Below are 57,671 nucleotides of genomic sequence, written 5' to 3' on the forward strand. Positions count from 1 at the left end.
CGTTCGGTTAAATTTAAAGAAGTACGTGATGCCTATATCGCTACTTTAGGCGAGATTGACGACATTACCAAATCTCTTGCTAAAAAATATTACCACGATGTGGAGTATGACGCTATCCGTAATCTTGTATTAGACGAAGGCAAACGTTTAGACGGTCGTACCACTACGCAAATACGCCCTATCTGGAGCGAGATTGGCTATTTGCCATCTGCACACGGTTCGGCTGTATTCACCCGCGGCGAAACACAAGCATTAACTACTGTTACCTTGGGCGCTAAGGATGACGAGCAAATGATTGACGGCGCGTTCATTAACGGTTATAACAAATTCCTTTTACACTACAATTTTCCTGGTTTTTCAACAGGTGAGGTTCGCCCTAACAGGGGAGCAGGCCGTAGGGAAATTGGTCACGGCAACTTAGCAATGCGTTCGTTAAAACGCGTATTGCCAGCCGAAGATGCAAATCCTTATACTATCCGTATCGTATCCGATATCCTGGAGTCAAATGGTTCATCGTCAATGGCTACGGTTTGTGCCGGTACATTGGCTTTGATGGATGCAGGTGTTAAAATCACTTCGCCGGTATCAGGTATCGCGATGGGATTAATCACCAACGAAATGGGTACCAAATATGCTATCCTTTCGGATATTTTGGGTGATGAAGACCACTTAGGTGATATGGACTTTAAAGTAACGGGTACCAAAAATGGTATTGTTGCTGTTCAAATGGACCTTAAAATAAATGGCTTATCGTACGAGGTTTTAACCAATGCGTTAATCCAGGCAAAAGACGGCCGTTTACACATACTCGGCGAAATGGCTAAAACCATTACCGAACCACGTGAAGATTACAAGCCACATGCACCTCGCATTATCACTATCCGTATTGATAAGGAATTTATCGGCGCGGTAATTGGTCCCGGTGGTAAAATCATCCAGGAAATGCAGCGTGAAACCGGTGCTACTATCTCTATCGAGGAAGTTGGCAACCAAGGTGTTGTTCAGATATTTGCCGATAATAAAGAAGCTATCGATAAAGCAGTTACCCGTATTAAAAACATCGCTTCGAAACCAGAGGTTGGTGAAATTTACGAAGGTAAAGTTAAATCGATAATGCCTTTTGGTGCATTTGTTGAAATTATGCCAGGCAAAGACGGTTTGCTGCACATATCGGAAATTGACCACAAAAGGTTTGAAACCATGGATGGCATTTTCGAAATTGGCGATGAAGTACGTGTAAAACTTCTTGACGTTGACAAACAAGGCAAACTGAAGCTTTCGCGCAAAGCTTTATTGCCAAGGCCGGAGAATAAAGGTTAAGTTGAATAAGTTGATGAGGTTGAATGAGTTGTGATTTTATAACTAAATCAACCTGATCAACGGCTCGCTTAATTAATCAAATAATGATAAAGCCCTCATAACGAGGGTTTTATCATTTAAATGAAATTATTTTAATTTTTTTAAAACAAAAAGCACTTTTTTGAACTTCATATTAATTAATGTTAAGCTGATAAAACCCTTAAGTCCGATCCCTACTATAAAATGACTTCTACTAATAGCGATCCTTTAGATTTTATAAATAATAATTCGGGTATACAGTCGGGCTCACAAGCGGATTTAGTACAATTATTATTATACGAAATTATAAGAGTTAAAGAACTTATCACTTATTACGATTCTATCCCCAATGGTGGCGGCCAACTCGGCTCCTCCATCTTAAATGAGCTTGTTTCTGAAGCTTACAACTCCCTTGTTAACTACGATACCGTGCTGATGCAGAAGTATTACGATCTGCTGCTGAATTGCGATTGATTTAGTCTGAAAGTCAGTAAAACCTGAGAAATCGAAAAGATCGGACAGCTGCAGCATTTACAAATCAAACAGCATTGCCAAAGCTTTTGACAAAAAACTGTATCATCTATCCATAGAGCCTGTTAAATTATGTTTAAAAACTATTTCAAGCGAGTGTTAGCGTGGTAATAGCGGTTTCAACGGTAGGCCTCCATGCTATAAAGGCTGCGCTCATGAACCCCGTGAGGAGTTTGAAGAACGAGTAAACTAATTCTTTAAACAAACTTACGAAGCGTTAACGCTTCGTAAGTTTGTTTAGTACGCCTTTAATCGTTCGGGCAATCTACATACCAGCCATGCAATGGCGAGCACATGTTGTTAGTAAGCCCCGCTACACAGCCTGCAAAACGAGAGTAGTCTGTGGTAAAATGGCCACATGAAGCATGGCATTGCTGATAGGCAGTATTACAATCAACCCCACCACCTTTTACTTTTGACATTTCTGACCGGCTTAGTGGTGCATTACCGCTTTCTTTAAGATTTTTCATACTTTTTATTGTTTAAGGTTTTAAATTTTAATAAAAATATGAATTAAATAGATTTAGTAACTAATAATTATTGAATTGCCTCTATGTTAATAAAAACCCCAAGGGAGCAAAATTCGTCAGCTCAGGTCGCAGGCCTGCGCCAAATGGCATAAGCGCTTTTTTAATGTCACTGACCAAACCTGCCTTTCACATAAAAAAACAAGTCATACACATAAAATAACAGCCGGCTCACGGTTTTTGTGGTAAATTAGTTTATTCAACAATATGCTAAATCACTACGGCCGCAAACGGCGGGTTTACTATTTAATATTTGCCATAGCATTTGCCTTTGTATGGTACCTGTTTAAGCTGGGTGGTTTTCCCAAACCACTGAGGGCTTTATTTTCTACAATAATCGATATCACCTTTAGCATTACGGCACTGGTTGTTACCGTTGAGTTACTACTGCCTAAATTCTTTTTAAAAAAAAAATACCTGCAATTTACCGCAGGGTTTTTAATAGTGAGTTTGGCTGCTGCATTGCTGATTATTACCTGCCAGATTGGGCTGATGGGTTACACCGTTGCTGGTTATTATCAAAAAAACCTCACTCAATACAGGGAACATTTTTACTATTGGTTTTGGTCCGATTTGGTGCTGGGGTCATATTTCCTGGTATCGTTTATATCGCTGGGTGGTTTTGCTATCCGGCTCTCGTTCGACCGTATAATTGCTGCCCGGCAAATGGAAACCTTGGAAAAAGAACGCAATATTGCCGAACTGGAAACCCTAAAAAATCAGATAAACCCGCATTTTTTGTTTAATGCCCTTAATACCATTTATTATAAAATTGACCGTGTAAACACTCCGGCCAGGCTGATGGTTGAACAGTTTTCATCCTTATTAAGGTACCAGCTTTATGAGTGTGATGTACCTGAAGTGGAGATTGAAAAAGAATTGAAGTTTATTATTAATTATGTCGAACTTCAAAAAAAAAGGTTAAGCGAATCCATTATGGTTGGTTACGATGGGCTCGATGATATAGAAGGATTTTTAATTGCCCCGTTTATTTTAATGCCGGTAGTTGAAAACTGTTTTAAACATGTATCACAAATTAAAGATGGTGAAAACGTTATTGCAATTAGTGCCGCTATGAAGGATGGCTGGTTTTGTTTTGAAACAATCAACACTGTCAATGGCATGGTTAGCACAGAAAAAAAAGGTATTGGGCTAAGTAATGTAAAGAAACGGTTGGAACTGATTTATCCCGGCAATTATTCACTTACCATCGATAAGGCGAACGAAAAATTTAAGCTGACGTTAACTATCAAAGTTAAATGAAACTGAATTGTTTAATTGTTGATGACGAACCTATTGCCCGTAACGGACTTGCCGCCGACGTAAAGGAATTTGATTTTTTGCACGTCGCCGGTTTGGCCGACGACGCATTCAGCGCGCTTCAATTGTTGAATCGCGATCAGCAGGTGGATATTCTTTTTCTTGATATTGACATGCCCGGTTTAAGCGGCCTTGATTTTTTAAAATTGGTGCGGGTAAAGCCCGTGGTAATTATAACCACGGCTTACCCGCAATATGCTATTGACGGTTTTGAGTTAGGCGTTGTTGATTATTTGCTAAAACCAATTTCGATGGAAAGGCTGACCTCAGCTGTTGATAAAGCCCGGAAATGGCTGTCGTTAACCAATACGTTTGGACCCCATGGCGGGGATATTGAGTTTTTGTACGTTAAATGTAATGGTAGTTTCGAAAAAATATTGTTCGGGGACATATTGTATGTTGAGGCGGCCAATAATTATGTTTATATCCATACAGCCCAAAAGCGTTTTATAACGTACAATACTTTAAAGGGCCTTAAAGCACAATTGCCAGCAAACCGTTTTGTGAAAGTTCATAAATCTTACATCGTTTCCCGCAATCATATCAACCAGGTAAAAGGAAATGAAGTTATCATTAACGATGTCCGCATCCCGCTTAGCCGCAATTTTAAAGACTCTTTTCAAAAAGAAGTTATCTCGGGTCATTCACTTCGAAAAGACTAAATTTCGACAACCTGTTTTATTGGCGAAATGTACAAAATGTACTTTCAACACGTAAATAGCACCACTCAAATAATTAAATACGCCTGTCGTAAAATGTTGTATATGTTTATGTTATGAACAGAAAGGCATTTATACGTACAGCCGGGGTTGGTGCAGCATTAACCCTCGCAGGTGACAACTTAATGGCTCAAAAAAGCACCGCGAAAGATGACATACCGCCCTTGCCGATATCGTTGGTAAAAGAGTTTGTAATAGCAGGACATGCTAATTTTGATAAGGTGAAAAGCATGCTGCTGGAAACCCCTAACTTAATTTACAGCCAGTTTGACTGGGGTAATGGCGATTTTGAAGCTGCCATTGAAGGAGCAGGACATCTCGGTAATAAAGTCATTGCCAACTACCTGCTGGAAGCGGGCTCGCGAACAACCATTTTTGTAATGACCATGCTCGGCAAAACCGACCTGGTGAAATCCATCCTTGAAAAATACCCGCGCTTTATGACCACCAAAGGCCCGCATGGCTTTACCCTGTTGCACCACGCAAAAGTTGGTGGTAAAGATTCGGAGGAACTATACACCTACCTGCAGGAGAAAGGCATTAAAGACGATTGGGTGAAGCTGAAGTAGTTAATTAGAGGTTGGTGATTAGCGATTAGTTAGATCTTGCGGCTCCTAATCACCAGTCTCTAATCACTAATCACTCGGAACGCAAACTCTTCACCGGGTTCATCAGGGCTGCTTTAATGGCCTGGTAACTTACCGTGATAACCGCAATAGCTATTGCTGCAAAGCCTGCAAAAACAAATGTCATCAAACTGATATCAATGCGGTACGCAAAACCCTGTAACCAGCGGCTCATGGCCCACCATGCAATAGGAGATGAGATAATTATTGACACAATAACCAGTTTTACAAAATCGACTGATAACATGGTAGCTATATTGCCGATCCCCGCGCCTAATACCTTGCGGATGCCAATCTCCTTGATACGTTGTTTAGCTGAGTATGACGATAGCCCCAACAATCCCAGGCAGGCAAGCGCAATGGCTATTCCTGCAAAAATATTGAGCACTTTACCCAATCGTAATTCTGAGCTATACAGGCGGTTAAAATCATCATCCATAAAATGAAATTCAAAAGGCTTGTAGGGTACAAGTTGTTTCCATTTGCTTTCTAAAAATCCAATTGTTTGGGTAATATTAGTGCCACTAATTTTTACAAGCATAGTGCGTCCCCATACTTCCGGAAACAACACCAAAGGTTTAATAGCAACATGCATCGACTCAAAATTGAAATCCTTTACTATTCCTCTTACATAGCCCGGGCGCGATGCATCTAAAAACATGCGTTTACCAACAGCCTCCTCCGGTTTCCAGCCCAATTGCTTTGCGGCTGACTCGTTTAAAATAAAATGGTAGCTTTTTTTACTTTGGTCATCGTTCGAAATGTCAAGCATATCCTGTTGTGTTAACCCGCTGCCGGCAACAATCTGTAACCCGGTAGCGGCAATATAGTCTTCATCAATCTGGTTACCGGCAACGGCAATCTGCTGGTTTTCGGGCATAGCTGCCGACCGCATGTTAAAGCCGCCAACAATATTCACAGGTGGACTGGAACATTTCGAAATATCAAGCACATTACTGTTTAATTTAAATTGCTGCTTTATAACGGGCAAATCTTTAAGTGTACGACTGTCAAGCTGCGACACCAGAACATGCTCGCGATTGTAGCCCAGTTTTTTGTTCTGTACATAGCTTAATTGCTTTTGTATAATAAATGTAGATATGATAAGCACCACCGAGATGGAGAATTGAAACACAATCAGCGATTTACGCAGCCATTGCCCCGAACCCGTATTTTTAAACGAACCCTTCAATACCTTTACCGGCTGGAAATTCGAAAGCACCAGAGCCGGGTAGCTGCCGGCTGCAAGGCTCACTGTTAAAATAAGTAGCCCTGCCGCAGCGGCAAACTGCCATGAAAAAAATGCGCTTACCTGCAATTGTTTCTCAGATAGTTGGTTAAAATAAGGCAACGACAAAGTTGCTGCTACCGAGCTAAGTAGCGTAGCGATTGTGCACAGTAATGCCGATTCGCCTATAAATTGCCAGAAAAGCTGCTTGCTGCCGGCGCCAATAACCTTGCGAACACCAACTTCCTTTGCCCGTTCAATTGAGCGGGCTGTATTCAGGTTTACATACGTAAAGCAGGCAATAACCAGTATCATTAAAGCCACAGCTTCGAGAATGTAGATGTAGGTAATGCTGTTATTGGGTTCAAAACCATCGTACTCTGAATAAAGATGTACCCGGGTAAACGGCTCAAGCAAAAAGTCGACTGTGGCACCCTGGCCCTGCATCTCTTTTTGCATAAAAGGGGTGATTTTGGGCTGTAACGATGCAATGGAGTTGTTGTTTTTCAGTAGCAGGTAAGTAGTATAATTGGCGTCCCAATATGTTTTCTCGTATTCCGCAAGTCCAAGCGACGAAAATGAAGCCAGGAAATCAAATTTTATCTGCGAGTTTGAGGGGCAATCCTTTATCACGCCGGTTACCTGGTAAAGGGTGCCATCACCACCCACCTTCAATGTTTTGCCGACCGGGTTTTCGTCACCAAAATACCTTTTTGCAGTCGACGCAGTAACCATCACCTGGTTGGGAGCTGTGAGCATCTTATCTTTTTCACCCGATATCAGCTTAAATGAAAAAATATTAAAAAAACTGGGGTCAGCATACATAAATGCCTTTTCGTTGATTAATTTGTCGTTGTAGCTAATAACCTGCCTGCTGTTCGTCATACGCACAGCATCGCTAACCTCGGGGAAGGTTTTTTTAAACACAGGGGCAACACGCACACTGGTAAAGTTTCCTTTTTTGAATTCGCTTCCTCCGTCAAATTTATACTCCATTATTACACGTGCCACGCGACTTCCATTTAGCTGAAAGTTATCGTAGCTTAACTCGTGTTGGATATAGATGCCGATAAGCAGGCAGCAAGTTAAACCAATAGTAAGGCCCAAAATGTTTATTAATGATGACGCCTTATTTTTCCAGAGATTACGGAATGCGGTTTTGAAGTAGTTTTTTAACATGGGAGTGTCAATTCAGGGTTCGAGAAAAAAACGGAACGATAGCTTATTGATAAACAATATCACTTACATCAAGACGAATCATTTTCTGAAACGTTACAGGGAAAAAGATTAAAATAGTTGTAATGGTTGTATTGGTTGTAATGATGAACATGGTAACGACGATATTGATAATATTTGCTAAACCATTTTATCAAAAAAGAGGTGTTTTTCTTTTCGGACTTTACCGACTTTCCGGACTTCGGACTAAAAAAGCTATCTTTACACCCATGAACCACCTGATAGCCCCATCTATTCTAGCGGCTGATTTTGCCAATTTGCAGCGCGATATTGAAATGATAAACAATAGCGATGGCGATTGGATACATGTCGACATTATGGACGGCATGTTTGTGCCTAATATTTCCTTTGGCTTCCCTGTGGTAAGCGCTGTAAAAAAACATGCTAAAAAGGATTTGGACGTTCATTTGATGATTGTTGACCCCGACCGTTATTTAAAAGCTTTTAAAGATGCGGGTGCGGCCAGCATTACCGTGCATTACGAAGCATGCCCAAATTTGCACCGGACCGTGCAATATATTAAAGAACTGGGTTGCCGTGCATCGGTAGCTGTTAATCCACATACACCTGTTTTATTGTTGGAAGATATTGTGGCCGACTTGGATATGGTGCTCATAATGTCGGTAAATCCGGGTTTTGGCGGGCAAAAGTTTATTCCGAATACCTATAAAAAACTGGCCGATATAAAAGAGCTGGCCGCTCGTAAAAACCCCGGTTTGTACATCGAAGTTGATGGGGGAGTGGATGGCAGTAACGCGGCAAAACTGGTTGAAGCCGGGGCCACCGTCCTGGTTGCAGGTAACTCGGTTTTTTCGGCGCTAAACCCTGTACAGGCAATAGCTGATTTAAAAAGTTCGGGGTTGTAACTTCAGCCCGGATGTTAGGCTGATAATAAAAACCCTTAATTTTTTTAATATTTAAAATTCAAAGCTGCAATTGTAATCGAATTGTATCATTTTTCAAAAAAAGCAAATATTCTCTATTAATATTGTCAAATTAATTAACTTCGGCCCGTCTTAATACCGATTTGTTAATTAATCAATAATTCAACAAAACCAATTTATAAACTCAATGATATCGTCACCAGCCATCGCACAAATGCAGAAAGGGCTTTTGAGGGCATTACCAATTATCGAAAAAAATAAATAAAATGAAACATAATTTTGGCGCCGGACCAGGCATCTTACCACACGAAGTTTTAAAACAGGCAGCAGCTGCGGTTGTTGATTTTGGCGGAATCGGACTTTCCATTTTGGAAATATCGCACCGCTCGCCTGAATTTGAATCGGTGCTTGATGAGGCGGTAAAGCTGGTTAAAGAACTTTTCGAAGTGCCGGAAGGGTATTCCGTTTTATTTTTACAGGGTGGTGCAAGCACACAGTTTGCTTTAGCTCCTTACAACCTACTGCCCGAAGGCGGCAAAGCTGCATACCTCGAAACAGGCGTTTGGGCAAACAAAGCGCTTAAAGAAGCTAAGTTTTTTGGCGATGTTGAAATTGTAGCTACATCAAAAGAAAAAAACTTTACTTATATCCCTAAGGATTATAAAATACCAACTGATGCGGCTTACTTCCACATCACTTCGAACAATACCATTTACGGTACGCAGATGCAGGAGTTTCCTAAATCGCCGATACCAATGGTTTGCGATATGTCGTCTGACATATTCAGCCGTAAGGTTAACGTTGCTGATTTTGGTTTGATATACGCTGGCGCCCAGAAAAACATGGGCCCTGCCGGTGTAACGCTGGTAATTGTTAAAGATTCGCTTTTAGGAAAAACGGGTCGTAAAATACCGGCTATGTTTAACTACCAGGTGCAGATTGAAGGCGGCTCAATGTACAACACCCCACCGGTGTTTGCTATTTATGTATCGATGCTTACGCTTAACTGGTTAAAATCAAAAGGCGGCGTTGAGGCTATCGAAAAAGAAAACATTGCCAAAGCACGTGTATTGTACGAGGAAATTGACCGCAACCCGCTATTTAAACCGGTTTGTGCTGTTGAAGACCGTTCGCACATGAACGTTTGCTTCGTAATGGAAAACCCTGAGCTTGAAAAAGCATTCCTGAAACTTTGCGACGACAAAGAAATCATCGGCATAAAAGGCCACAGGAGCGTAGGCGGTTTCCGTGCATCAATTTATAACGCATTAACTATCAACAGCGTTTACGTGCTGATTGATGCCATGCAGGAATTTGCAGAAAAAAATAAAATTTAGTGGATTAGAGGTTAGAGACTGGAGATTAGTTGATATCTGCAGCTGCCTAACCTCTAATCTCCAGTCTCTAATCTCTAACTTGACATGATAAAAATACTAGCCAATGATGGCATCGACCCGATAGGCAAAAAAATGCTGGAGGATGCCGGTTTTTTTGTAGATACTAATAACATTCCGCAGGATGAGCTGCCTGTACGTTTGCAGGAATATGATGCTATAACTGTGCGCAGCGCTACTAAAGTACGTAAAGCCTTAATTGATGCCTGCCCCAACCTTAAACTGATAGGCCGAGGTGGCGTAGGTGTTGACAATATTGACGTGGAATATGCCAAAGAAAAGGGCATAGGTGTTTATAACACCCCTGCATCGTCATCATTATCAGTAGCCGAACTGGTGTTTGCCCAACTATTCGGTTGCGTTCGTTTTTTACCCGATAGCAACCGCAAGATGCCGGTTGAAGGCTATACCAAATTTAACGATTTGAAAAAAGCTTATGCCAAAGGCATTGAGCTGCGCGATAAAACCTTAGGTATTGTAGGCTTTGGCCGCATAGGTCGCGAAGTGGCAAAAATCGCCATCGGCGTAGGTATGAATGTGTTGGCTTACGACCTCTACCCCTTCAGTCCTGAACTGGAATTGACTTTAGGCGGCGGTACCAAAGTGAAGGTTTCGGTCACAACTGCAACGCTTAAAGAAATTATCAAATCGGCTGATTTTATTACCCTGCATACGCCATTTGTTGACAAAGCCCTTATTGGTGCCGAAGAACTTGCTCAAATGAAAAAAGGCGTGGGCCTGGTAAACATATCACGCGGCGGTTTAATTGACGAGTTAGCTTTGGTTGATGCTTTAAACAGCGGCCAGGTGTCATTTGCAGCGCTGGACGTTTTCGACAACGAGCCAACTCCACGTGAAGAAATAATTAAGCATCCAAAAATATCATTAACCCCACACATTGGTGCCGCCACCAACGAAGCGCAGGAGCGTATCGGTGTTGAGCTGGCAAGCTTGATAATTGGGCATTTTAATAAATAATTGACACTAATTGTCACAAATTGAATCGAATTACACTAATCTGCTTTGATAGTGTAATTCGATTTTTTATTTTGATCAATATTCTACGGAATTTCACTCCCAAAGCGCAGATCAAATTCGTGAAATTCGATTAAATTCGTGAAAATACGTGTTAATTCAATTCGTATTTAATTCCCTTTTCCGGTATCGTAACCACATACCCCTCACTTTCCACTGCATCCGCAAAAGCCTGCATGCTCGACGTCTCACCGTGCACGAGGAATACGTTTTTTAGCCTGGTCTTATCCTGGTGTTTAACCACGTCTAAAAGGTCCTGATGATCGCCGTGAGCGCTTAAAACATCGGTTTGTTTAATAGTGGCATAAACAGCCAGTTCACGGTCTTTGATATGGACAATAGGGTCGCCACGCAATAAACGGTGGCCCAATGTGCCTTTGGCACAATAGCCAATGAATAGGATGGTGCAGTAATAATTTTGAATGTTATAATAGAGGTGGTCCTGTATGCGGCCGCCTTCCAGCATGCCTGCCGACGAAATTATAATACAAGGCTCAAAGTAATTGGATACCTGCCTGCTGTCTTTCAGCGACTCAACATACTCTAAATTCTCAAACTCAAACTCATCGCCCTGCTTGTTGTAAAACTCCTGCGCTTCCTGGTTTACCAGGTTATGGTATTTGCGGAATACCTGTGTGGCCCGGGTAGCCATCGGGCTATCAACGAACACTTTTACCGGCGGAAGCAATCCGCTGCTGAAAATTTTATTTAATGAATAGACCAGCGATTGCGTACGCCCAATACTGAATGCAGGTATAATCAACCGGCCTTGTTCTTTAACACAAGCTTTTTCAATAGTTTCAACCAGCGCCTGTTCAACGGTTTTGTCTTTGGTATGCAGCCGTCCGCCGTAAGTGCTTTCGGTCACCAGGTAATCAACCGGGGGGAGTTGCTGCGGGTCATCCAATACCGGGTAGTTTTTGCGGCCAATATCACCGGTAAAAGCAATCGACCTTTCAGTTCCTCCCTCGTTCACCTTAAAAACAGCAGCCGCAGCGCCCAATAAGTGGCCTACTGGTATAAAGGTCAGCTCGATATCGCCATTGATTCTGAATGGCCTGTTAAAGCCTATGGTTACAAACCTGTCCATTGCATCCATCACATGTTTTTGCAGGTAGAGTGGTTGTGCGGCGGTATTGAATTTTCCTTTGCCCCGACGGTGTTTACGGCCCTTGTCGGCCTTGTGCATAAATATGTTTACGGAGTCAAGTAATAGTAACTCCGTTAAATCGGCAGTGGGAGGAGTGCATAATACCTGGCCATTAAAACCAAGCCGCACCAGCGTAGGTAAGTTGCCCGAGTGGTCGATGTGGGCGTGGGTTAGCACCACCACATCTATTTCTTCCGGTCTGAAAGGGAAGTCTTCATTTGCTTGTATATTGCGATCCTTTTCGTAATCAAGTCCACAATCTATTAATATTTTAAACTGGCCCACCTGCAATAAATGCATGCTTCCTGTTACCTGCCGCGCCGCCCCGTATATAGTTAAATTCATCTTTCGAAATCGTTCATTTGTTCACTGGTTCATTTGTTCATTGGTGTAGCTTTGATAAATTGTTAACGTCGGCAAAAGTTGTTATACCCGCGCCAACACCAATGAACTATTGAACTAATGAGCCAGTGAACCAATAAATGCAAACTTATTATTATTGTTGTAACATTTTATGCTGAAATGGCATTACAGGCAAAGTTTTTGTGTAGCTTACAGTGATTTGATAAATTACCTATTTTAGTAGAATTATACAACAGCCATGATCAAACAAGCAACCTACCATTTAAATACAATTGACGGGCCGGTAGAACTTACCATTACCCCAATTAATGAGCAGTTACCTGGCGGAGATTACTTCGCAACAGGTGTGTACAAACTTACCGATGGCGTAGTTGGTATGGGCGAAATAGTTTTTGATGAAACCATGACCGACTGGGAATACAACGGCATGGACGAACTTACCTGGGACCAGGCCGCCGAAGTGGCGGATTTTATTAAAAAATATAAAGACCCAGCTGGCGCAGATCCCGATTTATTGCAGTCGCCTGAATAATTGTATAATAAACAATAATAAATATCCGGTTTAGGTAAAATTTGTTGGATTAGTGTTTAAATTTAACAACCAATTTCACTAACCCAATATTCGTATGCTCAAAAATATCCTGCTGTTTAACCTGCTGCTTTTAGTCTGTATAAAAGCTTTTTCCCAAAACTCCGGGGCAGTGTTGTTTGATGACAACTGGAAGTTTTACCGCGGCGGTGCACTAAGCGCTGAAAACGTAAACTACGACGATTCAAAATGGCGTAAAGTTAATTTACCGCATGATTGGAGCATCGAAAATCTTCCGGGGACGCAATCACCATTTACCCAGAACGCTATCAGCCAGGTTGGAGGCGGCTTTTCGGTAGGAGGGACAGCCTGGTACCGTAAAACCTTTGATGTTCCGGCCGCTCAAAAAGGCAGACGCCTAATAGTACAGTTTGATGGCGTGTACATGAATGCGACCGTCTTTATCAACGGGCATAATATGGGTACGCACCCTTATGGATACACCAGTTTTTGGTTCGATTTAACTGATAAAATAAAGTTCGGCGGCAAAAACACCATCGCTGTTGAAGTAAAAAACGAAGGACAAAATAGTCGCTGGTACTCAGGGTCGGGCATTTATCGGCACGTGTGGCTGCGGGTTGCGGAGCCGGTTCACATTGGGCAATGGGGAAGTTATATCACTACACCCGAAGTTAACACGGCATCGGCCAGGGTCAATATCAAAACTGATATTTTAAATGAAAGCAAGGCCGATCAAAAAGTTAAGATAATTACGAAAATACTCGACCCGCAAAATAAGGAAGTTGCCTCAGCACAAAGCGAGGAATTGATAAATGCAGGATCATCAAATGGGTTTAAAAAAGATATGGATGTCGCTACTCCTGCGCTATGGTTGTGTGACTCACCATCTTTATACATCGCGATTACGCAGGTTTACATTAGCGGAATATTGACAGATGAACAACGCAGCACTTTTGGCATACGCAAAATATCATTCGATACAGAAAACGGATTCCAGCTTAACGGCAAAACGGTAAAGCTAAAGGGTGGATGTGTACATAATGACAATGGTCCGCTCGGCTCAAAAACATACGACCGTGCCGAGGAGCGTCGCGTTGAAATATTAAAAGCCAGCGGGTACAACGCCATCCGCTGCGCCCATAACCCGCCAAGCCCTGCCTTTTTGGACGCCTGCGACCGCCTGGGCATGCTGGTAATTGACGAAGCTTTTGATTGCTGGAAGTATGGCAAAAACCCATACGACTACCATTTATACTTTAACGATTGGTGGAAGAAGGATATTGAAAGTATGGTAATGCGCGACAGGAACCATCCCGGTATAATTATGTGGAGCATTGGTAACGAAGTGCCCGAAAAAGGAACACCCGAAGGTGTCGATGAAGCCGGACAACTAGCTTCTTATGTTCGTGGGCTTGACCCAACGCGCCCTGTTACCGCTGCCGTTGATGATATCAATCCGGCTAAAGACCCCTACTTTGCAAAGCTTGATGTTAGCGGCTACAACTACCCGGTCAGAAATTACGGCCACGATGGCAATACTTACGAAACCGACCACAAACGCGTACCCGGCAGGATAATGTTTTGCACCGAGTCATTCGCCATGGAATCATTCGGCAGCTGGATGGAAGTAATAGACCATCCATATGTGTTAGGGGATTTTGTTTGGACATCCTTCGATTATATTGGCGAAGCCAGCATCGGTTGGTTAGGTTATCCGGTGGGCACCAGTTTTTATCCATGGAATTTAGCATACTGCGGAGATATTGATATTTGCGGGTGGAAGCGTGCCCAGTCCTACTACCGGGATGCACTTTGGAAAGAAAACCAGCTTTCAATTTTTGTACAATCGCCCAAACCATCTTTCGCCTTAAATAACAAAACTGCCGATTGGTCCAAATGGAATTGGCACGATGTAGTTGCCGACTGGAACTGGGCAGGTTACGAAAACAAGCCGTTGGCTGTAAATGTTTACTCTTCGTGCCCTGAGGTCGAGCTGTTTTTAAACAATAAGTCGCTAGGGAAGAAACTGACCAACCGCGGTACTAAATTTACGGCAATCTGGGACGTGCCTTACCAGGCCGGTGAATTAAAAGCTATTGGTTACGATGGCGATAAAAAAGTAAACATCTCGGTGCTGCATACGGCCGCTGCACCGGCAAAAATTAAGCTAACCGCTGATAGGTCAAAGTTGAAAGCAAATAACCAGGATTTAAGTTATGTTACTGTAGAATTATCGGATGCTAAAGGCACCTTAAACCCACGCGCAAACAATCTTATTCATTTTAAGGTTGATGGACCGGGTGAGCTTATAGCCGTAGGTAATGCCAACCCTATAAGCGTGGAAAGCGATCAGCTACCACAACGCAAAGCGTGGCGTGGTAAGTGTATGGTTATTATAAAATCAACTCATAAAGCAGGCAATATAACATTAACAGCAAGTGCAGATAAGTTAACAGGCAAAAGCGTAATTTTACACGTGGAATAATTAAAATACCCCTTTAAAACATGGACGAAATAGAAAACTTTTCCGAAAAAATTCATGAACAAAGCAACGAGCATGCTCACCACGCATTATCGGAGGGCAAAGATAAATGGGTGCTGTATGTGGCTCTTACCACTGCTGTATTTGCAGTTTTAGCTGCCATAGCCGGTTTAATGGCTGGGGCGCATGCGGACGAAGCCATGCTGTCGCAGATGCGCTCATCAGACCAATGGGCGTTTTACCAGGCAAAAGGTATCAAGTCGGAGATATTGACCACATCAAACAAAATATTGGTAGCGGTCGGTAAAACGCCCGTTGCCGAGGATGCTGAAAAGGTAAAGGAAAACAAAACCGAACAAGCCAAAATTATGGCCGAAGCCAAAGCCTTTCAAAAAGAGAGCGATGAGCATACCGCCAAACATTCCGTATTGGCTAAATGTGTAACGTTGTTCCAGGTGGCAATAGCCATTGGTGCCATATCCATCATCACCAAGCGAAAGGCGTTGTGGTGGGCAAGCATGGGTTTTGCAGCTATCGGGCTGTTCTTTTTGGTGAGCGGGTTGTTGTAGAATAAATTGTCGAAAAATTAATGAGCATGTCATTTCGACGTGGAACGAGGAGAAAACTTGTCCGCGCGATATGGACGGCGGGCAGGTCTGGCTCATAACTTCCAATTGCAAAGGTTTCTCGCTCTCGCTCGAAATGACAATTTTGGGGGCGGCTACTGGGAGTTCCTGAAATTTTGAAATCATTTACTTAATAGCTGTTTTCGCGGCAAGGGCTGGTGGAAGTTACTACCCACCCCGTCTGCGCTTTTATTCCGTATCTTTGCAGCAAATGATAAAACAAGCGCTCGAAAAGCTAAAAATTACCGAACTGAACCAAATGCAGCATGCTGCGCTTGAAGCTGCAAAAAAAGGGGATGTACTGTTACTATCACCTACAGGCTCGGGTAAAACACTTGGGTTTTTATTGCCGTTGTTAGGTTTATTGGACGCGAAGATTCCAACGGTTCAGGCCCTTATCCTGGTGCCATCGCGGGAACTGGCGTTACAGATTGAACAGGTTTTTAAAACAATCGGCAGCGGATTTAAAGTGAATGTTTGTTATGGCGGCCACCCGGTAAAAATCGAACGCAATAACCTATCACAGCCACCTGCAGTTTTAGTAGGTACACCTGGCCGGATAGCCCACCATTTACGCCGCGAAAGCTTCACTACTGATACTATCAAAACATTAATACTTGATGAGTTTGACAAGGCGCTGGAGTTCGGTTTCCAGGAGGATATGACCTATATCATCCGGCAGCTAGGGCATCTTAATAAACGAATACTTACCTCGGCCACTAAAATGGATGAGATACCGGCGTTTACAGGTATTCATAACCCCAAAGAAGTCGACTTCCTTCAAAATCAAACCAATGCGCCCGATCTTAAATTAAAGGCGGTTATTTCGCCTGCGGCGGATAAATTGGATACGTTGTTTTCACTCCTGTGCAAAATAGGGGATAAGGCCACGCTGGTGTTTTGTAACCATCGCGATGCAGTTGAGCGGATCAGTGATTTGCTTTGGGATAGGGGGCTAGTGCACGATATCTTCCATGGCAAAATGGAGCAGGAGGACAGGGAACGCGCTTTGCTGAAATTCAGGAATGGCAGCCACAGGCTTTTAATTACTACCGATTTGGCATCACGTGGACTTGATATACCCGAGATTGAATACGTTGTACATTACCAACTGCCGCATAATGAAGAGGCTTTTCTGCATCGTAACGGCCGTACAGCCCGTATGCATGCCAAAGGCACGGCCTATTTGATTTTAACGGAAGATGAGAAGCTGGGCTATATTGATAAAGCGCCGGAGATTGAAATATTACCGGCTGATTTAAAAATCCCCGCCCCAACACCATGGGCAACGGTTTACATTGCTGCGGGTAAAAAGGATAAGGTTAATAAAGTGGATATCGTTGGCTTGTTGCTTCAAAAAGGCGAACTGACAAAAGATGATTTGGGTTTGATAGAGGTGTTGGATTATTCATCGTACGCCGCCGTAAAACGCAACCGCATTGAGCGAACCGTTAACTTGCTAAAAGGCGAAAAAATAAAAAATAAAAAGGTTAAAATTGAAATTTCAGTATAATTACATCATAATAGAAAGATATGAGCAATAACGATATCATGAAAAAGCTGCGGGTAGCCATGCATTTTACCGATGATGATATTATAAAGGTACTGGAACTGGCCAATTTCCGCATCACCAAAACCGAGTTGGGCGCCATCTTTCGCAAAGAAGATCACCCCAATTTCAAGCCTTGCGGCGACCAGATTTTACGCAACTTTTTAAACGGACTAATAATTCACCAGCGCGGACCGAAAGAAGAAAAAAAGTCTTAAGTCATAAACGGACATTAGACTTCCGACTTAAGACTTAGAACTTGCGACTTCCTAATTCTCTATCAACTTCGCTTTCCCGCTTTTCAATAACTTCTGTTCTTCCCCGCTAAAGGGTATTCTGCCACCAAAATCCTGTACCCAATAGTCGTTATATTTTGCTATACCGACTTCTTTAAACTCGCGGTTCATCAAATTTTTGCAATGGCCTGGACTGTTAAACCATCCCGCCATAACTTCGGCAATGCTCATTTGGCCCTGCGCTATGTTTTCGCCAACAGCGAAGCTTTTAAAGCCTTTATAAGTATAACCAGCGTTCACCATCCGCTTGTCCGACGTACGGCCATCAAGACTGGTATGGCTAAAATAATTGTGTTTTGACATATCTGCCGCATGCTTTAAAGCTGCAGTTGCCAAATCATCGTTCCAAACCAGGGGCGGTGCGGGCGGCATATAGGTTCCGCCGCAGTTGCAGCCCTTTTCCCGGGTGTGGTTTATGTTTTCTAAAAATTCGCGTTTAAATTCCGGCGTTGCCTGCTGGGCAAAAGCGGTTTGGAAAAATAATATTGTAAAAATGGTAAATAGTCCTTTTACTAAGATTTTCATGCTTATTTGACAACTGGAAAGCTTATAGGTTTAGTATCAGCGTAATAAAATAATTACCGCCTGCGCCGGCGTATAATATCGCGCCAGCCACCTCTTTTGCGCTTGTAGACAAAAACAGCAATAACAATCATCAGGATGGAGGAGGTAAGTATTATAATGTAACTACTTTCTTGCCTGATCCGTTTTTGGAGAGCTTCCTGGTATTTGAGGAGAATACTTTTTTTTTAACCTGCAGCGAGTCGGCTTTTTTCTTTTCTATCGAATCTTTGGTTGCCAGGGCGGCGGCCAATTTTGCCTCCTCCGCCTTATGAATACTTTGCTCCAGCGAGTCGCGTTTTTTTAACATTGCTTCCTCTTTCGGATAGTTTTTCATGCGGCTATACAAAAGCGCGTAGTTTTTCAGCACATCGAGTTCAACTTTACCATAGTGGTTCTTTTCCGAAATTTGTACAGCCTCATCTAAATCGCCCATGGCAAGCTTATAGTCAGTTTGCTCGCTTTTTATTTTTGCCAGGGTTACCAGTGACGCAATAATATTTAATTGGTCGTTTTTAGCCCGCGAAAGTGAATTGGACTGCAGGATAAACCATTTGGCCTGGCTGAATTTTTTCTGAGCCATGTACACCTTGGCCAGATGATCGAAAGTAACACGGAGACCCGTTGTGTCATTGTAGTACGAAAACTGGTGAAGCGCCAGCATAGTATAGTTTAGTGCTTTATTCTCGTAACTCGCACGCTGCATCTTGTTACTTATTGTGTCATAGTCAAGATAGCGATTGGCAATTTCGGTGTATATCTGGCCCTTGAACATATCACTGGCAGGGTATTTCAACTGTAGTTTAAGACTGTCAAGGTTCATTACAGCTAGGCGTTGTTTCACACTATCCTTATTTGCGCGGTATAGCGAAATTCTTACACTGTCCTGCCTTAACATGGCGGCTAAAAGCCTGAGGCTATCGGCATTTTTAATCCTTATTTTGTTGTTTAAATTTTCTGCCAGGTGGGAATCCGACATGCTCAGGCTAACCGGCTTTTTTAGTAATGGCGCCAGGTTCATGCTGTCGGGATAGGTAACCGCAACCACGTTAACATCTTCGTAGCGTTTTGCGGGTATTATTGCTGTAAGTTCCCCAGGATAATGGTTAATGGCTGCTACACCGAAATTATTTTTATTGCTTGCTGCTATTGAAAAATCAGAAAGTGCCAAAGATTTAATATTATAAATAAGTGCAGGCGATCTAATGGTATCTTTAGCAGGGTCGGGTGGGCCAACCTTAATGGTATCAACAGACTGTATCGCGGCCGATAATTTAAGGCAGGCAAGTAAAAAAATAAATAGCGTAAGTGTTTTTCTCATAAGCTATCCCAGCTCAGGGACTATAAATATACTTAGCTAATTCAAAAAACGTGCCTGTAATTTGATTTATGATGATATTCCGGCTGTAATTTTCCTGCTAATAAATTTTTTATTCCTCCGTGAAAAAGATAAACGGAATTTTTTGAAGTATTCGCATGAAAACGCACCAGCGATTGACGACCACTGCAATGCTATAATTGAAAAGTGACAAGTAATTAGTACAATTAATCCGGCTTATTGGAAGATTTCCCCGTTAGCGGATGTATTGCTCGTACCGTTGGATAAATGCCTGGAAGAAGGTTGTGCGGGCAAGGGCATTAAAAATTGTAATACCAATAAATGCAGAGAGAATCCCAGCCAACACGTCGAGTATATAATGATGGCTTGCATAAACTGCGGTAAACCAAATGCCCAGCATCACTACCACAAAAAATATATTAATCACACCCAGCCGATTTTTTAAACCATAATAAAGTACAACAACCGGGTACGATGAATGAAGCGACGGCATAGCCGCAAATACATTTGAACCTTTTGAGTATATCGACTTAAAAATGCCTGCGTTAAAAAATGCATCGAATTTTGCAAGTCCGGCCGTGTTACCCGGTGTTTTTGCATGAAATGCAAACCCATGATATTCAACATACCAGGGCGGGGCCGCAGGATAAAGGTAATAAACCACAAAACCGATAAAGTTTATTAATACAAACGTGAGTGAGAAGTACAGGAATTGTTTCCTGTTTCTAAAAAAAAGGTACCCGGCAAATGCCAACGGTACAGGTATCCAGCACAGATAAAATATGCCCGCTGCCACGTCCATAAAAGTATTGCCGTTGGCGCGCCAGTATTCATTAGGGGTTAAAAGCTTACCGTTAAAGTTTATGCCGAAGAGGTGTTTTTCAGCATTATATAAATCAGCAATGTGTACCGTGTTATAGTTATAGTTGGGAAAGGCCTTCATATAATCGAAGATTATCCAGTAAACTATAAATATGGAAAAGCCGATAATGAATTTGCGGCTGATAGGCGACAGGAAAAACGCAGCGTTAAATATCCCGGCCAAAAAAAGCTGATCGGTTTTAAAGCCTACCAGCAATACCGAAATAAGCAGGTAAAATACGGTGACTAATAATACAATGGTTACAGACCGGGCGTTGATTTTAATCCCGTCATTAACAGCATTCGTCATGCTATTTTTTAATAAAATCTGAACGGAACACCTTATCCCAAAGCGGCGAACTTACGCCGTAGCCTTTGGCTGGGTCCTGGTAGTGGTGCAGCATGTGGTGCTGTTTTATTTTTTTCCAGATGTTGCCCTTAAAGTTAAAATGATGAATAGCGTAGTGCGATATATCATAAAACAGGTAGCCTAAAATAAAGGCCGGGAAAAAACCAAAAACGTAATTGGTTGGCAATATGGCATTAAATAAGAGATAAAAGCCAGTTGCTAAAGGTATGCTCATTGATGGCGGCAATACCAGGCGTTTTGCATCGCTTGGATAGTCGTGATGAACGCCGTGAAATACAAAGTGCATACGTTGTGCCCATGGCTTATCAGCGGGCTGGTAGTGAAATACAAAGCGGTGCATTATATATTCAACCAACGTCCAGATAAAAAGGCCCGACACAAATAGTTCGGCAAAAAGCAAAGCACCCAGACCGGTTTGAGTGTATTTGTAAACACAAAAAGCGATAACGGGGACGAAAATATATAAAGGAACAGTAAAGTGAACTTTAGATAAGCTTTCTAAAAAATCACTTTTAAACATTCTCACAGACTCCTGTGAATTGGAAACATACTTCTTTTTCATAACTGATCAGGGTTTAAAATGTTTAAATTTCTCAGCCTGCTATTCGATTCCTGATTTTTTAATAATTATATCAATTTTAGCAAAGTTTTGGGAAACTGTAAACCATTTAATATAATTGTTACGAAGATATGATATTTTATATCCCGCTCCGCAAATACTTTAAATTTTAACGTTTCCTGCTAAAATATTATTGCTGGTCCATGAGCGACTTTTTGGCATCCAGTAACCTTTTAAAGGCAGTAATATTTGTTAAAATTGCAAGTACTGCAATTGGAAAAGTAAATATGGTCATGGTTTCAAAGACGTGGAATTTAATACCAGGCACATAAAGCTTATAATCACCACCAATGTAAATTGATGCAAGGCCGCAGAGCATCGCACACAAACCTATAGTGACAACACGTTCAGGTCGCTGCATTAAACCACCTTTACACTCAATCCCCAATCCTTCAGCACGCGCCCTTACATAACTGACCATCATTGAACCTATTAAAGCTATAAATGCAGATATAGAACTTAAAAAGTAGTGGTGACCAACCAGGTAATAACAAATACCCAAAAACATAATCAGCTCGCTGTAACGGTCGAGCACCGAATCATACAGCGCCCCAAAGGTCGATTTCATATTGCCAAGCCTCGCCACCTGCCCGTCAAGCATATCAAACAGGCCCGCAAAAAGGATAAGGCCCCCGGCCCAGCCAACGTAACTTAAATCGCCGCGGTTACCTTCTTCTGCACCTAATATAAATATAATGGCAACCCCCACGTTAAGTACAAACCCAATTGAGGTAACAGCGTTTGGTGTAAGCCCCAGTTTTATAAATACCTTAACAACAGGGTCAATTACTTTATAAATGCCCAGTTGTAAATTTGTACGTATTGATGTTTGTTGTTCCATTGTTATACTGCCGATATTTTAAAAATCAAACTTAACCCTTGCACGGATACCCCATTTCGAAACGTCAGGATGGTCTAAATACGTAAATCTTCTCACCAAGTCCACTCTCACAAATTTAAATATATTTTCAATACCCACACTACCCTCAACATAAGGGGTGCTGCCTAAACCGTATGTGATAGGTTCGCCGGCCGCGGTTACCGGGAACTGATATAGCGATGGATGTAGCGATGGATTGTTTTTATCGCTTAAGCCGCCATATATTGCTTTAACAGAAGCAACTTCGCGCCATTTTAGTTTTTTAAATAGTGGAATTTTATTGAAGAAAAATCCCACAAAGTGCTGGTCGATATTGATGCTAGCATAATGGTCGCCCACAAATTCCAAAAAGTTCATCAAGTTATACGAATAAATATCGTAAGCATATGTTTGATTAGCCCTGAATATGTCGAGCAACGGATAAGGCACCTGCCCGAATGTTTCACCCCCTTCAATGGTAACGTCAGCATAACCTAAGATGGATAAGTAAAAGCGCTTGTCCATTTGCACGTGCAGATTTTGGTAGCCGTAATTACTGCTGCCAAACACGTTTTTTAAACCGGCAGTATAATCGAGCGATAGCACAGGGTATTTGCTTGGTACAGGTACGCGGTATATTTTACCCTGGTAAAACTGCTCGTTAGGCGCATAACGCAGGCTTAAGCCAGCTTCGCTGGTAGTAAGGTCCTTAACAACATTTGCTGTATTATTGCCCACTGTGTTTAAGAAGTATAACGAACCTGCAGGCGCCTGTGTTAACCTTGCAAATTTAGCGTGATACGAAAAATGGTTTTCAAATTCGTGAACGTAATCAAAGTTGTAGCTCCTGTCATACAGGTATTTATCATTTTCGCCCCGTTTAAACGACAGCAAAAAGTTGTCTTCCTGCACAAATTGCAGATTTGCGCCCGGTATATGTGTATCGTATTGGGTGCTCACCCTTAGGTAGTTCTGCGGAAACTTGTAGATAGATTTGTTATTTAGCGAATAAGTTGCACTTAAAAAGTACTTAAAACGTTCGTCCTTAAAGCCATATGCGCCGTAAGTTTCAAAATAATAACGTTTACTTAATTCGGGTGTGGTACGGCCACCAACACGTAACTTAAAGCCTTCAACAGGGTTAAAGCTGTAAAATGTATTGGCAGGGCCCAGCTCAAAACCGCCGAAACCTTTATAACCAGCCAGCAGCAATGTAGCAATATCAAGCGTACGCCTGAACGATGGCATATTACGCAGGCTATCCACGTTTTTATATACTTTCGATTCGGCGGTTGTCAGCGTATCCAAACGGTTTTCAACCCAAAACTTGTCGCTGCGATTCTGTACCTCGTCGCTTTCGGTATATTCCTTGTGCTGATAGGTAGTATCCGGATGGGGTTTGTTTACAGTGTAGTTGCCATATGTAATTGTACGGATACCGAACAAACCACCTTTTTTGTTTTTTGTCAACCCGAAATCGGCTAGTGTGGTACTTTTGCTAACGTGAAAACGGCCATCCGAGTTTTGCTCAAACTCCTGGTTAACCCGCATGGAGTTAACAAAGTTAAGGTTGATGTTTTTGTTGATATTCAATTCAACCTTTTCAACAGCATAGTTGCCATCCAGCGTTATGTACAGTTTGCCCACAAAAAGCATATCGGTAGTATTGCGCGGTGTAAAGCTTAGCTCAACCAGCTTGGTGTTTTTATATGCAACGGTATCAGTAATAAAAAACTTATAAAATGTAGGCGATGAACCAGCAATCGGGCTTAAAAAGTTGTTCGTCATCAAAAACACTGTATTGTCGTAAATATCAACCTTGTAATACATGTGCTTAAAATAAGCCCCAAGGCCTTCACTATCAACCGATCCGCCAAAGTTTACGTTCTTTTCGCCTAATACAACTGTCTTTTCTTTTTCGGGGTTTTTGCGGTAATAATATTGGGATACCTTTTCGTTCAGGAAAATCGGCAGCAATGATTTGCCCGGAACGGTAGTGCTGTCGCGGTTATCTATCACGAATGCATATTTGCGGAAAAACTTCTTCTCTGAAAGCTTTGGTGATACGTTTGCCAAAGAGAACTGCATTTTATCATACTCTTTATACTCTACGTAGTCATAAGCTTCAGGACGGTTTTTCTCTTTGTTTTCAATAACCTTGCGTATCAGTTCAACGGCCGGGTTATCTTTATTGCGGTATTTAGGCTTTTTACCCGATTTTACTACAACTTCATCAAGTTCATTTGCTGTAGCAACCAGCTTTACATTTACGGTTTGCGTCACTCCACGCTTAACGTTCATCAAAACATCTTTATAACCAAGAAACGAAATTTTGATTTGCTTAACAGGATTATCAGTGCTGATAGTGTATTTGCCGTCGTTATTGGTAGGCCCGCCAATGGAAGTGCCGTTAAATTTAACCGACACAAAAGGCAATGGTTCATTTGTGCGGGCGTCAATAACGGTACCCGTAACAACCGTTGATTGTGCAAATAGGGTAGTAGCAGCAAGTAAAAAGAAGCTCAACAAAACCAGCTTCCGGTATAAGTATGTATAGTTCATTTATTTTGTTGCCTTCTGCAAATTCAGTATTTTAATGATGTACGTAAATACCCGTTAAAACATTTGCAATTGATATTATCTTTTTAAAATATTTGTTATCAGTGCGTTACAATAAACAGTCCAAAAGGTTATTTTACGTAAGTAATATTCAAAATAAAACCTTGTTATGACCATTCTGTATCGTGCCATGCCACCCGGCTGCAAAGCATTTAAAGGCATCCGGAGTCCGTTTTTGTCAAGTGCCAAAGGTAAAAAAAAACCTAACAGACTATTGTGGTCAAAAAGTCAAATATGAGTACCGATAAGGGAACAATTTAGAAAACATTACAATAGGATTAATATAAATTAAACCCTACAACGGCCAACATCAATAGGTTAGTATAGACCCCGGCGAGGATATCGTCCATCATAATTCCCCATCCTGAAGGAAATCTTTCCATCTTACGGATGAATAACGGCTTTACTATATCAAAAAAGCGAAATAATACCAGGGCGGTAATTACATATTTGGGCTCTACGGGTATAAAAAGCAGGCTTATGCACATTCCTGCAACCTCGTCAATCACTACACGACTGGGATCTTTTCCCCAAATTTTCTCAACAATTCCTGATGACCACACACCTAACAATGTTGTTACAATTGTAATTGTCAATGATAAGACCAGTGGGGGAGTGGTTCCCATCCACGCCAGGTACCAGCAAATACAACAAAATACGGCCGCAATTGTGCCGCCGCCTTTAATGTAACCTATGCCAAAAGTTGAGGTGAATATTTTATGGAAGAGCATGGTGATGTTGTAAGGGTTGTAGAGGTTTTAAAGGTTGTAAAGTTGTAATCTTTAGTTTTAACAAAGGGTTGTAAATGCTAAAACCCGTTTAACATTTACAACCCTCACAACGTTTGCAACTTTTATAAACTACAACACATCCACCAGTTCCTGGTAATAATCAAGGCCCAGGTGGGTAATTAAATCTTCGCCCATTAAGTGGCGCAGCGTGTTTTGTAATTTTATCAGTTGTTTGAAAATATCATTTTCGGGTGGCAAACCTTCCGCTGTTTGCGGCGATTTAAGGTAGAACGACAACCATTCTTGTATACCGCTCATATTGGCACGTTTCGCAAGATCGCTGAATAAGGCTAAATCCAGAGCTATTGGCGCGGCCAAAATCGAGTCGCGGCAAAGGAAATTGATTTTAATCTGCATTTTGTAACCTAACCAGCCAAAAATGTCGATGTTATCCCAGCTTTCTTTGTTGTCGCCATGCGGCGGATAATAGTCGATACGGATTTTGTGATACAAATCGCCGTATAATTCAGGATTATCTTCCGGTTTAAAAATGTCTTCCAGTACACCCAGTTTCGAAACTTCTTTTGTTTTAAAGTTATCCGGATCGTCCAATACCAAACCATCGCGGTTACCTAAAATATTGGTCGAGAACCAGCCTTTAACACCTAACGAACGTGCGGCTAAACCAGGCGCCAAAATGGTTTTCATTAAAGTTTGGCCTGTTTTAAAATCTTTACCTGCAATGGGTGATTCGGTTAATTTTGCCAGTTCAATCATCGCCGGGATGTCAACTGTTAAGTTAGGCGCACCGTTTGCAAACGGGATGCCTAATTTTAAAGCTGCATATGCATAAATCATACTTGGTGAAATACGTTTGTCGTCATCAACCAAAGCCTGCTCAAATTTTGCAAGTGTTTGGTGTATTTCCGATGCTTCGTAGTATATCTCAGTTGAACCACACCAGATCAAAACTATACGGTCGCAGCCATTTTTTTCTTTGAAGGTTGTAATGTCGTTCATCACTTCTTGCGCCATTTCATAGCGGGTACCAGTTTTAACGTGTGTACCTATCAGGTTCTTAGCGTAATTTTTATCAAAAGCTGCTTTCATCGGAACAACCACTTCAAGCTCAGCTTTTACTGATTTTAATAAGTCCGCTTCAAGCACTTTAGCTTTTGTTGCAGCTTCGTAAACGTTATCAGAGTATACGTCCCATCCGCCAAACACAATATCTTCAAGCTTTGCCAGTGGCACAAAGTCTTTAACTTTTGGGTAACGGTTTTCAGTTCTTTTACCAAGGCGTATGCTGCCCATTTGGGTAAGTGAGCCAATTGGTTGTGACAAGCCTTTTTTTACCGCCTCAACGCCGGCAATCATTGTGGTAGCCACAGCTCCCAACCCCGGAATTAAGATGCCTAATTTACCATTAGCCGGTGTAATATTAGTTTTCATATTTATTTATTATAGTGTACACACATTTATTATAGCCATTTATTGGCCTTATACCAGTTTAACGTTTCGGTAACCCCGGCTTTCAAATCATAAGCTGGAGTAAATTCAAGGTCGGCTTTTGCCCGCGAAATGTCGCAATTCCAGTTAACCGCCATCAACTCCTTTAGCTTCTCAACATTAAGCACCGACGCCTTATTGCTCAAAGAACAAACTTTTTCGGATATGTTTGCAATTAATTTTACAAAGTTTACAGGCAAATGAAACTTAACGGTTTTTAAATTTAACACTTCTCGTGTAAAATCGCCTAAAGCATAACGGCTATAATAGCTGCCGTCGCTTAAATTATATGCCTGTTTATTACCTATATGCAATGCTTTTACGGCAACTTTAGCTAAATCAGTAACATATATAAAGGTTAGCTTTTGGTCGATATTACCAATATACGGTTCAATGCGATTGCTCAGTTGTTTAAAAAATATAAAAATGTCCTTATCACGCGGGCCGTAAACAGCTGTTGGCCTTAATATGGTGTAATTTAAACTGTCTATGCTTTTTAATTTTTCTTCGGCAAGTATTTTGCTCCTGCCATATGCGGTAACCGGGGTAGGGATAGTCTCCTCGGTTATTATCCCGTCTAAATTATTTAACGGGCCAACACCCGCCAGGCTGCTAACCAGCACAAATTTTTTCAGGCCGATATTACTTTCAACTGCGGCTCTTGCCAGGTTATAAGTATAGTCAGCATTTATGTGCTCATATTCCTGAGCCGACCGTGCCGTTGTAACACCCGCTGCATGGATAATATAATCGTACTTGTTTTCGATAATATTATCCTTTAGCGCTTGCACATTGTCAAAGTCGGGGTAGGTGAATTTAATGTCGAAACCTGCCAGGTGGTCAATTTTGCTGCTTTTGCGTACTGCAGCGAAAACTTCCATATTGTTATTTAGCGCCTCTTCAATTAAATGGAACCCAACAAATCCGCTTGCACCGGTTATTAAAACCCGCTGCTTCATATGTCTTTTTCGTACAGCCTGTACGTTTTATAAGGGTCGCCTTTAATAGCTTTTATAGCTTCGTTTATCAATACGTTATTTTCCAGCGTCCAACCGGCTTCGGCATGCTTAAGGCCGCGTTCGCGGTATTCTTTTATGATAGAACCATATAAACAAGCCTCAATGCCCATCTTACGATAACCATCAATAACACCAAGCGCATAAATGCGAATGCTCTGAATATTCTTTTTACCAAGTAACAATTTAAAGATACCGGTAGGCAGCAAGCGCCCGCGTTTTATTTTCTTAAAAATCTCGTTATAATTTGGCAAAGCAAGCCCGAAACCTACAATCTTATTGTTTTGTTCGGCTACATACACGAAGTTTTCGTCCAGTATTAGTTTTAAATCTTTTGCCAGCCAGTCGAATTCCGCATCGGTAAATGGCACAAAGCCGCTGTTTTGGTCCCAGGCAGAGTTATATACCTCACGTACCTTTTCAACCTCGCTTTTAAAGTTTTTAAGGTCTACCTTACGGATAACGATGTTATTACGTTTAAGACGCTCCTGTAAGGCGCCTAATAACCGAATCGATTTATCGTCGTAGCCATCACCGTCCCAATGCCAGGCAATCAGGTCCATTTGTTTTTCGAACCCATATTTTTCAATAAAATTGGCGTAGTAAGGATAATTATAGGTCATCATCAGCATAGGCGGGCTGTCAAAACCTTTAATTAATAACCCGCACGCTTCATTAGTCGAAAAATTTACCGGGCCGATCGATTTTTGGTCAACGCCTTTATCTTTTAACCATTTGGTAGCTGTATCAAAAAGCATATTGGCGGTTTCCTGGTCGTTTATACAATCAAAAAAACCCCAGAAGCCATCGTTTCTTTTATTATGCTCGTTGTGTGCGTTATTCAAAATAGCGGCAATGCGACCGGTCACTTTATCGCCGTCATAAGCCAAAAAACATTGCAGCTCATTGTGTTTATGAAACGGGTGCTTGGTTAGCAGGTCGCGCTGTGCAATAAACAACTCCGGAACATAGTTGGGGTCATCTTTATAAAGGTCGTGCGGAAAATCAATGAATGTTCCAAGCTCTTTTTTGGAGTTAACCTGTACTATTTTCTTCATCAGGTATGCAGTTCTGTTATTTTGTTAAATAATAAACAAGCATCGCCTACTGTTGTCGGCGATGCTTGCTTTATTGAATTAAACTATTGCCATTTACGGCGTAATCCGGTTTATATTTTTTCTTTAATTGATGTAACACCAACATCCTTAAAGGCTTTTGCGATTTTCTCAATGGCTTCTTCAATTTGCTCGAAGGTGTGGGTGGCCATTAACGAAAAACGTAGTAAAGATGAGTCGGAAGGAACAGCCGGCGATACAACCGGGTTAACAAATATACCTGTATCCTGTAAATGCCTGGTAACCTGGAAGGTTTTCATATTATCCCTTACGTATATTGGCAGGATAGGGCTTTCAGTTGGGCCCAAATCAAATCCTTCCTCTAACAAAAGTTTCATGGCATAGTTGGTATTGTCCCAAAGCTTGGCAATGCGCTCAGGCTCCGATTCAATAATATCAAGCGCAGCAATAACACTGGCAACCGATGCCGGAGGCATACTGGCACTAAACATTAATGCACGTGCACGGTGTTTCAGGTAATCAATTGTTTCAGCATCGGCAGCGATGAAGCCACCCAGTGAAGCCAGTGATTTACTGAAGGTGCCCATAATAAGGTCAACCTGGTCGGTAAGTCCAAAATGCGAGGCTGTGCCGGCACCTTTGTGACCAATTACACCAAGGCTGTGTGCATCATCAACCATAATGTTGGCGCCAAACTTATCGGCAATTTTTACAATTTCCGGTAGTTTAACAATATCACCTTCCATGCTGAATATCCCGTCAACGGCAATCAGTTTTACAGCTTCTTCTGGCAAAATGCTCAGTTTGCGCTGTAAATCTTCCATATCGTTATGGGCATATTTGATGACTTTTGAGAATGATAACCTGCTGCCGTCAATCAACGAAGCGTGGTCATATTCATCTAATATCAAATAATCGTTACGGCCGGTAATGCTCGATAGCACACCCAGGTTAACCTGGAAACCTGTGCTGAATAAAACAGCGCCTTCTTTACCAACATAATTTGCCAGCCTTCTTTCAAGCTCTATGTGGATATCAAGTGTTCCGTTTAAAAATCGTGATCCTGCGCAGCCGGTTCCGTATTTATCAATTGCTTTTTTTGAAGCTTCCTTTATTTTAGGGTGACTTGTTAACCCTAAATATGAGTTGGAACCAAACATTAATACACGTTTGCCATCAATAAATACTTCAGTATCCTGGCCAGACTCAATAGGCCTGAAATAAGGATATAGGCCCATTTCCCGGATTAGGTTGGCATCCTGGAACTGTGCAATCTTCTCATGTAGTCTTTTAACCATGTATTAACCCTGCTTAAATTTTTTGTAAAAATACCATGAATTAGGTTATATCTTGTATTTAGTTGGTAACTTTTTTTCGATTACCATAAAAGCATAGTGCTCCCATTCGGCAAATTAATTAATTTTTTTAGTTATTCGGCGACACAATTTTTGATTTTTTTCTAAAAAATGCAAAAAAGCCCCCTATTGTAGTTTTAATGACATACTTGCGTAAAATTTTTGTTGTCTTTTTTCAGGTTATTTAAATGTAACCATATTAGCGTATCCTTATGAAAAATAAAATTTATTGGCAACCTTTGCCTTTAACTGTTGTTACTAACCGGATGCCGCACCGTAATATGAAAAAATCCGTCTCCCTATTCATCATAAATACAGCAATAATTTTTCCGGCCATTTTGTTTGCGCAAACTAGTTCCGATACTCTTGTTACTTTAAAACAATGTGTGGAGTTTGCCCTGCGCAACCAACCTGCAGTGAGGCAAGCCTCAATTGACGAACAAATTAACGAACGTAACATAAAAATTAGTCTTGCTGATTGGCTGCCGCAGGTTAATGGATCTGGCGAATACCAGCATTATTTTAAAGGAAGCCCCGCAAGTAGTTCATCAACCAAAACCAACCAGGCTGCGGGTACACGGAATGACGAGTTCTCGTTATTGGGTTTACAGGCCAGCCAGGTTATTTATAATAATGATGTATTACAGGCGGCCAAAGCAGCCAAATATTCGCGCCAATATTATAAAGAGAATATTTTTAGCAGCCAGGTGAATGTCGTTTCAGACGTTAGCAAGGCTTTTTTTGATGTACTGCTGTCGCAAAAACAATTGGATATTTTAAATGAAGACATTGCCCGGTTGCAGCGCAGTCAAAAGGACGCCTACAACAGGTACCAAGCCGGCGTGTCGGATAAAATTGATTACAAACAGGCTACTATATCGTTTAATAATTCAATTGCCAGTCGCAAGCAAACCGCGGAAGCTATCAATAGCAAGCAAGCTTACCTGAAACAGATAATGGGTATATCGGCGGGGCATAACCTCGTGTTGTCGTACGATTCGTCACGTTTTGAGCAGGCAGCTGTTATTGACACCAATCAGAAACTCGATGTAAATAACCGCATTGAATATCAATTGCTGCAAACGCAGAAAAATCTGCAGAACGTTAATGTGAATTATTATAAGAATGGTTTTTTACCGTCTCTTTCTGCTGTTGGTAGCTATAATTGGGTCTATTTGAGCGACAGGTTTGGCAGTTTATACAATAACTCGTACCCAAGTGCTTATGCAGGACTGTCATTGGCGTTGCCTATTTTCCAGGGAGGCAAACGTTTGCAAAATTTAAGCAAGGCCCGTTTGCAGGTTACGCGTGCTGATTTGGATATTGAGAATTCTGCTAATACCATCAATACCGAATACGTGCAGGCGCTCGCCGGCTACAAAAGCAATTATACCAGCTGGCAGCTGATAAAGCAAAACGTTGATCTCGCCAAGGATGTTTACAAGATTGTTAGCCTTCAATACCGCGAAGGCATTAAAACCTATCTTGATGTAATTGTGGCACAATCAGACCTGCGTACCGCCGAGCTGAATTATTATAATGCATTGTTCCAGTTATTATCGAGCAAAATTGACCTTCAGAAAGCATTGGGCACCCTTTCTGTACAACCAAATTGAATATGAAAACAAGAGATATACTTTTAGCCGGAACGGTTTGTATTTTAATGTGGTCGGCGTGCAAAAATAAAAAGGATGCCGCTAATGCTCCGTTGCCGCCAACCCCCGTTTATGTAGCCGATGTAAAAACTGCCGAAGCCGTTTATTATGACCAATACCAGGGCAATGTTATAGCTTTAAATACAGTTGAATTGCGCAGCCAGGTTACGGGTTTTATTACCGGTATATTTTTTAACGAAGGCGAAATAGTTACCAAAGGCAAGCCTTTGTACGAAATTGACAGGCGCAAATTTCTCGACGCTTATGCACAAACCCAGGCAAATTTGGGAAGCGCCGAGGCAAACTTGATAAAAGCCCAAAAAGATATTGACAGGTATAACATGCTGCTCAAAAACGATGCTGTGGCCCGCCAAACGGTCGACCAGGCTGAGGCAACTTTCGAGACCAGCAAAAGCCAGGTTGCCGTTGCAAAGGCTGCTGTGGCATCTGCAAAAACCGACCTTTCGTACGCAACTATTTCTGCCCCTTTTACTGGTCGCATAGGTATTTCACAAGTAAAATTGGGTACGCAGGTTTCACCGGGAAGCACGTTGTTAAACACCATATCGAGCGAACGCCCTATCGGAGTTGATGTGGTAATTAACGAGCAGGATATTAATCGTTTTTATGGGCTTCAAAAACATAACACCGATTCAACCTTTAAGCTGCAGTTGAGCGACGGTACTACTTATAACCAGGCCGGCAAAGTGCGCGCAATTGACCGTGGCGTAAACGCAACGACAGGTACCGTTAAAGTAAGAATTGAATTTTCGAACAATAATGATGTACTAAAAGATGGTATGAGTTGCGTACTGAAGGTGTTAAATAGCCAATCGGGCAACAGGCTGCAGATTCCGTCTAAAGCTGTTACCGAGCAAATGGGGGAGTTTTTTGTATTTACAGCCCAAGATACTATAGCAAAACAGATAAAAGTAAAGCTTGGGCCGCATATAGGCAATAATGTGGTTGTTATGGATGGGCTTAAACCAGGCGATAAGGTAATAACAGACGGTTTTCAGCGCTTGCGTGATGGAGGTAAAATCACACTTGGGCCACCGGCAGCGGCACCAGGCGCCGCAGGACAAGCGCCGGCAAAAGGCGGTGCGGCTAAATAAATTTGATTGCTTGTTTTAGGATTATTCGATTCCTGTTTCTCTAAAAAGATAAAGAATGATTGCAGATACTTTTATAAAAAGACCGGTTACAGCTATCGTTATTTCGTTAGTGATAGTTATAGTTGGTATAATATGTATAATAAACCTGGCTGTAGGGCAGTACCCCGAGATTGCACCGCCAACGGTTAGCATAACCGGCACCTATATTGGTGCCGACGCGCTCACAGTTGAGCAAACCGTAGCCACCCCGGTTGAGGTGCAAGTTAACGGTACCCCGGGCATGACCTATTTGCAAAGTAATAGTACCAGCAACGGCCAAATGAGCATGACGGTGAATTTTGAGGTTGGTACAGATATAAACATTGCCGCTCTCGATGTACAGAACCGCGTAGGCATTGCAACACCAACTTTACCGCAGGAGGTACAACGTTTGGGTTTAATTACCCGCAAGCGTAACCCCAGTATATTACTGCTGGTCGCCATTTATGCCCCGAAAGGAACGCATGACGTTACCTTTTTAGATAACTACACCAACGTTTTTGTACGCGATGCGCTGTTGCGATCAAAAGGCGTAGGCGACGTAATCAGCCGTGCTGATGATTTTAGTATGCGTATCTGGCTTAAGCCGGATAAGCTTGCTGCGCTGGGGATGACAGCTAATGACGTTACGAGTGCATTGCAGGAGCAAAATGCCCAGGTGGCAGCCGGCTCGGTGGGAACAACCCCGCAGGAGCAGGTGCAGGCCTTTGAGTATACCATAATAGTTAAGGGCCGTTTAACTACGCCCGAAGAGTTTGGAAATATAATTGTCCGTACACAGCCAGGTAACGGCTCTGTTGTGCATTTAAGGGATGTTGCCCGGGTTGAGCTGGGTAAATTTAACTACGCCGGTAACTCGTTTGTTGATAATAAGCGCGCATCGTACCTGCTGGTTTACCAGGCGCCAAACAGTAACGCTATCGAAACTGCCGAAAATGTTTACGCTACAATGGAACAGCTCAAAAAAAGCTTTCCAACTGATGTTGACTACGTAGTACCGTTCGAATCAATTACCGTTGTAAAGGTATCGGTACGTGAGGTAATTGAAACATTGGTTATAGCTTTGTTCCTTGTTATACTAGTGGTGTTTTTGTTTTTGCAAAGCTGGCGGACAACACTTATTCCAATATTGGCTATCCCGGTATCAATTATTGGTACGTTTATATTCTTTATCCCGCTGCACTTTACCATAAATACACTTACGCTCTTCGGGTTTGTGCTGGCTATAGGTATAGTGGTGGATGATGCCATTGTGGTGGTGGAGGCCGTTCAGCATTATATGGATGAAAAAGGCATGTCGCCCAAAGAAGCAACTGTGCACGCTATGAAAGACATATCGGCGCCGGTAATAGCCATTGCCCTGATTTTGGCGGCGGTGTTTGTACCGGTTGGTTTTATACCTGGTATTGTGGGCAGGCTTTACCAGCAGTTTGCCATCACTATTGCTATATCTGTGTTGATATCGGCGTTTGTGGCCTTATCGTTAACGCCTGCATTATGTACGCTGATACTGCGCCCGCACAAGATTGATGAGAAATCAAAGGGGTTGAATAAATTCTTTTTTTGGTTTAACAATTGGTTTACCCGTGTTACCGGCAAGTATCGCAACGGTGTTCACCGGGGAATAAAAAATCCGGCACTTATTGTAATTATACTGGTTTGTATTGTTGTAGGTACCATACTCCTTTTTAAAGAGAAACCAACCGGCTTTTTGCCCACCGAGGATGAGGGACGTGTTTACATAACTTACGATTTACCCGAAGCTTCATCAACCAAGCGAACAGTTGATGTTCTTCACCATGTTATGAGCGCGCTCGACAGTATTCCCGAAGTTTATCACTACGCGGCGCTGGGCGGGTTAAACGTAATAAGTTTTGCAAGTAAATCAAACAGTGCAACCATATTTTGCCAGCTACGGCCCTGGGACGAGCGAAAAGACAAATCGCAACAGGTGGAGGCTGTAATAGCAAAGATCCAGAAAAAGTTATCCATTTATAAAGAAGCGAATGTCGTGGTAATTTCGCCTCCGGCTGTGCCTGGCTTAGGAACATCGGCAGGGTTTTCATTTATTTTGGAAGAGAAACAAGCCGGCGGCGACATCAAAAATTTTGAGAAGGTATTACAAAATTTTACAGCCGCTGTAAACAAACGGCCTGAAATTGCAAGGGCCTTCTCGTTCTTTACTGCGCGCACCCCGGCATACCAGCTAACTATCGACAGGGAAAAGGCGAAAAAGCTTGGCGTATCCATATCTGATATAAGTACCGCGTTGCAAACTTATATGGGTAGTGCGTTTGTGAACGACTTTACCGTTTATGGCCGAAATTTTCACGTAGTGGCCCAGGCTGATACAAATTACCGTACCAATATTGCCGATATAGGACAGTATTTTGTGCGTAACTCGGCAGGCGGAATGGTTCCGTTAAGCACGGTAACCAGCTATAAAGTAATCGAAAATGCGCCGCTGATATCGCACTTCAACCTTTTCCGTTCTGCCGAAATTGACGGTACAGCGAAACCGGGATATAGCAGTGGCGATGCCATAAAAGCGCTACAGGAAGTTGCTGCGGAAACATTACCGCAGGGCTTTGGCTACGAATTTGCCGGTCTAAGCCGCGAGGAGATTATATCAGGATCGAAAACAGTATACATCTTTATGTTATCCATAGGATTCGTGTTCCTGTTCCTGGCAGCATTGTACGAAAGCTGGTCGGTTCCGTTTTCGGTATTGCTGGCAGTGCCTCTCGGGGCATTTGGTGCGATACTGTTTTTATGGTTTAAACCAGGTCTTGATAATAATATTTATGCGCAGATAGGTTTAATTACGCTGATAGGTTTGGCGGCGAAGAACGCCATCCTGATAGTTGAATTTGCCAAGGAACGTGTGGACAGGGGGATGGAGTTGGAAAAGGCTACACTTGAGGCGGTACGACTACGCTTACGGCCAATCATCATGACATCGATGGCATTTATATTAGGTGTAGGCCCGCTGCTGGTTGCCTCAGGTGCCGGTGCAAAAGCAAGACAAACTATCGGATGGACAGTATTTGGCGGGATGCTAACCGCAACATCGCTGGCTATATTTATAGTGCCGGTACTGTTTTACATGATAACCAAATTTGCCTATGGCAAAGAAAAACTGGCTGAATTGCAGAAAAACTATAAACCTGATCCTGAGGTTGACCCGCAGGTGTAGGTAGAGATTAGTTAATTGGAGGTTAGAGATTAGAAATAAATTAATAAAGAACCCTTGCAATTGAACTTGCAGGGGCTTTTTCTTTTCTGCTAATCTCCAATTAACTAATCACCAATCTCTGCTTAAGTAACCTCTCAATAGTACAATTTTGACCTTTTTACCCTGCAAAAATGCTGTTACAATGTCAGTGACAACGGTTATACTGACAGGCTGGGTTATCCCAATGTTAAAAAAATGATAACTATCACTCCTAACTATTGTAGTAAAAAAGTCAGCTGATTATCAATCTTCTAAGGATTTAACAATTGTTAATAAAACTTGTTAATTAGTACGCTAAAGGCTTGTTTACATAACTCAGACATTGTTTTTGGCACACTGGCAAAGTATTTGTTCTGGGGGAGATGTATAGAATTATCTATCAGTTCACTTAAATGATAAACACAACAATGAAACACTCAACAAAATGGATAGCTTCGGTAGCAACTGCTGCAGCTATATTTTTCTCAGTTAATGTAAAAGCCCAAACTACAGAAAAAAGCGCATGGCGCCTGGGCTTTGGAGTTGAAGCCGGCATACCAACCGGCAACTTGAGCACCAGCCCTGCGTATTCAAAATTTGAACTTGGCGGTACCGCCCGTTTACAATATGGTATCGAAAAAAACCTTGCGTTAACTTTTACTTCAGGTTACTATAACTTCTTCGCTACCCAGGCTGCTAAAGATGTAGGAGGCGAAAGCTTTGGTGTAGTTCCAGTAAAACTTGGTATCAAAGGTTTTCTTACTGATAACATTTATTTAGGTGGTGAAGCCGGTGCCGGTTTCGAAACCAAATACGCTAAAAACACAAAATTGATTTTGTCACCAGCAGTAGGCTGGGCTAACAAATCATGGGATGTAGGCGTTCGTTACGAAAATTTCTCAGGCCAGAGCGATAGCTACGGTGTAGTAGCCCTGCGTTTAGCTTACGGTTTCGCGCTGTAAGTTGGTGTTAGAGACTAGTTAATCAGAGATAAGAGATTAGCAAAAAGCCCTTGCATATTAATTATGCAAGGGCCTTGTTATTCTCAGGCCTCTCATATTGTACCGGAGTCTCAAGGATTTAACGTTATGAAAAAGCCCTTGCAATTTCGTTTGCAAGGGCTTTCGTTTTTGCTAGTCTCTAATAAACCAGTCTCTAATCTCTAAACAAGTTTAGCCAGCGCTTCTTTAATGCGTTTCATTGCCTCAATCAGCTTATCCTCGGCGGCAGCATAGCTTATGCGGATGGATTTTTTGTCGCCGAATGAATCGCCGCCAACAGTTGCCACATGGGCTTCTTCTAACAAGAATATTGCAAGCTCATCGGCATCATTAATGGTTTTGCCATTATAGCTCTTGCCGAAGAATGAAGTAACATCAGGGAAGAAGTAAAACGCGCCTTCGGGCAGGTTAACTTTTATGCCATCGATATCTTTTAATAAACCGTAAACCAAATCGCGGCGTATTTTAAATTGCTTGCGCATTTCCAGAACCGACTCCAGGCCGCCTTCATAAGCTGCAACACCGGCACGCTGTGTAATTGAGCAGGTACCTGATGTGATTTGTCCCTGCATTTTATCGCAGGCATTTGCAATTTCTTTGTTCGATGCGGTGTAGCCAATACGCCAGCCCGTCATAGCAAACGCCTTCGACCAGCCGTTGATGATAATTACACGATCTTTTATATAATCAAACTGTGCGATCGATTCATGCTTGTCAACGAAGTTGATGTGCTCATAAATCTCGTCAGACAGGATATAAACTTGAGGATATTTTTCAAATACTTTTGCCAAACCTTCCAACTCGTCCTTGCTGTAAACGCTGCCGGTAGGGTTACATGGCGACGAAAACATAAACAATTTTGTTTTTGGAGTGATGGCGGCTTCCAACTGTGCAGGAGTGATTTTAAAATCCTGCTCAACAGGGGCATCTATAAATACACTTACACCTTCAGCAAGTTTAACCACCTCGCTGTACGATACCCAGTAGGGTGTAGGGATAATAACTTCTTCGCCTGGGTTTACCAAACATAGCACCGCGTTGGCAATAGCCTGTTTTGCGCCGGTGGAAACCACAATCTGGCTGAAGTCGTAATCAAGGCCGTTTTCGTTTTTCAATTTGGCAACTACGGCTTTTCTTAATTCAGGATAACCCGATACCGGGGTATAATAAGTAAAGTTTTGATCCATAGCCTTCTTGGCAGCTTCCTTAATATGCTCAGGGGTGTGAAAATCCGGCTCGCCAAAGCTTAGGCTTATCACATCAACACCTTTTGCAGCAAGTTCGCGGCCCATTTTGGCCATCTTGATAGTAGCTGATTCCGACAGGTTATTTATCCTGTTACTTAATGTACTCATATTGTTTTTTGATTATTGCGCGGCAAATATAGAAAAAGTCTTAAGTCTGAAGTAATTAGTCTTGAGTCTGGCAGTTGTTTGTTACTGTTTTTTAACATTTCCTTAATCTGTATTTTGCAAAAAAAGTAATTTTAGACGTAGTTTATATTTATTGATTATGAACTTTAAAATCAACAGGACGAATTTTGCAAAACTGGTAAATCTTAGAAATATTGAAAACAATTGTGCCACCCAAAACCTCTATGCATCAATCCTTTCATTTCTTTTTTAATTCCCTGGCCTAAATCGAATCCATTTCCTAATAAAAACCATATTTTTGCCGCAAATAAGGACGGTTTTGAAAGAACAGAAAAGGATAATACTGGTTGCGTTGATTGTGGGTGTGGTCCTGATGCTGGCAAAATTCGGGGCCTATTTTTTAACTGCGTCAACCTTTGTACTTACTGATGCTGCCGAAAGCATAGTAAACGTGCTGGCCAGTTCCTTTGCGTTTTTTAGTATTTACCTGGCAGCACAGCCACGCGATGAAAACCACCCTTACGGTCATGGTAAAGTAGAGTATTTCTCTGTTTTTATCGAAGGCTCGCTGATTGCCATTGCGGCCATTATCATCATTGTTAAAGCTGTTTATGGTATATTTTACCCTAATGCTATACACGATCTTATAACCGGCGCCATCATTATCGGAATAACCGGCGTGGTTAACGGCGGACTTGGCTATTTTATGATTAATAAAGGCAAGTCGCTCCATTCAATAACTATCGAAGCGGACGGCAGGCACCTTATGGCCGATATGGTTACCAGCGTTGGGCTGGTAGTTGGTTTACTGCTTATTCATTTTACAAAAATATTGTGGCTCGATAGCGGCTTGTCTATCTTAGTGGCAATCTACATTTTGTATAGCGGTTACCGCTTGGTACGCCGTTCGGTTTCAGGCCTGATGGATGAAGCCGATTTTGGGGTGGTAAATGAAATTGTATCGGTACTTAATGAAAAACGTCGCGACGAATGGATTGATATCCACAATTTTCGCGCACAAAAATATGGCCATGAACTGCATATCGATTGTCATTTAACGCTGCCTAATTATTTTGATTTAAACCGGGTGCACGCAGAAGTTAAGTTGGTTGACGAGCTAATAAATAATGAAGTTACCAAAACGGAACTTTTTATCCATGCTGATCCGTGTTTGCCGGAATGCTGTCACTACTGCAGCATGCCTAATTGTCCCATACGCAGCGAAGCAAAAAACGAAGATATTGTTTGGACGATGGATAAAATTATCCGCAATAAGAAACACTTTGAATAATGTACCCATTTAACGTACGTGTTTACGGAATTTTAATTAACGACGCAGGCCAGGTGCTTATTAGTGATGAGCAGGAATACGGCATGCGCTTTACCAAATTCCCTGGCGGAGGGTTGGAGCCGGGTGAGGGTTTGATAGACGGCCTTAAGCGCGAGTTTGTTGAAGAATGCAATTTGAATGTGGAAGTAACAAGTCACTTTTACACCACTGATTTTTATGTAAAATCTGCGTTCAATAACTCACAGGTTATCAGTATTTATTACCTGGTTAAAAATATCGACCCGATAAATCTTAATATTAAAACCGTTGTGTTTGATTTTGACAGCGAGGGCGACACGCTGCAGGCTTTCCGCTGGGTAAACCCCAGCGACATGCACCTCGAAGATTTTATCTTCCCTACAGACAAACGCGTTGCGGAACTTTTAATTGAAACCATATGAGCCTTGTTGAACGCGATTTAAAGGTAATTTGGCATCCATATACCCAAATGCAAACCGCTCAGCCACCGGTGCCAATTGTGCGTGGTGAGGGTGCTTGCCTGTTTGACGAAAGTGGCAAAAAATATATCGATGCGGTTTCGTCATGGTGGGTAAACATCCACGGGCATGCACATCCCTACATCGCCCAAAAAGTTGCAGAACAGTTGCACAAACTGGAACATGTAATATTTGCCGGTTTTACCCACGAAGGGGCAGTTGAACTTGCCGAAAGGTTATTGCAACTGTTACCCGCCAATCAGCAAAAAGTATTTTATTCAGATAATGGCTCTACCGCCAACGAAGTGGCCATAAAAATGTGCCTGCAATACTGGCACAACAGGGGCGAGGCCCGTACAAAAATACTGGCCTTTAAAAATGCCTATCACGGCGATACTTTTGGGGCCATGGCTGTAAGTGGTCGCAGTGCCTTTACTGCTGCGTTTGATTCTCTCTTATTTGAGGTTGAGTTTATTGATTTGCCAACAGAAGAAAATATACAAAGTCTTAAATCTCAAATCTCAAGTCTCAAATCTGAATTAGCCTGCTTTATATTCGAACCTTTGGTGCAGGGAGCCGGTGGGATGATAATGTACGAAGCAAGATACCTTAACGAACTGATGAAGCATTGCCGCGAAGAAAATGTGCTGATGATTGACGATGAGGTGTTTACAGGGTTTGGTCGCACGGGGAAGAACTTTGCCTGTGATCATTTAACAGAGCAGCCCGATATCATGTGCTTTTCAAAAGGCCTTACCGGCGGTACCATGGCATTGGGTGTTACTACCTGTAGTACGCAGATATACGATGCTTTTTTGTCTGACGACCGCCTGAAAACGCTTTTCCACGGTCATTCGTTCACTGCTAACCCGGTAGCCTGCGCAGCGGCGCTGGCCAGCATGGATTTGTTTATCGAACCATCAACCCGTCAAAATATTGAAAGGATCGAGCAGATGCACACCTTATTCCTGCAAAAAATAAAGAATCACTCTAAAATAAAAACTGTACGCCAAACAGGTACCATACTTGCAATGGAATGGGAAACGGGTAACGACACTTCTTATTTCAGTTCGCTGCGCGATACTTTGTACAATTATTTTTTAAGGGCCGGCATCATATTGCGGCCGCTTGGTAACATTGTTTACATTTTACCCCCGTATTGCATTACCAATGATGAACTGGCCTATATTTACAGCCATGTTGAGCGTGCGCTCGATGAGATATAACTATGGAACTTAACACACTGCTGCCATCAATAATTGCTGATAACGCCTTGCATGCCAAATGGTTGAACACACTATCGTTAATGGAAAATACCGGGGCGCGTAAAATATCGGCCAGCGAGGACCCGCTAACGGTTACCTACATTATACTAAAACACGCTGCCGAAGAACACCGCCATGCATTCTATCTAAAAAAACAAATAGAAAAAACCGGCCCGGCTGCTTGTGCTACCTATGCTCCTGAATTTTTATTGGCGCCGGGATACAGCAAATACTATTTAAACCAGTTGGATATACAGGTTAGCAGGTACTTAAAACAGGCCTTAAAACTATCAGGTAAGGATTTACGCTTTGCGGCTTACCTGCTGGTTACTTATGCCATTGAGGTACGTGCCGATGAACTTTATCCGGTGTATCAGCAGGCACTTGACGATGCAGGCAGCAAGGTCAATGTCAAATCAATAATACTGGAAGAAGAAGGGCACCTGGAAGAGATGATCAGCCAGTTGAAGCAATTTTCGCCGCAATGGGCGCAGCATGCGCAAATAGCAGTTGATTATGAAACCCGGTTATTTAATGATTGGGTGAATGCGCTGGCCGGCGAAATGATACCTGCCTAAAAAGTTCAATAGGTACAAAAAAAGCCATCCATATTAGCTGCGGATGGCTTTTTTGTGAGAGAAATATTGTTAATTATCTGCCGCCGCCAAGATCGCTCATGCCAACTTTTTCAAAGTCTTTGGCAATTGCATAAGTGCCGGCAGGCGCTTTAGCGTCCGATACGCTTGATATGGTAATTGGCTGCTCCTGGCCCTGCTGAAAAGCAGTAAACTGAACCGGGAAGCCACCTATTTTAGTATAGTAGAACGGTACAGCGGTTTCGGGAACGGTAATGTCGTTTGTAATCCATACATCGTATGTTTTACCGCTTTTAGCGTCTTTGGCAACTACTTTTTTACAGTTAAAACCCGATATCTGCTTGGTTTCAGTTCCGGGTGTGAATGTAAAAGTTGGCAATTGCGACATTCCTTCCTCAAGTTCAGCCGGGGTAGCTATGCCTGCTTTTTTCATGTTCGCTACCGGTACGTCCAGAACAACAGCCAGGTAATCGTGCTTGGCAGTGGTTAATATCTTGACATTAGCGGGCCCTAAAGTTATCAATATTGCTGTAGAATCTGCAGTGAAATATTGTTTAACATCGGCCTGCTGCCCGCGCATTTCGGTAGTGTAAGCCACCATACCCGATGTGTAATTTTTTTGCGCGCTGGCGCTCAATGTGGTTGCTGCAAGTGCTACGCCCAGGGCAACGTTAAAAAATTTAATATTCATGTTTTTTAGGGTTATTTTAATACAATTTAGCGTATTATTAACTTAAGTGCAAATTTTGTTTTATTGTTTATTGCGTTAGTTAGATACCGTGATCAGCGAAATGTTACGTTTCAGAACCTTAAATTTTATATTATTATTTAGGGCTTCGCTCTTTAACTTATCGATATAGGCATCGCTGTTGCTACCATCCATCACAAGTAAGCGGTAAGCGAAGTTACTGTTTATTGCTTCAAGTTGGGTGTGCTGGTTGCCGGTAATATAAATATAATCGGCGCTTAACTTTTGGGAAAGATATTTGTCGCTCACCGGGCTGTTTAGCAGCAAAACCCGTTTGTTAAAGAATTGCACCAGTCCGCCTTGTTTAGCCACCCACGGTATATTAATATTTTTATTTAGCGGCAGTAGTCTTATGTTACTTATCCTGCAGCTGTCCAAATAAGGCTGCACCGAATAACGGTAAATTTTGGAGGTGTCTTTTAAATCGGTAATTATAACGGCGGCGCTACCGTTTTTAAATACTATTGCTTTGTGTTTATTGAGGTTTAGCCAGGCTATATTTTTGCTGCGTGATGTGATTATTTGTTTGATACTTTTACTGATGCAGAACAATAAAATACATGCCAGTGCAAGTTTAATCAGCCATTTATTTTTATCGTAAAGAAAATAAATGAGGCTGATAATAATAACGTAAAGCAGTAGGTATTCGGCAGTGGCGAGCCATATTTTTGTAATGGAGGCGTAAGGCAGGTGTTCAATCCAGGTTAAAAACCTGTCCATTACCAATATAGAATTTTCGAGCACCCAGGCCAATCCGTTGGACACGAATGGTATTTGCGGTAACAGCAGGAGGAAAATACCGGAGTACATGATTATCTCTGTAGGGATAACGATAAACAAATTGCTGATTAAAAAATAAACGGGGAACTGGTGAAAGTAAAATGCACTTAACGGAAAGGTAATAACCTGTGCAGCGATAGACACAGAGCAGGCTGCCCATAATTTATCGGCCCATTTGTTTTTAAAGGTGAGCCACTTATATACAATTGGCTGCAACACAATTAGCCCGAATACTGCCAGGTAAGACAGTTGGAAACCCACATCCACAATATAAAGCGGGTTATAAAACAGCAATCCCATAGCCGATGCCGCCATTATATTCAGCAAATTGATGTAGCGGCTGTAAGTCTTTCCAATTACCACCACGCTGATCATCACTGCCGCCCTGCAAACAGCCGGCGAGAACCCGGTGAGCATAGCGTAATACCAAATAAACGTTATAATTATGAGCGCCTTTAGCAGTTTACCATATTTAAACCGGTTTAAAAAGCCAAGGGCAAACGTTAATAATATGTAAACCACCGCCACATGCGCCCCCGAAACAGACAGCACGTGTATAGTCCCGGTTTTTGAATAAGCCTGTAAAACATCATCGCTTAAATCGGCTTTGTAACCTAAAATCAGTGTAGATGCTACGGCAATTGCGCTGGTGTCGTGCATGCTGCGTTTTAGTTTCTCAACCAGCACCCGCCTTTTGTGCAGCGAATAGCTGATCAATTCATTGCCCTTTCCCTTTGCAAGCACGCTGTATTGTTTAGCGAATAAGAACTGCTGATAATAAATGTTCTGGTTGGCCAGGTATCGCTTGTAGTTAAACTCAGCCGGGTTAAAGGGCGGGTTTACTATGGTGTATTTTGCAGGGATGAGCAATACGTCACCATAGGTAAGTTCGGGTGCAATGTCTTTCAGGGTGATGAGCAATGTTCCGGTGGCGTCGGCGTGTTTGTTGTTATTTATAGTTTGTTCCACGTTAACCGTAAACCTGAGCCAGCCGTTTTTATAAACAGGCTCACTGTTAATTTTTGCAACCAGGTATTGGGCTGAGGCTTTTGAAAAATGCTTTTTATTATTTAGCTCGTTATTATTTACGAGGCTGAGGTAACCGGCCAAAAACAGGATAATTACGATTAAGCCGCCGCCAATCCAACGATGTTTATAAATCGATAGCCGGGTATACCCTAAATTAAAGCCGATGAAAATTGAGCCGCTGACAAACAGGAATAAAATCAGCGACTTGATATTTACGTCAGAAGGAAAGTTTATAGCAAGACTAATACCCAATATAAAGGGGAGCAACAGGATAAGGAAAGGTATTTCGCCTTTGTGGTTGGCTATCATATTACAACTCGCTTGTCATTGGGAACGAAGCAATCGCGAACTCTGTAGATCCGCCCTGTAAAGTTCGCGGTTGCCGCGCTCGTACCTCGCTCGCAATGACAAATTTTTTAATTAATCGATATACAGGAAATAAAGATAGTCGTTCAATCAGTAATTACAACTGATCTCTCACCTCAATCAAAAACTTTTTAAGATTTTCGAGCGAACTGATTACGCGGTGGCTGTCTTTGGAATCAGCCATGTTGTTTTTTAAATATTCTTTTGCGCCGGTTAGGGTGTAACCTTTATCGCGTATCAGGTGGAAGATAATTTTAAGGTTTTCTATGTCCTCAGGGGTAAAATAACGGTTGCCTTTTTTGTTCTTTTTAGGCTGCAAAATGTCGAATTCCTTCTCGTAAAATCTTATTAACGATTGGTTTACATCGAATAAAATAGCCACTTCACCCATGGTGTAGTACATCTTGCTGATTTCCCGTTCTTTATATGGCATATGCAAATGTAATTGTTTAATTGGAATTTAGGAATATCGCATTGAAATTAACAGATACTTAAAAAAATATTTAAATACATTATTTTAATGCTGGTTTATATATAATTATTATCTTAGGTGCACCCTGATATAATGTATGATTAAGTGTTTTACGGCCCTTTGCCTTTGCCTGGCTACAGTTTATTGTGTTAAAGCTCACCCGGCCGACTCGTCGGCAAGTATCTCATCAAAGCAGAGTTATCAATTTGTTTATAATGCGAAGTATAACCGCGTTGAGGTTAAAGAAGTGCTAAACGACGTTTATACGAGTAATAATTATGCCGTAAAAATTCCGGTTGTGGAGGGGTACAACGACCAGGTTACTATTGACGAGGTTAAATGCAAAGTTGACAACCATACCCCCGACGGTTTTAAACCCGAATATTCCTACTACTCCGTTGACGATGTTTTTTATTCGGACGCCCGCATTTGCTATTTCCCAATGAGCCTGCCAAAAATCGGCAGTAAAGGCAATGTTACTTTTAGTGAGACTGTACTTGACCCGCGCTATTTTACTTCAGTTTATTTTTCTGAACAGTTACCGGTTTCGTCACGCGAGATAACTTTTATTGTTCCGCGCTGGATGAAAGTTGAACTGAAGGAAATGAATTTCAACGGTTTCGACATCAAAAAAAACACGGTTTACAATAGTAAAGATGACGCGGACGTTTTTACCTATACCGCACAAAATATCCCGGCAAATAAAAGAGAAGAAAACAGCCCCGGGCCAAGCTACCTGTATCCGCATATAATGGTGCTTTGCAAATCGGCCAATACTGGCGGGCATAATTTTACGTACTTCGCTACGCTCGATGATCAATACAACTGGTATAAAACCCTTGTTAAAGAAATTAAAAATAACGATGCCATAATAGCCGCAAAGGCAAAAGACCTGACCGCCGGCCATACAAACGATATGGATAAAATTAAAGCCATATTTTATTTTGTGCAGGATAATATACGTTACATCGCTTTTGAAAATGGGATTGCCGGCTTTAAGCCCGAAAGCGCCGACGAAGTATTGCGAAAAAAATATGGCGATTGCAAGGGGATGGCTAATCTTACCACGTCGTTACTAAAGGCTCAGGGTTATGACGCACATCTTTGTTGGCTGGGCACCGATCACATCGCTTATGATTACAGCACGCCGTCAATGGCGGTTGATAACCACATGATATGCGCATTAAACTACAAGAGCAAAACTATTTTTTTAGATGCCACCGAAACCTACATCGGTATAAATGAATATGCCGAACGCATACAAGGAAGACAGGTGCTGATTGAAAACGGCGATAAATACGTTTTAGCGCACATACCCATGGCTTCGGCTACGCAGAATTATGATTACGAAACAAGTAAGCTGGCTGTTACCGGTACCGCACTTACCGGCAGTATTACCCATGTGTGGAAAGGCGAGGAAAAGGAAGTTGTATTAGCCGGGTTGAATGGAATTAAAAAAGAAAAAAGCGAAGAGGCGTTTATTCGTTTTCTTTCGCACGACAACAGCGATAACGAAATTAAAGAACTTAATATTTCGAGCATTTACAATACCGACGCCGACCTTAACGCCAATTATAAAGTGAACTTTAAAAACGCAGTATCGGTATTCAGCAAAGCTTATTACGTTGATTTGGATACTAAAAAGGAATTTATTGACGCAGCGATAAAAACCGATGAACGCAAGCACGACTATTGGTTTGACTATAAAACCAACATCACCAAAGAAACAGAGCTCGCTGTACCCGCCAACTACAAAGTGGCGGCACTGCCGGCCCCGTTAAATATTACAAACGCCGATTATGAATTTCATATAAACTACGAAAGCAAGCCCGGTAAAATACTATACAAGAAAACAATCCTGATAAAAAACACGCATATGCCGGTGGCAAAGTTTAGCCAGTGGAATAAAGATATTGAGCAACTTGCCAAAACCTATAACGAAAATATCACCCTAAAACCTGCTTCGGAATGAGAAAACCTTTACTTACAATTATTGCTTTACTAACTGTTGTTTCCCTGTTTGCTCAGGACAAAACTCCTTATATCGAAAAAGCCGCCCAGCTGCAAAAGGAAATATGGGGTAACAGCGCAACCGAATTTAAAGCAACCACAGTGCCTGCTGATATGAGCAAAGAGGGTGCGGTAGTGCTGGCCCGTTCGTTTAGCCTGCAGCGCACCACGGGTAACAAATTAAAGTTGCTTGGCCTGGCATCCACCGTTAAAAATGTTAAGCTCACCACGTTTCATGAGCGGGTTAAGATCAACGATAAATCGGCGCTTGAGGCCTATTCAACACTCGAGTATCAGAAAAAACTGGATAAGACTGTTTCATTGCTGATTACTAAATTCAAGGAAGTGAATGATACCTATGTGGGCGCCAAAATTATAAAGCCCGATGGTAAGGAAGTGGTAGTAAATAGCAGTGAAGAAGTGTTATTGAAAAACGAAACCAAAAACCAGAAAGGCAAGCTGGCGATATCAGACCTGCAGATTGGCGATATCCTGGATTATTATGTGAGCACGATGGCTATTTCTGAAAAAGGCCTTGAAAATGGCTTTACTGACAATGATAACCTCATACTGCTTGCAGATGAATACCCGGTGCTTTATTACAGCCTCGATTTTCAATTTAATAAAAAGTTAATAGTAAAATATATTTATGCCAACGGCGCACCGCATTTCACCGAAAGCACTAATAGTGCCGGGGATATGTTGCTAAGCCTTAAAATACACAACATGGCCAAATACCACGGCCAGGTATGGACTTCGCCCTACAGGCAGTACCCATACATTGAGATAGGGAGTGGATTTTATACTGTTGGAGCCGGCCAATCTGTGTTCGACAGGGAGACTAACACTAAACAATCGCGCTTCGAGTCGAATAAAACAGCATTTGAAAATTATTATTTTTCTGAAAGCCCTGGCTTTGACTTCGCCGAAAGGAAAACCAAAGACTTTTTTAAAAGCAGCAAGGCACTCAAAGCTGCTCCGCTCGATAGTGTGTTGAAGGTTCTGTATAACCAATGGAAATTTAACGTTTTTTGCAACTACGACGGCAAAGAACTGGAGGATGTTGGAAATATGAACTACCGTTCGGTAAAATCAATGAATGCGGCATCAGATATGTGCATGGTGTTGACTGATATGAAGATTGACCATTATGTATTGCTGGTAGCATCACGCAACGGCAACTCGCTGGATAATGCTTATAATATAGAGGATATGAGTGCCATGATACAGATTAACAACGGCGCCCAGCCAATGTATATGTGTTTTGATGATGTGTTTACACTTTTTAACGAAATACCGGCCCGTTTCCAGGGAGAAAAAGCGTTGGCACTAAAACCAAAACGCCGTAACTCACAAAGTTTTAACTTCACAGATGTCGGCGAGATTACCCTGCCTGTTACTGCCGCCAATAAAAACCAGGTAGAAGAACAGTTGCAGGTGTCACTAGTGCCCGGAAATGTGCAAAAGCTAAAAGTAATGCGTACCGTAAAGCAGGGAGGTGAAATGCGGCGCGACGACCAGCACAGCCTGGTGCCGGTTATGGATGTTGACGCTGGCTATAAAAACCTCGCAAATGGTGATGAGTTGGAAAAACGACTTTCAAAATCGCACGAAACGAAAAAAATGGCCGCCGATTTTAATTTCGCATTCAACAAAGAAAAGGCTGAAATGAAGAAAAACTTTACAGCTGAAATTAAATCGCAGTTTGACCAGGAGCCCGAGCAGGTTGAAAACTTTAAGATTGAAAACGCAGCTTTGGATAATTCATCGCCTGTACTTCAATACAGTTCATCGTTTGTGTTAACTGGTTTGGTGAAAAAAGCGGGCAATAATTATATTATCGACGCGGGCAAATTGGTGGGTAGCTTTTATAAACTCGAAGAAAAGGATCGCAAGCGCGCTGTTGATGTCTACATGCCCTGTGCACGAAGCTTTAACTACACTATTAACATAGCCATACCACCTGGCTTTATCCCTAAGGGCATGGAGGAAATGACGCGTAGGAAAGAAAATAAGACAGGTTCGTTTACGTCGACCGCAGTGGTAAATGGCAACACCTTAACCATAACGGTAAAGCGGGTTTACGCCAACAACTTTGAAAAAGTGGCAAACTGGCCGATGTTGACCGAGCTAGTAGATATGGCTTCAGATTTTAACACACAGAAAATATTGTTTGAGAAGAAAGGGTAGGGAGGAAGTCCGGAAAGTCCGGAAAGTCAGTAAAGTTCGAAAGATGAATCTCTTGATAATCACTATGTTTCACAGCGTTCCGGGTGTTCCACCTGTAAAAATGGAACGCTGTGCCGGTGCAGCGCAAGGCGACACGCGGTTGAAGAGGAGTTTAGGACCCGGGAAATTGTTGCGTGCCCGCGTATCACCGGTTAGTTAAGATATTCAACTTTCGGTCTTTCGGACTTCCCGACTTTCGGACTAATACTTACCTTTGCCTCATGACAGCTACTCAAATTCGTCAGGCTTTTCTTGATTTTTTTGCATCGAAGGGACATACTATTGTGCCCTCGGCGCCTATTGTAATTAAAAACGACCCTACGCTGATGTTTACCAACGCGGGGATGAACCAGTTTAAAGCGATTTTTTTGGGCGAGGAAACGCCAAAATTTAAACGAGCGGTTGATACGCAGCGTTGTTTGCGCGTTTCAGGCAAGCATAACGACCTGGAAGAGGTGGGTATAGATACCTATCACCACACCATGTTCGAGATGCTGGGTAACTGGAGCTTTGGCGATTACTTTAAAAAGGAAGCCATCGAATGGAGCTGGGAACTGCTGACAAATGTTTACGGCATTGAAAAAGAGCGCCTGTATGTTACCGTTTTTGGTGGCGACGAAAAAGAAGGCTTAGCGATAGACCAGGAAGCATTTGATTTCTGGAAGCAATACGTTCCTGAAGACCGCATCCTGATGGGCAGCAAGAAGGATAACTTTTGGGAAATGGGCGAAACCGGTCCCTGCGGTCCTTGTTCCGAAATTCACTACGATAACCGCACGGATGCCGAACGCCAGAAAGTAAGCGGTGCAAGTTTAGTAAATGCCGACGACCCGCAGGTTATCGAGATATGGAATAATGTGTTTATGCAGTTTAACCGTCTAAAGGATGGTTCGCTGCAGCCATTGCCGGCTAAGCACGTGGATACAGGGATGGGCTTTGAGCGTTTGGTGCGGGTGATGCAGGGGAAAACATCAAATTATGATACAGATGTGTTTACACCGCTGATTGATTTTATCGCACAAAAAAGCGGAATAATTTACAACAGCGCTGCCAAGCCCAGCGATGTCGATTGGAACCAGGCTGTTGCCATGCGTGTACTGGCTGACCATATCCGCGCAATCAGCTTTGCTATTGCCGACGGACAACTGCCATCAAACAATAAAGCAGGATATGTTATCCGCAGGATATTACGTCGCGCAGTTAGGTATAGTTATCAATATTTAGGATTCAAAGAACCGTTTTTAAACCAGTTGGTGCCTTTGTTGGCTGAGCAGTTTAAGGGTGTATTTGATAATTTATATGACCAGAAAGATTTTGTGCAGAAAGTTGTTTTGGAAGAGGAGAATTCTTTTTTAAGGACGCTTTCTGCGGGAATAAGGAGATTTGAAGAGATGACTTCGGTGTCTTTTGTAGGAAATGTGTTTTTGATTGACCCCAATGCTGACCCGCGAGAAACTATGGGTAAAATACTTTCCGGAAAGTTTGCTTTCGAAATGTATGATACGTATGGCTTTCCCCTTGATTTAACAGAATTGATGGCGAGAGAACAGGGGTGGACAATTGATGAAAACGGATTTAATGAATCTCTTCAACAACAAAAAGATCGCTCCCGCGCTGCCACTGCCATTGATACCGGTGATTGGGTTGTCCTAAAAGACGACGATACCGTTGAATTCACCGGCTATGATGAAACCGAAACCATTGCCCATATTGTAAAATACCGCAAGGTGAAAGCAAAAGGCACCGAGCAATACCAGATTGTATTAGATAAAACCCCTTTCTACGCCGAAAGCGGCGGACAGGTGGGCGATAAAGGCGAACTGGTTTTTCCGGATGGTGAGGTAATTGAAGTTACCGATACTAAAAAAGAAAACGGCCTGATTGTTCATTTTACCGACAAACTGCCGGTGGATATTGACGATGCGCTGACTGCCATTGTTGATCCTGCTTTGCGGAACCGTACCAACAGCAACCACAGTGCAACGCACCTGCTGCACGCTGCTATGAAACAGGTTTTGGGCAGCCATGTAAACCAAAAAGGTTCACTGGTAAACCCGGACTACCTGCGTTTCGATTTTTCGCACTTTGCAAAAATAACCGACGAGGAACTGGCGCAGATTGAAGCTATTGTAAACCAAAAAGTACGCGAAAACATTGCCTTAAAAGAGGAGCGGAGCGTTGTATATGCAGAAGCAATTACCAGCGGTGTTACCGCGCTGTTTGGTGAGAAATATGGCGAGTATGTGCGCGTGATAACTTTTGATGATGAGTTCAGCAAGGAGCTTTGCGGTGGTACACACGTTAAAGCCACCGGGCAAATAGGTTTCTTTAAAATAATAAGCGAAAGCGCTGTAGCTGCGGGTGTAAGGCGCATCGAGGCGATAACAGGTATTGCTGCTGAAGATTTTATCATCCAGCAAAATAAACTGGTGCATCAGCTAAAAGAGATGCTTAAGAATCCTAAGGATATTTCAAAAAGCGTGGAAAGCCTGCTGGAAGAAAATGCAAAGCTTAAAAAGGAAATTGAAAAATCGGTGCTCGAAAAATCAGCAGGATTAAAAAACGAACTGGCAGAAAAGGCTGAAGTGATAAACGGCGTCAATTTTATTGCCCAAAAGGTGCAGTTGCCTAATGCCGACGCGATAAAGGGCCTGGCTTATCAATTAAAAGATATTGTAGATAACCTGTTCCTAGTGTTAGCTGCCGACATCGATGGCAAACCGTCGCTTACTGTAATGATTGCTGAGAACCTGGTTAAAGAAAAAAATCTTAACGCCGGTAACATTGTACGTGAATTAGCCAAAGAAATTAAAGGTGGGGGCGGCGGTCAGCCATTTTTTGCCACCGCAGGTGGGAGTGATGTTAGCGGGCTGGATAGGGCGCTGGAAAAGGCTAGGGCTTTTATAGCATAAAAAGAGATTTGACAACTCTTAAAGAGTTGTCAAATCTTATAACGTCAGTATTGATTAATGGTGTCCGTGGCCACCGCCACCACCACCGTGTCCGCCACCGCCGGACGGTTTTCCACCGCCACCATGTCCGCCGCCGCCGTGAGGAGCACCGCCGCCACCGTGTCTGCCACCTCCATGAGGAGCACCGCCACCACCGTGGGGTCTTCCGCCGCCACCATGAGGTCTTCCTCCATGTATGTTATTATGGACATTACCACCGCGGAAATGCTCACTTCTGCCCGGCCTGTTTATAACCCTGGTATGGTAATGGTCGCGCACAATTGTACCGCCCGGTCTGCCACGAAAATGTTCATACGATCTGCGGTCGTGGCCAAAATAACGGTAGGCACGGGGCCTGTTAACAGCTACTTTGTAACCGGTAGAAATATTGTAAGATGCGTAGCGCGGCGGTAACGAAGGCCTGAATACCCAGCTGGGGCCGTCCAGATAAACATATTGATGTGTTGGTACATAGTAATAGGCTTCCACATCGGGTAAATAATAATAATTTACCGACGCATATTCCGGCGGAGGTGTCCATATCCCAATGCTTACACTGGCACTCACCTGCGCCTTTGTATCGGCACTGCTTACAGCCAGCAATATTAACGCCGCCAGCAAACTAAAAATCGATTTCTTCATCATAGTTGTTATTTAAAATATAGAAGCCAAAACGCGTGCCGGTAATGTCAATTTTGTAAGCTATTTATCTAGCCGTTCGCTTTAATAACTAATAACTTTTTATATTTGGCGTCAATTACGGTTATACCACCGCCGCATTTATTTTATATGACAAGTTTTACAGCCGGGATAGGTGACAAATACGAATTAGTTGTTGGGTTAGAGGTTCACGCACAATTATCCACTTTAAGTAAAGCATTTTCGCCGGATTCGGCAGCATTTGGCGCCGGTCCCAATGAGCATATCAGCGCCATTTCGCTGGGGCACCCCGGTACTTTACCAAAACTTAACAACAAGGCTGTTGAATATGCGGTAAAAATGGGTTTGGCCTGCAATTGCACCATTAACCTGCGCAATACCTTTGCCCGCAAAAATTATTTTTATGCCGATCTGCCCAAAGGTTACCAGATAACGCAGGACCAGATGCCTATTTGCTTAGGTGGTTCGGTGTTGGTTAGGTTGGCCGAAGGGACAAAAAATATAGCTATCCACCATATCCACCTGGAAGAAGACGCAGGAAAAAGCATGCACGACCAGCACCATGCGGATTCGCTGATCGATTTGAACAGGGCAGGGGTGCCACTGATTGAAATTGTTACCGAGCCCGATATGCGCAGCAGCGAAGAGGCCGGCCAGTTTTTAACCGAAATACGTAAGCTGGTACGTTATCTCGACGTTTGCGATGGCAATATGGAAGAGGGCAGCATGCGATGTGATGCCAACATATCCGTGAGGCTAAGAGGGCAAACAGCCTATGGCAACCGTTGCGAGGTAAAAAACTTAAACTCCATCCGCAACGTGCAGCGCGCCATTGAGCATGAGTTTGAGCGCCAGGTAAACATTATCGAAAACGGCGGTCACATCGATCAAAATACCTTGAACTTTAATGCAGATACCGGCGAAACTTCGGTGTTACGCTCAAAAGAAATGGCTAACGATTACCGCTATTTCCCGGAACCCGACCTTACACCGCTGGCGTTAACCAAAGAATATTTAAATACCATACAAAGCAGCATGCCGGTTTTGCCGAATGCGCTCTACACAAAATATACCGAACAACTTGGGCTATCTGATTACGATGCAGGCGTTATTACCGCCGATAAAGATGTTGCCTTGTATTTTGAGGCGTTAATTGCAAAAACTGATAACTATAAATCGGCAGTTAATTGGCTGATGGGGGCTGTGAAATCATATTTAAATGATTCGGGCGTTGCTATTGGTGATTTCACATTGAAACCTGGAACTTTGGCCGGATTAATTCACCTGGTTGATTCGGGCAAGGTAAATAATACGGTAGCCGCGCAAAAACTATTCCCCGGGCTTATAAAAAACAGCGATAAAAATGCTGCGCAGCTGGCAACGGAAATGAACCTGTTAATAAGCGCCGATACCAATGATGTTGACCGCTTTATACAGGATGCTTTGGCAAAATACCCGGATAAAGTGATAGAATATCAAAAAGGTAAAAAAGGCGTTTTAGGTTTGTTTATGGGCGAGATTATGAAAAGTTCGAAGGGGAAAATTGATCCGCAGAAAACTAACCAGTTGTTGATTAAGGAGCTGGAGAGTAAGTAGAGATTAGAGGCTGGAGATTAGAGATTAGTTGTTAAATCGAAAATCAAATAGCTTCCGAATTTGTCGAAGTAAAAATAAAAAGTAGAGATAAAGCATATAGGCAACGCCTTGCTGTTAATCTCCGTATGTAAAGTATAAAAAAATGAAAAAGCATTTAATTACCCTATCCGTTATCCTGTTTTCGTTTGCCATTTATTCATGTAAAGACAAGGATGCATTTACTATTTCGGGCGAAATAAAAAACCCGGGCAGTGTTAAAAAAGTATTCCTGTTGAAGGCCGATACAAACGTGGCCGTTATCGACTCAGCAAACCTTAGCGACGGTGGAAAATTTCAATTTAAAGAACACAGTCCTTATGCGGGTTTGTTTAAAATTCGCCTGGGTGGTGTGATGTTTGATTTGATTGCCAAAAATGGTGATGATATTACCTTTACAACCAGCCTTGCCGACAAGGCAAATGCTTACCAGGTAACAGGTTCGGCAGAATCGGAAAAGATAAAGGAATTTAACCGCGTAAGTAACCAGTACAGCGAAAAACCAAATAAAGTAGCCAACGAGTTCCAGGAAAAAGCACAATCATTAGGTGACCACCCTACGCCAAAACAACAGGATTCGTTAGTTGCAATTTACAAACCGCAGCTGGCAAAATACATGGACGAATACAGTCTTGCCGTTTTGAAATTCGCCAACGATAACAAACAGTCGCTAGCCGGTTTTTATGCAATAAACGCTGTTGACTCCATTAAGTACGAATCTCAGATGGTAGCTTTTGCCGAATCTATAAAACCTTATTTTAAAGACAACCCGCTGGTGCAGCAATTTATCAACAGTAAAATGTCGCTGGCGCCTGTTACCATTGGCCACAAAGCGCCTGATTTTACCGTGGGCGGACTTGATGGTAAACCTATAAAGCTTTCGGATTATAAGGGCAAATATGTAATGGTTGATTTCTGGGCATCATGGTGTGTTCCATGCCGCAACGAGAATCCAAATGTGGTAAAACAATACGCCATTTATAAACCACTGGGCCTTAATATACTGGGCATATCGCTCGACCAGGACAAAGGCAAATGGCAGCAGGCGGTAAATGCTGACAAGCTTAACTGGGCCCATGGCTCGGATTTAAAGAATTTTGAAGGACCGACTGAACGCCTGTATCATATTTTCCAAATCCCGACAAATTACATCATCAATCCTGATGGGATTATTGTTGCGAAGAACGTTTTTGGCGCCGACCTTGAAGAATTTTTAAATAAGACATTTAGCAAATCTCAACAAATCGTTAAAATAAAGTAACATTTAACAATTTGTTAATGTAACTTTAACCATTACGTTCATTTGCGCGCCTACTTTTACGCAAAATTCAACTTTTACCTGTATGAGTAGTTCTAACAAACAAAAAATTCTGATAGTTGACGATGAGCCCGATATATTAGAGCTTATTGAATATAATTTGAAAAAAGAGGGCTACCAGGTTTTCCTGGCGCGCAACGGCCAGGAAGCTGTTGCTGAAGCTAAACGTTCATTGCCGGACCTGATAGTGCTGGACATTATGATGCCTAAAATGGACGGTATAGAAGCCTGCCGTATTATGCGCACCATGCCCGAGTTTAAAAATACCTTTATGGTGTTTCTAACTGCCCGCAGCGAGGAATATTCGGAAATTGCCGGGTTTAATGTGGGCGCCGATGATTATATTGCAAAACCCATAAAGCCACGTGCGCTGGTTAGCCGTATAAACGCCATCCTGCGCCGTAACGCCCCGGCAGAAGACGTTACCGATAACAAACTTGAAATAGGCGACCTGGTGATCGACCGCGAAGCTTACCTGGTTTTCCAAAGAGGGAACAAAGTAGTTTTAGCTAAAAAAGAGTTTGAACTGCTATACCTGCTGGCCTCTAAACCCGGCAAAGTTTACACCCGCGAAGTTATCCTTAAAAACATCTGGGAAGATTCGGTAGTGGTTACCAACCGTACCATTGATGTGCATATCCGCAAACTGCGTGAAAAACTCGGCGACGATTGCGTATCCACA

46 protein-coding genes (1 of these 46 running past the window's edge) are annotated in these 57,671 nt (G+C 42.4%); 27 read left to right on the forward strand and 19 right to left on the reverse strand.

Annotated elements, in window-relative coordinates; genetic code table 11:
• Together pnp and Q0R52_RS03360 are read left to right on the forward strand one after the other, a co-directional pair.
• Positions 1-1,320 (forward strand): polyribonucleotide nucleotidyltransferase (gene pnp / locus Q0R52_RS03355; RefSeq protein ID WP_295792123.1); only part of this gene is annotated, 1,320 nt, incomplete at its 5' end.
• A gap of 222 nt (positions 1,321-1,542) precedes the next feature.
• Positions 1,543-1,812: a hypothetical protein gene (locus Q0R52_RS03360; protein WP_252791985.1), complete on the forward strand. Its 270-nt coding sequence runs from the start codon at positions 1,543-1,545 to the stop codon at positions 1,810-1,812.
• Between the two features lie 305 nt (positions 1,813-2,117).
• Here Q0R52_RS03360 and Q0R52_RS03365 read toward each other — a convergent pair whose 3' ends face one another.
• Positions 2,118-2,339 (reverse strand): hypothetical protein, encoded by a 222-nt coding sequence (locus Q0R52_RS03365; RefSeq protein ID WP_295792126.1) that lies wholly within the window; start codon positions 2,337-2,339, stop codon positions 2,118-2,120.
• A gap of 264 nt (positions 2,340-2,603) precedes the next feature.
• On the opposite strand from Q0R52_RS03365, the gene Q0R52_RS03370 reads away from it, so the two are divergent.
• The 3 genes from Q0R52_RS03370 to Q0R52_RS03380 all read left to right on the forward strand — a co-directional run bounded on the left by Q0R52_RS03370 (position 2,604) and on the right by Q0R52_RS03380 (position 5,004).
• Positions 2,604-3,659, forward strand: a complete 1,056-nt coding sequence (locus Q0R52_RS03370) for a histidine kinase (RefSeq protein ID WP_295792128.1) — start codon at positions 2,604-2,606, stop codon at positions 3,657-3,659.
• Positions 3,656-4,378: a LytTR family DNA-binding domain-containing protein gene (locus Q0R52_RS03375; protein WP_295792129.1), complete on the forward strand. Its 723-nt coding sequence runs from the start codon at positions 3,656-3,658 to the stop codon at positions 4,376-4,378. Before Q0R52_RS03370 ends, Q0R52_RS03375 begins: the two co-directional genes overlap by 4 nt.
• Before the next feature lie 113 nt (positions 4,379-4,491).
• Positions 4,492-5,004 (forward strand): hypothetical protein, encoded by a 513-nt coding sequence (locus Q0R52_RS03380; RefSeq protein ID WP_295792131.1) that lies wholly within the window; start codon positions 4,492-4,494, stop codon positions 5,002-5,004.
• A 70-nt stretch (positions 5,005-5,074) separates the two neighbouring features.
• Here Q0R52_RS03380 and Q0R52_RS03385 read toward each other — a convergent pair whose 3' ends face one another.
• Entirely contained in the window at positions 5,075-7,468 is a 2,394-nt protein-coding gene (locus Q0R52_RS03385; RefSeq protein ID WP_295792133.1) for an ABC transporter permease, read from the reverse strand.
• A 266-nt stretch (positions 7,469-7,734) separates the two neighbouring features.
• Here Q0R52_RS03385 and rpe point away from each other — a divergent pair, with 266 nt between their 5' ends.
• From rpe to Q0R52_RS03400, 3 genes are all read left to right on the forward strand, one after another.
• Positions 7,735-8,391: a ribulose-phosphate 3-epimerase gene (gene rpe, locus Q0R52_RS03390; RefSeq protein ID WP_295792304.1), complete on the forward strand. Its 657-nt coding sequence runs from the start codon at positions 7,735-7,737 to the stop codon at positions 8,389-8,391.
• A 284-nt stretch (positions 8,392-8,675) separates the two neighbouring features.
• A complete protein-coding gene (serC, locus tag Q0R52_RS03395; RefSeq protein ID WP_295792135.1) occupies positions 8,676-9,746 on the forward strand; it encodes a 3-phosphoserine/phosphohydroxythreonine transaminase in 1,071 nt (356 codons plus the stop codon).
• An 84-nt stretch (positions 9,747-9,830) separates the two neighbouring features.
• A complete protein-coding gene (locus tag Q0R52_RS03400; RefSeq protein ID WP_295792137.1) occupies positions 9,831-10,781 on the forward strand; it encodes a D-2-hydroxyacid dehydrogenase in 951 nt (316 codons plus the stop codon).
• A 151-nt stretch (positions 10,782-10,932) separates the two neighbouring features.
• Here the strand turns inward: Q0R52_RS03400 and Q0R52_RS03405 are convergent, their stop codons facing one another.
• Complete coding sequence (locus Q0R52_RS03405; RefSeq protein WP_295792139.1) at positions 10,933-12,333, reverse strand: MBL fold metallo-hydrolase; 1,401 nt, start codon at positions 12,331-12,333, stop codon at positions 10,933-10,935.
• Between the two features lie 256 nt (positions 12,334-12,589).
• On the opposite strand from Q0R52_RS03405, the gene Q0R52_RS03410 reads away from it, so the two are divergent.
• The 5 genes from Q0R52_RS03410 (at position 12,590) to Q0R52_RS03430 (ending at position 17,776) form a co-directional block, all read left to right on the forward strand.
• Positions 12,590-12,883, forward strand: a complete 294-nt coding sequence (locus Q0R52_RS03410) for a hypothetical protein (protein WP_295792141.1) — start codon at positions 12,590-12,592, stop codon at positions 12,881-12,883.
• Positions 12,884-12,977: 94 nt separating this feature from the next.
• Positions 12,978-15,386 carry a glycoside hydrolase family 2 TIM barrel-domain containing protein gene (locus Q0R52_RS03415; RefSeq protein ID WP_295792145.1) on the forward strand — a complete coding sequence of 803 codons (2,409 nt, stop codon included), beginning with the start codon at positions 12,978-12,980 and terminating at the stop codon, positions 15,384-15,386.
• Between the two features lie 20 nt (positions 15,387-15,406).
• The gene (locus Q0R52_RS03420; RefSeq protein WP_295792148.1) at positions 15,407-15,952 is read left to right on the forward strand and encodes a DUF4337 domain-containing protein; all 546 of its coding nucleotides are present in this window, start codon (positions 15,407-15,409) and stop codon (positions 15,950-15,952) included.
• A gap of 268 nt (positions 15,953-16,220) precedes the next feature.
• A complete protein-coding gene (locus Q0R52_RS03425; protein ID WP_295792152.1) occupies positions 16,221-17,522 on the forward strand; it encodes a DEAD/DEAH box helicase in 1,302 nt (433 codons plus the stop codon).
• Positions 17,523-17,542: 20 nt separating this feature from the next.
• Complete coding sequence (locus tag Q0R52_RS03430; RefSeq protein WP_252791999.1) at positions 17,543-17,776, forward strand: DUF1456 family protein; 234 nt, start codon at positions 17,543-17,545, stop codon at positions 17,774-17,776.
• Between the two features lie 51 nt (positions 17,777-17,827).
• Here the strand turns inward: Q0R52_RS03430 and Q0R52_RS03435 are convergent, their stop codons facing one another.
• From Q0R52_RS03435 to Q0R52_RS03485, 11 genes are all read right to left on the reverse strand, one after another.
• Complete coding sequence (locus tag Q0R52_RS03435; protein WP_295792156.1) at positions 17,828-18,379, reverse strand: CAP domain-containing protein; 552 nt, start codon at positions 18,377-18,379, stop codon at positions 17,828-17,830.
• A gap of 151 nt (positions 18,380-18,530) precedes the next feature.
• On the reverse strand, positions 18,531-19,736 hold the full coding sequence (locus Q0R52_RS03440) for a hypothetical protein (RefSeq protein ID WP_295792159.1): 1,206 nt from the start codon (positions 19,734-19,736) through the stop codon (positions 18,531-18,533).
• Between the two features lie 253 nt (positions 19,737-19,989).
• Positions 19,990-20,925 carry a phosphatase PAP2 family protein gene (locus tag Q0R52_RS03445; protein WP_295792160.1) on the reverse strand — a complete coding sequence of 312 codons (936 nt, stop codon included), beginning with the start codon at positions 20,923-20,925 and terminating at the stop codon, positions 19,990-19,992.
• Between the two features lies 1 nt (position 20,926).
• Positions 20,927-21,547: a sterol desaturase family protein gene (locus tag Q0R52_RS03450; RefSeq protein ID WP_295792163.1), complete on the reverse strand. Its 621-nt coding sequence runs from the start codon at positions 21,545-21,547 to the stop codon at positions 20,927-20,929.
• A 187-nt stretch (positions 21,548-21,734) separates the two neighbouring features.
• Entirely contained in the window at positions 21,735-22,445 is a 711-nt protein-coding gene (locus Q0R52_RS03455) for a CDP-alcohol phosphatidyltransferase family protein (protein WP_295792165.1), read from the reverse strand.
• A gap of 18 nt (positions 22,446-22,463) precedes the next feature.
• A complete protein-coding gene (locus Q0R52_RS03460; protein ID WP_295792170.1) occupies positions 22,464-25,025 on the reverse strand; it encodes a DUF5686 and carboxypeptidase-like regulatory domain-containing protein in 2,562 nt (853 codons plus the stop codon).
• 335 nt (positions 25,026-25,360) lie between these two features.
• Positions 25,361-25,813 carry a phosphatidylglycerophosphatase A gene (locus Q0R52_RS03465; RefSeq protein ID WP_295792171.1) on the reverse strand — a complete coding sequence of 151 codons (453 nt, stop codon included), beginning with the start codon at positions 25,811-25,813 and terminating at the stop codon, positions 25,361-25,363.
• A 129-nt stretch (positions 25,814-25,942) separates the two neighbouring features.
• Positions 25,943-27,265, reverse strand: coding sequence for an inositol-3-phosphate synthase (locus tag Q0R52_RS03470; RefSeq protein ID WP_295792174.1), 1,323 nt, complete (start codon positions 27,263-27,265; stop codon positions 25,943-25,945).
• A 29-nt stretch (positions 27,266-27,294) separates the two neighbouring features.
• Entirely contained in the window at positions 27,295-28,281 is a 987-nt protein-coding gene (locus tag Q0R52_RS03475) for an NAD(P)-dependent oxidoreductase (protein WP_295792177.1), read from the reverse strand.
• Complete coding sequence (locus Q0R52_RS03480; protein ID WP_295792178.1) at positions 28,278-29,396, reverse strand: GNAT family N-acetyltransferase; 1,119 nt, start codon at positions 29,394-29,396, stop codon at positions 28,278-28,280. Before Q0R52_RS03480 ends, Q0R52_RS03475 begins: the two co-directional genes overlap by 4 nt.
• Before the next feature lie 110 nt (positions 29,397-29,506).
• The gene (locus tag Q0R52_RS03485; protein ID WP_295792181.1) at positions 29,507-30,712 is read right to left on the reverse strand and encodes a pyridoxal phosphate-dependent aminotransferase family protein; all 1,206 of its coding nucleotides are present in this window, start codon (positions 30,710-30,712) and stop codon (positions 29,507-29,509) included.
• A gap of 269 nt (positions 30,713-30,981) precedes the next feature.
• On the opposite strand from Q0R52_RS03485, the gene Q0R52_RS03490 reads away from it, so the two are divergent.
• From Q0R52_RS03490 to Q0R52_RS03505, 4 genes are all read left to right on the forward strand, one after another.
• A complete protein-coding gene (locus tag Q0R52_RS03490) occupies positions 30,982-32,385 on the forward strand; it encodes a TolC family protein (RefSeq protein ID WP_295792183.1) in 1,404 nt (467 codons plus the stop codon).
• 2 nt (positions 32,386-32,387) lie between these two features.
• Entirely contained in the window at positions 32,388-33,539 is a 1,152-nt protein-coding gene (locus Q0R52_RS03495) for an efflux RND transporter periplasmic adaptor subunit (protein ID WP_295792186.1), read from the forward strand.
• 55 nt (positions 33,540-33,594) lie between these two features.
• Entirely contained in the window at positions 33,595-36,774 is a 3,180-nt protein-coding gene (locus tag Q0R52_RS03500) for a multidrug efflux RND transporter permease subunit (RefSeq protein WP_295792189.1), read from the forward strand.
• Between the two features lie 446 nt (positions 36,775-37,220).
• On the forward strand, positions 37,221-37,754 hold the full coding sequence (locus tag Q0R52_RS03505; RefSeq protein ID WP_295792192.1) for a hypothetical protein: 534 nt from the start codon (positions 37,221-37,223) through the stop codon (positions 37,752-37,754).
• Positions 37,755-37,954: 200 nt separating this feature from the next.
• Here the strand turns inward: Q0R52_RS03505 and Q0R52_RS03510 are convergent, their stop codons facing one another.
• Complete coding sequence (locus tag Q0R52_RS03510; RefSeq protein WP_295792197.1) at positions 37,955-39,148, reverse strand: pyridoxal phosphate-dependent aminotransferase; 1,194 nt, start codon at positions 39,146-39,148, stop codon at positions 37,955-37,957.
• A 337-nt stretch (positions 39,149-39,485) separates the two neighbouring features.
• Between Q0R52_RS03510 and Q0R52_RS03515 the strand changes: the two genes are divergently transcribed.
• The 4 genes from Q0R52_RS03515 to Q0R52_RS03530 are packed head-to-tail and all read left to right on the forward strand — an operon-like array spanning position 39,486 to position 42,776.
• Entirely contained in the window at positions 39,486-40,457 is a 972-nt protein-coding gene (locus Q0R52_RS03515) for a cation diffusion facilitator family transporter (RefSeq protein ID WP_295792200.1), read from the forward strand.
• Positions 40,457-40,897 (forward strand): NUDIX hydrolase, encoded by a 441-nt coding sequence (locus Q0R52_RS03520; RefSeq protein WP_295792206.1) that lies wholly within the window; start codon positions 40,457-40,459, stop codon positions 40,895-40,897. The genes Q0R52_RS03515 and Q0R52_RS03520 overlap by 1 nt, the downstream gene beginning before the upstream one ends.
• Positions 40,894-42,159 carry an adenosylmethionine--8-amino-7-oxononanoate transaminase gene (gene bioA, locus Q0R52_RS03525; protein ID WP_295792210.1) on the forward strand — a complete coding sequence of 422 codons (1,266 nt, stop codon included), beginning with the start codon at positions 40,894-40,896 and terminating at the stop codon, positions 42,157-42,159. The genes Q0R52_RS03520 and bioA overlap by 4 nt, the downstream gene beginning before the upstream one ends.
• Before the next feature lie 2 nt (positions 42,160-42,161).
• Positions 42,162-42,776 carry a hypothetical protein gene (locus tag Q0R52_RS03530; protein ID WP_295792213.1) on the forward strand — a complete coding sequence of 205 codons (615 nt, stop codon included), beginning with the start codon at positions 42,162-42,164 and terminating at the stop codon, positions 42,774-42,776.
• Between the two features lie 73 nt (positions 42,777-42,849).
• On the opposite strand, the gene Q0R52_RS03535 is transcribed toward Q0R52_RS03530, so the two are convergent.
• The 3 genes from Q0R52_RS03535 to Q0R52_RS03545 form a co-directional block, all read right to left on the reverse strand.
• Entirely contained in the window at positions 42,850-43,485 is a 636-nt protein-coding gene (locus Q0R52_RS03535; RefSeq protein ID WP_252792019.1) for a hypothetical protein, read from the reverse strand.
• A gap of 75 nt (positions 43,486-43,560) precedes the next feature.
• Positions 43,561-45,660: a ComEC/Rec2 family competence protein gene (locus Q0R52_RS03540; RefSeq protein ID WP_295792216.1), complete on the reverse strand. Its 2,100-nt coding sequence runs from the start codon at positions 45,658-45,660 to the stop codon at positions 43,561-43,563.
• A 154-nt stretch (positions 45,661-45,814) separates the two neighbouring features.
• Positions 45,815-46,150, reverse strand: coding sequence for a MerR family transcriptional regulator (locus Q0R52_RS03545; RefSeq protein WP_252792021.1), 336 nt, complete (start codon positions 46,148-46,150; stop codon positions 45,815-45,817).
• Positions 46,151-46,286: 136 nt separating this feature from the next.
• Here Q0R52_RS03545 and Q0R52_RS03550 point away from each other — a divergent pair, with 136 nt between their 5' ends.
• The 3 genes from Q0R52_RS03550 (at position 46,287) to alaS (ending at position 53,340) form a co-directional block, all read left to right on the forward strand.
• Positions 46,287-48,161, forward strand: coding sequence for a transglutaminase-like domain-containing protein (locus Q0R52_RS03550; RefSeq protein ID WP_295792220.1), 1,875 nt, complete (start codon positions 46,287-46,289; stop codon positions 48,159-48,161).
• Positions 48,158-50,389, forward strand: coding sequence for a hypothetical protein (locus tag Q0R52_RS03555; RefSeq protein WP_295792223.1), 2,232 nt, complete (start codon positions 48,158-48,160; stop codon positions 50,387-50,389). Before Q0R52_RS03550 ends, Q0R52_RS03555 begins: the two co-directional genes overlap by 4 nt.
• A gap of 260 nt (positions 50,390-50,649) precedes the next feature.
• Positions 50,650-53,340: an alanine--tRNA ligase gene (gene alaS, locus Q0R52_RS03560; RefSeq protein WP_295792224.1), complete on the forward strand. Its 2,691-nt coding sequence runs from the start codon at positions 50,650-50,652 to the stop codon at positions 53,338-53,340.
• Between the two features lie 54 nt (positions 53,341-53,394).
• Here the strand turns inward: alaS and Q0R52_RS03565 are convergent, their stop codons facing one another.
• Positions 53,395-54,024 (reverse strand): hypothetical protein, encoded by a 630-nt coding sequence (locus Q0R52_RS03565; RefSeq protein ID WP_295792226.1) that lies wholly within the window; start codon positions 54,022-54,024, stop codon positions 53,395-53,397.
• A gap of 144 nt (positions 54,025-54,168) precedes the next feature.
• On the opposite strand from Q0R52_RS03565, the gene gatB reads away from it, so the two are divergent.
• From gatB to Q0R52_RS03580, 3 genes are all read left to right on the forward strand, one after another.
• Positions 54,169-55,635: an Asp-tRNA(Asn)/Glu-tRNA(Gln) amidotransferase subunit GatB gene (gatB, locus tag Q0R52_RS03570; RefSeq protein WP_295792227.1), complete on the forward strand. Its 1,467-nt coding sequence runs from the start codon at positions 54,169-54,171 to the stop codon at positions 55,633-55,635.
• 142 nt (positions 55,636-55,777) lie between these two features.
• Entirely contained in the window at positions 55,778-56,932 is a 1,155-nt protein-coding gene (locus Q0R52_RS03575) for a redoxin domain-containing protein (protein ID WP_295792231.1), read from the forward strand.
• Between the two features lie 82 nt (positions 56,933-57,014).
• Positions 57,015-57,671, forward strand: the 5' portion of a protein-coding gene (locus Q0R52_RS03580; RefSeq protein ID WP_252792026.1) for a response regulator transcription factor. Its footprint extends 36 nt past the window's final position; the window shows 657 of its 693 coding nt (coding positions 1-657); it begins with the start codon at positions 57,015-57,017; the stop codon falls past the right edge of the window.

The organism is Mucilaginibacter sp. (assembly GCF_025359345.1).
Classification (GTDB): Bacteria; Bacteroidota; Bacteroidia; order Sphingobacteriales; family Sphingobacteriaceae; genus Mucilaginibacter.

Bases quoted from the DNA above. Each gene is read 5' to 3' on its own strand.
- Q0R52_RS03360 (WP_252791985.1), top strand. From the start codon at position 1,543: ATGACTTCTACTAATAGCGATCCTTTAGATTTTATAAATAATAATTCG.
- Q0R52_RS03365 (WP_295792126.1), bottom strand. From the start codon at position 2,339: ATGAAAAATCTTAAAGAAAGCGGTAATGCACCACTAAGCCGGTCAGAA.
- Q0R52_RS03370 (WP_295792128.1), top strand. From the start codon at position 2,604: ATGCTAAATCACTACGGCCGCAAACGGCGGGTTTACTATTTAATATTT.
- Q0R52_RS03375 (WP_295792129.1), top strand. From the start codon at position 3,656: ATGAAACTGAATTGTTTAATTGTTGATGACGAACCTATTGCCCGTAAC.
- Q0R52_RS03380 (WP_295792131.1), top strand. From the start codon at position 4,492: ATGAACAGAAAGGCATTTATACGTACAGCCGGGGTTGGTGCAGCATTA.
- Q0R52_RS03385 (WP_295792133.1), bottom strand. From the start codon at position 7,468: ATGTTAAAAAACTACTTCAAAACCGCATTCCGTAATCTCTGGAAAAAT.
- rpe (WP_295792304.1), top strand. From the start codon at position 7,735: ATGAACCACCTGATAGCCCCATCTATTCTAGCGGCTGATTTTGCCAAT.
- serC (WP_295792135.1), top strand. From the start codon at position 8,676: ATGAAACATAATTTTGGCGCCGGACCAGGCATCTTACCACACGAAGTT.
- Q0R52_RS03400 (WP_295792137.1), top strand. From the start codon at position 9,831: ATGATAAAAATACTAGCCAATGATGGCATCGACCCGATAGGCAAAAAA.
- Q0R52_RS03405 (WP_295792139.1), bottom strand. From the start codon at position 12,333: ATGAATTTAACTATATACGGGGCGGCGCGGCAGGTAACAGGAAGCATG.
- Q0R52_RS03410 (WP_295792141.1), top strand. From the start codon at position 12,590: ATGATCAAACAAGCAACCTACCATTTAAATACAATTGACGGGCCGGTA.
- Q0R52_RS03415 (WP_295792145.1), top strand. From the start codon at position 12,978: ATGCTCAAAAATATCCTGCTGTTTAACCTGCTGCTTTTAGTCTGTATA.
- Q0R52_RS03420 (WP_295792148.1), top strand. From the start codon at position 15,407: ATGGACGAAATAGAAAACTTTTCCGAAAAAATTCATGAACAAAGCAAC.
- Q0R52_RS03425 (WP_295792152.1), top strand. From the start codon at position 16,221: ATGATAAAACAAGCGCTCGAAAAGCTAAAAATTACCGAACTGAACCAA.
- Q0R52_RS03430 (WP_252791999.1), top strand. From the start codon at position 17,543: ATGAGCAATAACGATATCATGAAAAAGCTGCGGGTAGCCATGCATTTT.
- Q0R52_RS03435 (WP_295792156.1), bottom strand. From the start codon at position 18,379: ATGAAAATCTTAGTAAAAGGACTATTTACCATTTTTACAATATTATTT.
- Q0R52_RS03440 (WP_295792159.1), bottom strand. From the start codon at position 19,736: ATGAGAAAAACACTTACGCTATTTATTTTTTTACTTGCCTGCCTTAAA.
- Q0R52_RS03445 (WP_295792160.1), bottom strand. From the start codon at position 20,925: ATGACGAATGCTGTTAATGACGGGATTAAAATCAACGCCCGGTCTGTA.
- Q0R52_RS03450 (WP_295792163.1), bottom strand. From the start codon at position 21,547: ATGAAAAAGAAGTATGTTTCCAATTCACAGGAGTCTGTGAGAATGTTT.
- Q0R52_RS03455 (WP_295792165.1), bottom strand. From the start codon at position 22,445: ATGGAACAACAAACATCAATACGTACAAATTTACAACTGGGCATTTAT.
- Q0R52_RS03460 (WP_295792170.1), bottom strand. From the start codon at position 25,025: ATGAACTATACATACTTATACCGGAAGCTGGTTTTGTTGAGCTTCTTT.
- Q0R52_RS03465 (WP_295792171.1), bottom strand. From the start codon at position 25,813: ATGCTCTTCCATAAAATATTCACCTCAACTTTTGGCATAGGTTACATT.
- Q0R52_RS03470 (WP_295792174.1), bottom strand. From the start codon at position 27,265: ATGAAAACTAATATTACACCGGCTAATGGTAAATTAGGCATCTTAATT.
- Q0R52_RS03475 (WP_295792177.1), bottom strand. From the start codon at position 28,281: ATGAAGCAGCGGGTTTTAATAACCGGTGCAAGCGGATTTGTTGGGTTC.
- Q0R52_RS03480 (WP_295792178.1), bottom strand. From the start codon at position 29,396: ATGAAGAAAATAGTACAGGTTAACTCCAAAAAAGAGCTTGGAACATTC.
- Q0R52_RS03485 (WP_295792181.1), bottom strand. From the start codon at position 30,712: ATGGTTAAAAGACTACATGAGAAGATTGCACAGTTCCAGGATGCCAAC.
- Q0R52_RS03490 (WP_295792183.1), top strand. From the start codon at position 30,982: ATGAAAAATAAAATTTATTGGCAACCTTTGCCTTTAACTGTTGTTACT.
- Q0R52_RS03495 (WP_295792186.1), top strand. From the start codon at position 32,388: ATGAAAACAAGAGATATACTTTTAGCCGGAACGGTTTGTATTTTAATG.
- Q0R52_RS03500 (WP_295792189.1), top strand. From the start codon at position 33,595: ATGATTGCAGATACTTTTATAAAAAGACCGGTTACAGCTATCGTTATT.
- Q0R52_RS03505 (WP_295792192.1), top strand. From the start codon at position 37,221: ATGAAACACTCAACAAAATGGATAGCTTCGGTAGCAACTGCTGCAGCT.
- Q0R52_RS03510 (WP_295792197.1), bottom strand. From the start codon at position 39,148: ATGAGTACATTAAGTAACAGGATAAATAACCTGTCGGAATCAGCTACT.
- Q0R52_RS03520 (WP_295792206.1), top strand. From the start codon at position 40,457: ATGTACCCATTTAACGTACGTGTTTACGGAATTTTAATTAACGACGCA.
- bioA (WP_295792210.1), top strand. From the start codon at position 40,894: ATGAGCCTTGTTGAACGCGATTTAAAGGTAATTTGGCATCCATATACC.
- Q0R52_RS03530 (WP_295792213.1), top strand. From the start codon at position 42,162: ATGGAACTTAACACACTGCTGCCATCAATAATTGCTGATAACGCCTTG.
- Q0R52_RS03535 (WP_252792019.1), bottom strand. From the start codon at position 43,485: ATGAATATTAAATTTTTTAACGTTGCCCTGGGCGTAGCACTTGCAGCA.
- Q0R52_RS03540 (WP_295792216.1), bottom strand. From the start codon at position 45,660: ATGATAGCCAACCACAAAGGCGAAATACCTTTCCTTATCCTGTTGCTC.
- Q0R52_RS03545 (WP_252792021.1), bottom strand. From the start codon at position 46,150: ATGCCATATAAAGAACGGGAAATCAGCAAGATGTACTACACCATGGGT.
- Q0R52_RS03550 (WP_295792220.1), top strand. From the start codon at position 46,287: ATGATTAAGTGTTTTACGGCCCTTTGCCTTTGCCTGGCTACAGTTTAT.
- Q0R52_RS03555 (WP_295792223.1), top strand. From the start codon at position 48,158: ATGAGAAAACCTTTACTTACAATTATTGCTTTACTAACTGTTGTTTCC.
- alaS (WP_295792224.1), top strand. From the start codon at position 50,650: ATGACAGCTACTCAAATTCGTCAGGCTTTTCTTGATTTTTTTGCATCG.
- Q0R52_RS03565 (WP_295792226.1), bottom strand. From the start codon at position 54,024: ATGATGAAGAAATCGATTTTTAGTTTGCTGGCGGCGTTAATATTGCTG.
- gatB (WP_295792227.1), top strand. From the start codon at position 54,169: ATGACAAGTTTTACAGCCGGGATAGGTGACAAATACGAATTAGTTGTT.
- Q0R52_RS03575 (WP_295792231.1), top strand. From the start codon at position 55,778: ATGAAAAAGCATTTAATTACCCTATCCGTTATCCTGTTTTCGTTTGCC.